The following is a 57,079-nucleotide window of genomic DNA, read 5'->3' as shown; positions in this document are numbered from 1 at the left end:
CTTCCGCACCGACTTCCTCACCGAGACCCGCGGTACCGGTATCGCCAACGCCGTCTTCGACGGTTACGACGCCTGGGCCGGCGAGATCCGCGCCCGCCACACCGGCTCGCTCGTGAGCGACCGCTCCGGCACGGTGACCCCGTTCGCGATGATCCAGCTCGCCGACCGCGGCACGTTCTTCGTCAACCCGGGCGACGACAGCTACGAAGGTCACGTCGTGGGTATCAACCCGCGTCACGAGGACCTCGACATCAACGTCACCCGCGAGAAGAAGCTGACCAACATGCGTCAGTCCTCCGCCGACGTGATGGAGACGCTGGCCAAGCCCATGCAGCTCGATCTCGAGGCCGCCATGGAATTCTGTGCCGCCGACGAGTGTGTCGAGGTCACCCCTGAGGTCGTACGGGTGCGTAAGGTGCACCTGGACTCGAACACCCGCGCCCGTGAGCGTTCGCGGGCCAAGTCCCGGGACGCCGCGGTCAGCTGACCGCCGAGCCGGTCTCTCGCGCAAGCGGGAGACCGGCACTCGTCCGATCGACCGAGAAGCATCTTCATGGGGGTATCCGAGGTGAAACGCGCGAGGCCACAGGGTCGCGACGCCACGAACCGGACCCGGGGCCGTGTGCTCGGGTTGCTCTCGTGCGGCGCCGCTCTGCTCATCGCCCTGACGGCGTGCACGGCGGATCCGCCGCCGCCCGTCCGCGACACCGGTCCGCCGCCGACGCCGACCGAGTACCCGGTCGCGAAGACGGTCTTCATCGCCACCGACTCGGTCGGCAACGGGTTCAACCCGCACATCGCGGCCGACCAGAATCCGGTGACCACCGCGGTCGCCGCGATGACACTGCCGAGCGCCTTCTCGCCCGTGCAGACACCTGCCGGACCTGTCTGGGAACTCCAGCGCCACTTCGTCACCACCGCGGAGGTGACGTCGCGGCAGCCGTTCACGGTGACCTACCGGATCCACACCGACGCCCAGTGGTCCGACGGCCTGCCGGTCACCGGCGACGACTTCAGCTACCTGTGGCAGCAGATGTCGCGTCAGCCCAACGTGGTGGCCCCGGCCGGCTACCGCCTCATCGACTCCGTGCAGTCCCGCGAGGGCGGCAAGCTCGTCGAGGTGCGCTTCGAGCGGCCGTACCCGGCCTGGCGCGAGCTGTTCACCGGCCTGCTGCCCAGTCACGTCCTCAAGGGCGCCCCCGCCGGCTTCCAGACCGGCATGGACACCGGCAAGCCGGTGTCGGCCGGCCCGTACGCGATCGTCGGGATCGACAAGACCCGCGACGAGGTGCGGCTGGCCCGCAACGACCGCTACTGGGTGACACCGCCCCGACTCGACCAGGTCGTGCTCCGCCGCGCGGGCAACAACGCCCAGATGCTCGACTCCGTCCGTTCCGGCGACTCCGAGATCGTCGCGCTCGGGGCCTCGCCGGCGACCGCCGCCGAACTCTCGGCACTACCCGGCCTGGAGACCGAACGCAGCCTCACCTCGAGGTCACTGGGGATCAGCGTCAACGCCCGCACCGACGCGATGAGCTCGGTCGAGCTGCGGCGCGCGATCCTCGGCCTCGTCGACGCGCGGCTGACCACTTTCGCCGGTGCGGGGGACTGGATCGTGGAGCCGTACGCGAACACCGTCTTCGCGCCGTCCGACCCCGGGTACACGCCCGTCTCGCGGGCGCGACCCGATCGTGCCGCGGTCGACGCGCTCCTCGCCGACGCCGGATACCGCCGGGCGGACCCGGAGACGGCTGGAGAGGCCTCGCCCGTCCCCGAGCCATCCACCGGTGCGCCTGCGTCGGAATCGCCTTCTGCGTCGGGCTCGTCCACGCCGTCGACCCCGGCGGCGACGCCGACCCCCGGTGCGGTCGAGGTCGCCAAGCTGCCCGAGGGCGTCCTGCCGTTCCAGAAGGAGGGCCAGGACCTCCTCGTGCGTGTCGGCGCCGTCGCCGGTGACCCCCGCGCCACGTCGGCCGCGGCGAGCGTCGTCGACCAGCTCCGCAGCGCCGGAATCCGTGCCCAGGTGGTGACGATGCCGAACAGCGAGCTGTACGGCTCGGCGCTGACCCAGAAGCGCGTCGACCTCGTCGTCGGCTGGACCGGACTCGGTGTGCCGCCCGCGGCGTCACTGGCATCGCAGGTCGACTGCAACCAACCCAAACCGAGCACGGAGCCGTCGCCCGCCACACCGCCGACCCCGACCAGCATCGCGCCGAGCGGTGGGGACGTCGGCGACAGCTACGCCAGCAACATCTCCGGTCTCTGCGATCCCACGCTGATCGAACTCGCACGCAACGCGATGTCCGAGGACGACCCGATCTCGACGCTGGAGCAGGCGGAGCCGCTGCTGGCCGCGCAGGCCATCTACCTGCCGCTGTACCAGGATTCGATGATCGTCGGCGTCACGCCCGAGGTACGCGATGTGCCGCTCACCGGCCCGATCCAGGAGTCGATCTTCGGGACCGCGGTCAACTGGGAACTCTCGTGACCGACGCTTCTCCCACCGCCGACCGGCGGCTGCTGCTCGTCCACGCCCACCCCGACGACGAGACGATCATGACCGGCGGGACCATCGCCCGCTACCTCGCCGAAGGCGTCGACGTTCGCGTCCTGACCTTCACCCTCGGCGAAGAGGGCGAGGTCATCGGAGACGAGTTCGCACAGCTCGTCTCCGACGGCGGCGCCGACCAGCTCGGCGGGTACCGCATCGCCGAACTGACCCGTGCCCTCGCCGCACTCAGCCCGGCCGACGGGCCGGCCCTGACGCCCCGCTTCCTCGGCGGGGCCGGCCGCTGGCGTGACTCCGGCATGGCCGGGGCGCCGTCGGCGGACCACCCGCGCGCGCTCGTCCGGGCGCCGTTCGACGAGCCGGTCGGCGTGCTGTTCGACCTGCTCCTCGGCTTCGCCCCGCAGGTCGTCGTCAGCTACGACGCGTCGGGCACCTACGGCCATCCCGACCACAAACTCGTCCACGAGGTCACCGCGGCCGCGGTCGCGCGTGCCCGGGAGGCCGGTGCGGGCCCGGCGAAGCTGTACGAGTCGGTCACCGAGCGCAGCGCCCTGGAGAACGGTCTCGCGGCGGCTCGCGCCGTGCCGGACGGTTGGCGGATGCCGCGGCCCGGCGAACTGCCGAGCTACCCCGACGACCGGATCACCACCGAGGTCGACGTGCGGGCGTACTACTCGCACAAGGTCGCCGGACTCGCCGCGCACGCCACGCAGGTGACCGTCGCGCCGTCGGGGACCGAGTACGCGCTGTCGAACAACATCCTGCAGCCGATCCACGACCACGAGCACTTCATCCTCACCGACCACGATCCGCGTGAGGCCCCCGGCAGCGACCGGGAGACGGACCTCTTCGCCGGGATCGGATAGCGAAGATGCCAGCGCTCGATCCGCATGTCCGCGACCGGCTCCTGCTGGCGCTGCTGACCCTCGACGGCTTCGTGGTGGGCCTGCTCAGCGTTGCCTTCGCGTACCTGCGGTTCGGCGGGGTCGCGTTGCCTGTCGCGGCTCTGATCGGCGGACTTCTCAACGCCGTGCTGCTGTGGCTGGCGGCCGGATACACCTCGTCACCGCTGCGCTATGCACCGCTTGCCGCATGGGGGCTCGTCGTCGTCATCGCCGGCGGGATCCCGGGGCCGGGTGGCGACGTCATCCTGAGCACGTCGGGAAACTACCTGGTGCAGACCCTTTTTCTGCTGGTGCTGGGTGTCGGCCCGGCGGCGTTTCTCGGCTGGACCCATCGGCTTCCCGAAGCCGACGACTGACTTTCCCCGCCGCCGTTCCCTCGGGGCGAAGGGTGTAACCGAACGAGCGTTAGAGTGTGGTCATGGTTCTGCGCGCGTGGGCCGAAGACATCACGGCCCCGATCGAGCGCGTCACGGCGGCCCTGAGTCGTCTCCGTGACGACCCGACAGCCCTCGGCCCCGATGCCCTCGACGACGAGGGCTGGGTCGCGCTGCTGGGCGCCTCCGGCACCCGGCTGGAAGAACTGTGCGAACTCGCCGACACCGTCCGGGCGAGGGTCACCGATCCCGACGCCGTGACCTTCGTCGTGAACCGCAATCTGGACACCGGGGTCGCCGCCCGACTCATCTCGGATGAACGCCGCCCCGGCGAGCCCGCGCTCGCCGAGCTGGTCGGGGAGGCCGTGGAACTCGGAGCCACCGAGATCTGCATGCAGGGCCCGTTGCCCGCCGACCGGCCGGCCACCGACTACGTCCGCCTCGTCGCGGAGATCACCGATGCGGCAGCCGGTCTGCACCTGCACGCGTACCGCGCTGCGGAGATCGCCGACGGTGCGGTCCGGACCGGGGTGCCGATCGTCGAACACCTCCGCCGCCTCCGCGCCGCCGGGCTCGGGTCGATCCCCGGGACCGCCGCCCAGATCCTCGACGACTCCGTCCGCGGGTTCCTGTCACCCACCGGCTCCGCACCCGCCCGCGAGTGGATCGAGGTCATCGAGGCCGCGCACGGCGTCGGACTCTTCTCGACGGCCACCATCGTCTACGGGCACGTCGAGACCCCGGAGCATCAGGTCGCGCACCTGCGGACACTGCTCGGGATCCAGCGCCGCACGGGTGGATTCAGCGAGCTGATCCTGATGCCGATGGTCGCCTCCAACACGCCGCCGCATCTGACCGCCGCCGCGACGTCGACCGCCTCGCAGCGGGAGACCCGCGCACTGCACGCGGTCGCCCGGCTGATGTCCGTCGGTCTCATCGACCACGTGCAGGTCGCCTGGACGAAGCTCGACCCCGACACCGTGGACCTGCTGTTGCGCGGCGGCGCCGACGACATCGGCGGCCTGCTGCTCGACGGTCGGCTCATGCCGGATGCCGGTCCGGAGGTGGGCCGGGTCCTCGACGCCGACACCCTCGTCGCCATCGCCGAACGCGCCGGTCGTACACCGCGTCAGCGCACCACGCGTTATGCCGAGCCGGAAGCCCATCGGTTGCTCCCGATCCCGCAGGTACGTTCGTGACGGTGACGACGACGCAGGGGGGTGAGCGGGTGGACATCGACATGTCGCAGGAGATCGATGTCGCCATCATCGGTGCCGGCTTCGCCGGTCTCGGGATGGCCACGCAACTCGCCCGTCGCGGCCGCGAATCCTTCGTCGTCCTCGAACGTGCCGACGCGGTGGGCGGCACCTGGCGCGACAATGTCTACCCCGGCATCGCCTGTGACATCCCCGCACACCTGTACTCGTTCTCGTTCCGTCCGCCGGCCGACTGGGCCTCGCGGTATCCGAGTGGGCACGAGATCCGCGACTACCTCGAGCTGACCGTCGCCGAAGAGGGCCTGGCCGAGCACATCCTGCTGAACTGCGAACTGCGGCAGGCGGCCTGGGACGAGGCCGCGGCCCGCTGGATGATCACCGCAGGCAACGGTGACGGACCGGGCCGGGCGTTCCGCGCGCGTAGTCTCGTCCTCGCCGTCGGCCGGTTGTCGGAGGCGAAGATCCCCGACATCGAGGGTCTCGGCCAATTTCCCGGTCAGGTCGTCCACACGGCGGCCTGGCACGACGACGTCGCCGTCGACGGTGCCCGGGTCGGTGTCGTGGGAACCGGTGCGTCGGCGGTGCAGCTCATCCCGCACCTGGCCGACGCCGCCGAGGAACTCGTCGTGTTCTGCCGGACCGCTCCCTACGTGGTGCCGCGCGAAGACCGCCGGTACTCGGCCGACGAACGCGCCGCCCTACTCGATCCCGAGGTCGCCGGCGAGGTCCGCCACCGGCTCCTCACCGAGGCCGACGGGGCGTTCCGGCAGCGACTCGGCCTCCACCCCGAAATCGACGAGATCCGGGCCCGCGCCCGCAACCATCTCCACGAGCAGGTCGACGATCCGGAGCTGCGTGACCACCTGACACCGGGTTACGAGATCGGTTGCAAGAGAATCCTTCTCAGCGACGACTTCTATCCTGCGTTGCAGCGGCCGAACGTGGTGTTCGAGCCGAGTGCGCTGGAGTCCATCACCGAGTCCAAGGCCACCGCGCGCAGCGGACGCACCTTCGACCTCGACCTCCTCGTCATGGCAACGGGTTTCGAGTCCGCGCGTCCGCCGGCCGCGAGCCGGGTCGTCGGCCGCGCGGGACTGCACCTCGCCGAGCACTGGTCATCGGGCATGACCTCGTATGCCTCGACCGTCGTCAGCGGATTCCCGAACATGTTCGTGCTCGACGGGCCGAACGCGGCGCTGGGCCACAACTCGGCGATCTACATGATCGAGACGCAGCTCGACTACGTGCTCGGTGCGCTGGAGTTCATGGGCGGCACCGACGTCCGGGCACTCGAGGTCTCGGCCGAGGCCGAGGCCGCCTACACCCGCGAGATCGACGAGCGCAGCGCGTCGACCGTGTGGCTGACCGGTTGCGACAGTTGGTATGTCGACCCGGAGAGCGGCCGCCTGACGCTGCTGTGGCCGGGGACCGCGGCGTCGTTCCGAGAACGCAACGGCACGTTCGATCCCGCGCCCTATCTGACCATCCTCGATTCATCGGAGGGGGAACGATGACCGACCTCGGCATCCCCGTGGTGCGGACCGAACCGGTGGAAAGTGTTGCCGGGGAACGTCCTTCACGTGAGGCGATCGATGCCGCCCTTGCCGCCGCCGAGGCCCGGGAGTCGATCGACATCGACCGGGCCGTCACGCTGCTGTCCTGTGCCGGAGAGGATCTCGTGCGCCTGCAGTCGCTCGCCGGCGCGATCCGCGACGAGGGGCTCGCCGCGGTCGGCCGGCCGCGGCAGGTCACCTACTCGCGCAAGGTGTTCATCCCGCTGACCCGTCTGTGCCGGGACCGGTGTCACTACTGCACCTTCGTGACCGTGCCCGGCAAACTCGCCCGCGCCGGCGAGGGGTTGTACCTCGAACTCGACGAGGTCGTCGACCTCGCCCGCCGCGGAGCCGACCTCGGTTGCAAGGAAGCCCTGTTCACGCTCGGTGACCGTCCCGAGGATCGGTGGCCGGAGGCCCGCGAATGGCTGGCCGAGCGCGGATACTCGTCGACCCTCGACTACGTCCGTGCGGCCGCGGTGGCCGTGCTGACCGGGACCGGCCTGCTGCCGCATCTGAACCCCGGGGTGATGAGCCTCGAGGAGCTCCTGCACCTGCGGCCGGTGGCCCCGTCGATGGGCATGATGCTCGAGACCACGTCGCGTCGTCTTTTCACCGAAAAGGGGCAACCACACTACGGCAGCCCGGACAAGGACCCGCTGGTCCGCATGCAGGTGCTCCGCGACGCCGGTGCCGCGCGAGTCCCGTTCACGACCGGCATCCTCGTCGGGATCGGCGAATCACTCCACGAGCGAGCCGAATCCCTGCTCGCAATCGCGGAGGTGCAGGCCGCGGGCGGCCACATCCAGGAAGTGATCGTGCAGAACTTCCGGGCCAAGCCCGACACCGCGATGCGATCCAACCCCGATGCGGAGATGAGTGAGTTCCTGGCGGCGGTGGCCGTCGCACGTATAGTGCTCGGGCCGCACATGCGGGTGCAGGCACCGCCGAACCTGGTGTCGCCGGCCGAATGCGCCGCGCTCATCGCCTCCGGAATCGACGACTGGGGCGGGGTGTCGCCGCTGACTCCCGACCACGTGAACCCCGAACGTCCCTGGCCCAACCTGGATGCGCTCGCTGCGCGGACCGCGGAGTCGGATTTCGTTCTCACCGAACGCATCACCGCGCAACCGACGTATGTGCTCGACGCCGCGGACTGGATCGACCCGGCCCTCACGCGGCATGTCGCCGCGTTGGCAGACCCGGCGACGGGCCTCGCCGTGGACACGCGGCCGGTGCCGCGGCCCTGGCCGGCCGTCGCCTAGCGGAGCACCGGCGCGAGCGCCTCGTACCCGCCGATCACGTCGGTTGCGCGATGCAGCCCGAGGTCCTGCAAGGCGGCTGCGGCGAGGCTCGACGTATAACCCTGCTGGCACAGGATGATCCACCGCACGTCGTGGTCGACGGCCTCGGGGATTCGGGCATCGCTGGCGGGATCGCACCGCCATTCGAGGACGTTCCGCTCGATGACGAGCGCCAGATCCGTCTCGCCCTCCTGGGCTCGCTGGGCGGCCGGCCGGATGTCGACGAGGACCGCTCCGTCCTCGAGTTCGGCGGGGACCGATGCGGCGTCGATGCGCTGCAGTCGTGAGCGTGCCTCGGCGAGGACGTCGTCGATGGTGCGTGGAGTCGGCTTGCCGCTCATTCGGGTTCGTCGGTCAGGATCGTGCGGGTACGACGCAGATGGCCGGCGTCGGCCACCTCGTAGTAGGACATCGCGGTGAGCGGCGGGGAGTAGGCGTGGACGCTGAGCGTCGGCCCGGCGACCTGGGTCGTCGGGTTCTTCACGACGTCGTGGACCCACCCGAGAGGGAAGGCCGCCTGGTCGCCGGCGTCAAGGACGCGCACAGCCAGATCGTCCCCCGTCCAGTGGTACTCCCGCAAGGACCCCGAGAGGACGGTCAGTGCGCCGAGCGAACCGGCGTGGTCGTGGAGTTCGGTGGCTTCGCCGGGCGTCCAGCTGATGAGCCAGACGTCGAGATCGTCGTCGGCGTAGAGGCGCGTCGACCAGCGGTGCGTGGTGTCCCATTCGGTGGGGAGCAGGGCGTCGTGCCGGCCGTCGAGGACATCGGCGACACCCTGGTCGGTGATGCGCAGCAGGTCGGCGGGACGCAGATGCGTCGGCAGGTGGGTCCGCGGGCGCGGTGCGTCGGCCGCCACCCGAGTCCGGGCGAGGGGAGGGACGTTCGGCGAGCGAAGAGAGGCAGACGTGGTGCGGGCAAGGGTCGAGGTCATGAAGAGATCCTTGAGGGAAACGGATGTGTGGGTCGGGAGCCGAGGATCAGCGACAGCGCATACACATGTCCCGCGACGCCGGCTCGAGCCCCGACACAGCGCAGAGGCTGGTGCGAGGGCGGCCCACAGCGACCGGATTCACGACGAACATGCCGCCGAGGATGCCCGACGGATCGGCGCTCGTCGAGAGTTGTCGGCACACTGAGCGAAAGTCCGAGTGTCGACGCGAAACGGGGGCGGGCAGCCTGCGACGTCGACTCGGGTTCGATGTGACCGTTCGACCCGTCCGTGATGTGATTCTCGTTACAGCAGGGCCTTATGTGCGCCCTGGAGCCGGGGGTGATTTCGTCGTGGGCACCGCCGGGGCGGATACTCTGGGTTGCGGTTCGACCAGCCCTCGGACCGCAACCGGCGCCGACGCCGGAGAGTCGTTCGACGCCGAACTGATCCTCCGCCTCGCGCCGACAACGATCTTCCTAGCGAAGGAGTGAGTGGTGACCTACATCATCGCGGAGCCTTGCGTCGATGTCCTGGACAAGGCTTGCGTGGAGGAATGCCCCGTCGACTGCATCTACGAGGGTGGACGCATGCTCTACATCCAGCCGGATGAGTGCGTCGACTGCGGTGCGTGCGAGCCGGTGTGCCCGGTCGAGGCGATCTTCTACGAGGACGATGTCCCGGATGAGTGGGAACCCTACGTCAGCGCCAACGCCGACTTCTTCGACGACCTCGGCTCGCCCGGTGGCGCGAGCAAGGTCGGCAAGACCGACGCCGACCCGGCGTTCATCAAGGGCCTGCCGCCCATGAACGAAGAAGACTGACAGCCCGACGACTCACCGTCTTCGAAGTAGACCGCCCGGACGGATAGGACTGACCTCGCAGTGAGCACTCCCACCTCTCGCGCAGCAGCGCCGCTGCGTGTGTCGGCGACGCGCGTGAGCGGTCGGCTGCCCGATTTCCCGTGGGACACCCTCGCGGGTGCCAAGGCCACGGCGCAGTCCCATCCCGACGGCATCGTCGACTTGTCGGTCGGCACGCCGGTGGATCCGGTGCCGGAGCTGATCCGAAACGCCCTCGCCGACGCCTCCGGGTTCCCGGGGTATCCGACGACCATCGGCACCACCGAGCTGCGCGAGGCCGCTGCCGAGTCGCTTGTCCGCCGCCACGGCGTCACCAACCTCGACCAGTCGGGCATCCTCCCGGTCATCGGCACCAAGGAGGCGATCGCCGGCCTGGCGTCGACCTTCGGTCTCGGCCCGGGCGACGACGTGGTGATCCCGGAGGTCGCCTACCCGACCTACGAGGTCAGTGCGTTGCTGGCCGGTGCCCGCGCCATCCGGGCCGACTCGACCGTCGCCCTCGGCCCGATGAACCCGGCGCTGATGTTCATCAACTCGCCGTCGAACCCGACCGGCAAGATCCTCGGCGTCGACCACCTGCGCAAGGTCGTCGGCTGGGCGCGCGAACGCGGCACCGTCGTGGTGTCCGACGAGTGCTACCTGGGGCTGAGCTGGGAGGGTGAGTCGCTCTCGATCCTCGACCCGCGGGTCTGTGACGGCGACCACACCGGTCTGCTCGCGGTGCACTCGCTGTCGAAGATCTCCAACCTCGCGTCCTACCGGGCAGGTTTCTTCGCGGGCGACACCGAGCTCATCGCCGAACTGCTCGCGGTTCGCAAGCACGCCGGCTTCATGCTGCCCTTCCCGATTCAGGGTGCGATGACCGCAGCACTCCGCGACGACACGCACGTCTACGAACAGCGTGAGCGCTACGCGGCTCGGCGTCGTACTCTGCTCGCCGCAGTGCAGTCGGCCGGTTTCCGCGTCGACCACTCCGAGGCCGGCCTGTACCTCTGGGCCACCCGCGACGAGCCGTGCCGCGATACCGTGGCCTGGCTCGCCGACCGCGGAATCCTCTGCGCCCCCGGCGATTTCTACGGACCGGCAGGGGAGAAGCACGTCCGCATGGCAATCACCGCCACGGACGAGCGCATCGCGGCCGCGGCCGCGCGACTCACCGCATGAACCCATCCCTTTCACGTGGAAACGCCACCCCGCGGGGTGGCGTTTCCAGGTAAAGAAGGCGGGTTTGCGGGGGCGTCAGTTGTGCTTGTGCAACGCCTCGTTGAGCGCGATGCCGTCGCCCTTCCACGGCACGACCTCGACCGCGCCGGTCAGGCTGTTCCGACGGAACAGCAGGTTCGACTGGCCCGCCAGGTCGCGCGCCTTGATCTGCGTGCCGTCCGGGCCGGTCACCTTGGTGCCGGCGGTGACGTAGAGACCGGCCTCGATGACGCAGTCGTCGCCGAGCGGGATGCCGCAGCCGGCGTTCGCGCCGAGCAGGCAGCGCTTGCCCAGCGAGATGATCTCCTTGCCGCCGCCGGAGAGCGTGCCCATCGTCGACGCGCCGCCGCCGATGTCGGAGCCGTCGCCCACGACGACACCCGCCGAGATGCGACCCTCGACCATCGACGACCCGAGAGTGCCTGCGTTGAAGTTCACGAAGCCCTCGTGCATCACCGTGGTGCCGGCGGCCAGGTGGGCGCCGAGACGGATGCGGTCGGCGTCACCGATGCGGACGCCGCCGGGGACGACGTAGTCGACCATGCGCGGGAACTTGTCGATCGAGTACACGGTGACCGGACCGCGGGCGCGCAGCTTGGCGCGCACCGACTCGAAGTTCTCGATCGCGCACGGACCGTGATTGGTCCAGACGACGTTGGTGAGCATCCCGAAGATGCCCTCGAGGTTCGCGCCGTGCGGCTCGATGAGCCGGTGGGAGAGCAGGTGGAGTCGGAGGTAGACGTCGTAGGCGTCGACCGGGGCGACCGACAGGTCGGCGATGCCGGTGCGGACCGCGACGGTCTTGACGCCGCGGGCCTCGTCGACACCGACCAGTTCGCGCAGTTCCGCCGGTGTCGACTCCTCGTCGAGGACGACGGTCTCGGCGGTCTCGACGCCGTCGAGTTCGGGTGCGGGGAACCAGACGTCGAGCACGACTCCCGGAGTCGACCCCCCGTCGATCACCGTTGCGATGCCAGTTGCGTGTGCGCCAGTAGTTGTCACGGCACCCGAGTCTAGGCGATCGGCCCGGGTGAACGACGCCGCGCCTCCCGCCGCCCGCCGCCGTCGGCGCATCGGGGCCGACGGGTGCCCGCCCGTCATCCGAATGGCTCAAAGTCCTGGTGGGGGCAGGTTCGGGGCTCGTATCGTCGCTGCCATGACCGGCCACGACCGACCTTCCCCACCCGCCCCGCGGCGCAGGCGTCGCTGGCCCTGGGTGCTCGGCGGCGTGGGCGTGCTGATCGTCGTCGCTGTCGCGGTCGCCGCGGTGATCTTCCAGCCGTGGCTGATCTTCGTCGACACCGAGGTCGACGACGAGATCCCGGTCGCCGTGACGCCGTCGACCTCGCAGGTCGGTCAACCGCCGCCCGCCGCGCCCGTCGTGCTGTCCGAAGGCCGGCTGTTCAGCCACGAGCATTCGACCTCGGGAACCGTCACGATCATCGAGAAGCCGGACGGTACACGGGTTCTCGCCATCGAGGACCTCGACACCACCACCGGACCCGACGTCCACGTCTGGTTGTCGCAGGCCGAGGTCGTCGAAGGCTTCAGCGGTTGGCGGACCGCCGCCGATCCGCCCCACGTCGACCTCGGGACGATCAAAGGCAACAAGGGCAACCAGGTCTACGAGATCCCTGCCGACGTCGACCTCGACGCCTATCCCGCGGTGTTCCTGTGGTGTGTGAAGTTCAGCGTCTCCTTCGGCGCCGCCGAGCTGGCCGCACCGAACGCCGGCTGATCCATGTCGGTGGAGCCGAACCTTGCCGGTGGAGCCGAACCTTGCCGGTTGAGCTTGTCGAAACCCCAGATACGGTAGGCGCGTGAGCACCGCACTCGACCTCGCCGCCGATCCCGTCGAACTGACCGCCGCCCTCGTCGACATCGAGAGCGAGTCGCGCAACGAGTCGGCCATCGCCGACGCGGTGGAAGCGGCACTGCGGGAACAGACGACGGGCTTCGAGGTCCTCCGGCACGGCAACCGGGTACTCGCCCGCACCAACCGGGGGAAGGCGCAGCGCGTCATCCTCGCCGGGCACCTCGACACCGTGCCCGTCGCCGGCAATCTGCCGTCGCGACGCGAGAGGCATCCCGAGGAGGGCGACGTGCTGCACGGCTGCGGCACCGTCGACATGAAGTCGGGCGACGCCGTATTCCTGCACCTCGCCGCGACGCTCGAGGATCCCGCCCACGACCTGACGCTGATCTTCTACGACTGCGAGGAGATCGCCGCCGAGTTCAACGGCCTCAACGACATCGAGCGGGAACTGCCGGAGTGGCTCGCCGGTGACGTCGCCATCCTCGGCGAACCCACCGCCGGTCTCATCGAGGCGGGTTGTCAAGGGACGCTGCGCGTTCGGCTCTCGACGTCGGGAACGCGATCGCACTCGGCCCGCTCGTGGATGGGGGACAACGCGATCCACAAGCTCGGGGGAGTGCTGACCACGCTGGCCGCCTACGAGCCGCGCCGCGTCGACATCGACGGCTGCGAGTACCGCGAGGGACTCTCGGCGGTCGGGCTCGGCGGCGGCGTCGCAGGCAACGTCATCCCCGACGCCGCGCACGTCGACGTGAACTTCCGCTTCGCCCCGGACCGTTCCGTCGAGCAGGCCCTCGACCACGTCGGCGAGGTCTTCGCCGCCGACCTCGCCGACGGCACGGTCACCCTCGAGGTCACCGACGCCGCGGCCGGTGCGCTCCCCGGCCTGGCCCACCCGGCGGCCGCCGCGCTCGTCGAGGCCGCGCAGGGACGCTTCCGCGCCAAGTACGGCTGGACCGACGTCTCACGGTTCTCCGCCCTCGGCATCCCCGCGGTGAACCTCGGGCCCGGCGACCCGAACCTCGCGCATCGTCGGGACGAGCGCGTCCCGGTCGAGCAGATCCGCACGGTCACCGAGCTGCTGCGCGCGTACCTGTCCTGAGCCCGGCCGACGCCGGCCGGGAGCCGCATCGCACGCTGCTAGCGTGAGCCGCATGTCGACCGATCCGGAACCTCTCGCCACCGACTCCGCCGCTGACGACGTCTGCTACGTCGGCCCCATCCGCATGCGGCCGGAGCAGCGCGGCAAGACCACGGACCGGCGGCTTCTCGAATGGGTCGACCCGCGCGATGCGGATCGTCGCGCCGAACGCACGATGCGCGACTCGTGGCGGGTCCTGCGCATCCAGTCGGAGTTCGTCGCGGGCTTCGACGCGATGAGCGAGGTCGCCGAGGCGGTGACCGTGTTCGGCTCGGCCCGGCTGAAGCCGGATTCGCCGGAGTACGCACTCGGCGTGCGCGTGGGTCGTGCGCTCGGCGAGGCCGGCTACGCGGTGATCACCGGCGGCGGGCCCGGCGCGATGCAGGCGGCCAACCAGGGTGCGCACGAGGCGGGTGCCCAGTCGATCGGGCTGAACATCGAGCTGCCCTTCGAACAGGGCCTCAACCCCTGGGTCGACCTCGGCATGAACTTCCGCTACTTCTTCGTCCGCAAGACGATGTTCGTGAAGTACGCGCAGGCCTTCGTCTGCCTGCCGGGCGGCATGGGCACGCTCGACGAGCTGTTCGAGGCGCTCACCCTGGTACAGACCAAGAAGGTGGTGCGATTCCCGATCGTGTTGGTGGGCAGCGACTTCTGGGGCGGCCTGCTCGACTGGATGCGCGACGTGCTGGCCGCGCGCGGGATGATCTCGCCCGAGGACCTCGACCTGCTGACCGTCGTCGACGACCCGGACGACGTCGTCGCGACGATCGAGGCCGCCGCCCCGACGCAACCCGGCGTGAACCAGTCGGGAGTCGATGGCACGATTGCCCGGTGAGTGCCGTCTGTGTCTACTGTGCGTCCGGTCCCGTCGAGCAACGCTTCCTCGATCTCGCCTCCGAGGTGGGGGCGGCGCTCGCGCGTGCCGGTCACGTCGTCGTCTCCGGCGGCGGCAACGTCTCGATGATGGGTGCGCTGGTCACGTCGGCGCGCGCGGCGGGCGGCAACACCATCGGCATCATCCCGAAGGCGCTGATCGAGCGCGAGGTGGCAGACCTCGGGTCCGACGAACTCGTCATCACCGAGACCATGCGTGAGCGCAAACGCATCATGGACGAGCGTGCCGACGGTTTCATCACGCTCCCCGGGGGTATCGGAACTCTCGAGGAGCTGTTCGAGACCTGGACGGGTGGGTACCTGGGCATGCACGAGAAGCCGGTGGTCCTGCTCGATCCTTTCGATTTCTACGCGCCGCTCCTCGGCTGGCTGCGAGAGTTGTCGACAACCGGTTTCGTCTCCCAGCGGTCGTTGGATCGACTGCTGGTCACGGCCTCTGTCGACGAGGCGATCGAGTTGGCGACACAGCGGTAGAAACTTCCTACCGGCCGGTAAGGTGGCGCGGTGAGTGCGCGGGGCACTCACGACGCCCAGCGGAGAGCGGAGGCCACATGCCAGAGACCCAGCCCAAGGACGTCCAGACGGACTCGACGACAGACGGTTCGAATCAGGACACGGTGAAGACGGTCGGGGTGGGGGATCTCCTGCGCGGCGTGGCCAGGATGGCGCCACACGCGACCGGGATGATCAAGCACGCGCCGGGCCTGATCCGGCGGCCGCCGGAAGCGAAGAAGACGATCGGCTCGGTCTTCCAGAAGCATGCGAGTGCCCATCCGGACCGCCCGTTCGTCCGGTTCGAGGGCCGCACGACCACCTACGGCGAGGCCAATCGCCGGGTGAACCGTTACGCCGCAGTTCTTTCCGAGGCCGGTGTGGGCAAGGGTGACGTGGTCGCCCTGCTCTCCAAGAACAACACCACCGATCTGCTGCTGATGCTCGCGACGGTGAAGCTCGGCGCGATCGCCGGAATGCTGAACTACAACCAGCGCGGCGAGGTCCTCGAGCATTCGGTCAAGCTGCTCGGGGCCAAGGTCCTCGTCCACGACCCGGACTGTGCCGAGGCCTTCGAGTCGATCCCGGAGTCGGCGCTGCCCGACCATGTCTTCGACTTCGCCGAGTTCGACGCGGCCGCCGAGGGCAAGGCGGACACCGACCCAGAGGTCACCGCACAGCTGCCGGCCTCGACCAAGGCCTTCTACATCTTCACCTCGGGCACCACCGGGATGCCCAAGGCCAGCGTGATGAGCCACAACCGATGGCTGGCCAGCTTCTCCGGTATCGGCGGTCTCGCGGTCCGCCTGCGCCACAGCGACACCATGTACGTGCCGCTGCCGCTCTACCACAACAACGCACTGTCGGTGTCCCTGTCGTCGGTGCTCGCGTCGGGGGCATGCTTCGCGATCGGCAAGTCGTTCTCGGCGTCGAAGTTCTGGGACGACGTGATCCTCAACCGCGCCACCGCCTTCTGCTACATCGGTGAGTTGTGCCGCTACCTGCTGGCGCAGCCGGAGAAGCCCACCGATCTGCAGCACTCGGTGCACACCGTGGTCGGAAACGGGATGCGCCCCGACATCTGGGACGAATTCCGTGAGCGGTTCGGCGTGGACCGCGTTGTCGAGTTCTACGGCGCAAGCGAGCTCAACCTCGCCTTCGTCAACGCCTTCACCGTCGACAAGACGGCCGGGTTCTGCCCTCTGCCGTACAAGATCGTGGAGTACGACGAGGAGGGCAATCCCAAGCGCGACTCCGAGGGCCGACTGACCGAGGTCGGCAAGGGCGGTACGGGCCTGCTGCTCGCGCAGATCTCCAACCGGGTGCCGGTCGACGGCTACACCGACGAGGAGGAGACCGAGAAGAAGATCGTGCGCGACGCCTTCAAGGAGGGGGACTCGTACTTCAACTCGGGCGACCTCGTCCGCGATCAGGGCTTCGCGCACATCGCCTTCGTCGACCGCCTCGGCGACACCTTCCGGTGGAAGGGTGAGAACGTGGCCACCACCGAGGTGGAGGGTGCCGTCGACTCATACGACGCGGTGGCCCAGTCGGTGGTCTACGGCGTCGAGGTACCCGGCACCGATGGCCGCGCCGGGATGGTGGCGATCAAACTGCGCGACGGCGCCGACCTCGACCCGAAGCGGCTCGCCGAACACCTCTACAAGGCGCTGCCGTCCTATGCGGTGCCGCTGTTCGTGCGCATCGTCGACGACTTCGAGCAGACTTCGACGTTCAAGAACCGTAAAGTCGAACTCCGTAAGGAAGGTTATGCCGACGCCGAGGCCGATCAGGTCTACGTGCTGGTCGGCAAGGAGAAGGGCTACGTGGAGTACTACGAGGATTACCCCGACGACGTGGCAGCCGCCAAGGTCCCCAAGGGATGACCGTTTCGCCGACCCTGTGCGGTCGTCCGGTGGCCGTCGACCGTGCGCTGGTCATGGCGATCGTCAACCGCACCCCTGACTCCTTCTACGACCGTGGCGCCAGCTTCGACGACACCGCTGCACAGCGGCGCGTCGACCAGGTGGTCGCCGAAGGTGCCGACATCATCGATGTCGGCGGGGTGAAGGCAGGGCCCGGCGAAGAGGTCGACGCGATGACCGAGGCGGCTCGCGTGGTGCCGATGATCTCGTGGATCCGGGAGCGCCACCCGGATGTGCTGATCAGCGTCGACACCTGGCGCAGCGAGGTCGCCGACCAGGCGTGCGCGGCGGGGGCCGACCTCATCAACGACACGTGGGCCGGAGTCGACCCCGAGGTCGTCGCGGTCGCGGCCGAACGGGGTGCGGGGATCGTGTGTTCGCACACCGGCGGTGCCGTCGTCCGGACCCGCCCGCACCGCGTCTCCTACGGCGATTCCGTCGACGCGGTGGTGGCCGACGTGCTCGACGAGGTGACCGGGGCGGCGGAGCGGGCCCTGGCAGCGGGCGTACATCGAGACGCGATCGTTATCGACCCGACGCATGATTTTGGCAAGAACACTCACCACGGGCTCGCACTGTTACGCCGTGTAAAAGATCTTGTTAATACGGGTTGGCCAGTCCTGATGGCGCTGAGCAACAAGGACTTTGTGGGGGAGACTCTGGGTACAGACCTGGAGCAACGGTTGGAGGGAACCCTCGCCGCGACCGCTCTGGCCGCCGCCGAAGGCGCCCGGATCTTTCGCGTACACGAGGTCGCCGCCACCCGTCGTGTGGTCGACATGGTCGCTGCCATCGCGGGAACGAGACCGCCCGCCCGAACAGTCAGGGGACTTGCATGACCAAGCAGAAGCGACGTAACCCCATCGGTCGCGATAAGGCCGCCGTCTGGCCGACGCCGGCCGAGGAGCTCGGTACCAAGCGGCAGTGGTCGGCGACCCACACCTGGGAGCAGCCGGACTGGACCATCGACGAACTCGTCGCCGCCAAGGACGGACGCACCGTATCGGTGGTGCTGCCCGCCCTGAACGAGGAGGAGACCGTCGCCGACGTGATCGCCTCGATCATGCCGCTGTACGGCACGCTCGTCGACGAACTGATCGTCCTGGACTCGGGCTCCACCGATGCCACCGCCGAGCGTGCGCTCGCGGCCGGTGCGCAGGTCATCAGCCGTGAGGAGGCGGTGCCCGAGCTCGAACCCGTCAAGGGCAAGGGTGAGGTGCTGTGGCGTTCGATCGCCGCGACCACCGGCGACATCATCGCCTTCGTCGACTCCGACCTCATCGACCCGGACCCCATGTTCGTGCCGAAGATGCTCGGCCCGCTCCTGGTGAATCCGGAGATCCACTTGGTGAAGGGCTACTACCGCCGTCCGCTGCGTACCGGCGGCACCCAGGACGCCAACGGCGGCGGCCGCGTCACCGAACTCGTCGCCCGCCCACTGCTGGCCTCCCAGAAGCCCGACCTCACCGCGGTCCTGCAGCCGCTCGGCGGTGAATACGCCGGCACCCGCGAGATGCTGTCGTCGGTGCCGTTCGCGCCCGGCTACGGCGTGGAGATCGGTCTCCTCATCGACACCTACGATCGGTACGGCCTCGGCGGCATCGGACAGGTCAACCTCGGCGTCCGCACCCACCGCAACCGTCCACTCATCGAGCTCGGCGTCATGAGCCGGCAGATCGTCGGCACGCTGATGCGCCGATGCGGCATCGAGGACTCCGGCGTCGGACTCACCCAGTTCACCGCCGAGCCCGACGGCTCGTTCACGCCGCACACCACCGAGGTCTACCTCGAGGACCGTCCGCCGATGAACACCCTCCGCTCCATCGACTCCAAGGTGATGGCCTCCTAGGCGACTTCGTCCGGGAACCGACCACTCCTCGACTCCGGCGACACGTGACACGCCCTCGGCGCGACGCAGTGTCGCCGGTGTCGTGTGCGGACCGGTCGTCCGACGAGACGGCCAGGTGCCGCGAGGGCCGCCCGACGCCGGTCTGTCAGGATGGGACGTATGCAGACCCTGCTGCTGTACCTGCTGATCATGGCGCTCGTCGCCGGGGCAGTGTTCGCCATCGTCTGGTTCGTCTTCGGGCGCGGGGAGGAACTCCCCCCGGTCGAACCCGGCACCACCCTCACCCGTCTGCCGACGGTCGGGATCAGTGGCGACGACGTCCGGGCGCTGCGCTTCATGCAGACGTTCCGGGGCTACAAGCAATCCGAGGTCGACTGGGCGCTCGCGCGTCTCGCGCGCGAGGTCGACGACCTCCGAACGGTCATCGCGCGTCTCCGCGAGCGCGAGTCGGGGACAGGTGTGACCCCCGGCACGACGGGCGTTCCCGACGTTGCCGCAGAGGGTGTCGACAACCCCGAGAACGGCCGGGATCAGGCGGTTTACGACGATCAGGACCCCAATCCCGCCTCGCGCGAAGCAGGTCCGTCGACAGCCATCGACAGGTAGTCGGGGCACCTCGGAACAGAGCTTGTGTCGCGCACTCGCATTCGATCGAGACGACGACACGTATCATGTTCGAAGCAGGACACTGTGAAGGGAGCTTGAGAATGGCGGCAATGAAGCCACGTACTGGGGACGGCCCCCTCGAAGCGGCCAAGGAAGGGCGTGGAATCGTTGTCCGGATTCCGATCGAGGGCGGAGGTCGCCTCGTCGTCGAGCTGACCGCCGACGAAGCCGCCGCACTGGGTGAGGAACTCCGCGGGGTCACCGGCTGAACGGAGATCTCGCCGACGTCGTCGAGCTGCTTCGATGCCCGGTGTGTGCCGGGGCTTTCGAGACCGCGCCGCCCGGGACCGGGCACGACGAGACTTCCCCGGCAGGAGCCGGGTCCGGGCCGTCACCGCGTGGAGGATCACTCCGCTGCGGTGGCGGTCATTCCTTCGACGTCGCCAAGCAGGGTTACGTCTCGCTGCTCGACGGACGTTCGGGTTCACTGCGTGCCGACACCGCGTCCATGGTCGCGGCCCGCGCACGTGTCCACGACGCCGGATTCTTCACGCCGGTGCTCGACGCGGTGGCCGACCGGGCATGCGAATTCGGTGCCGGCGCGGACAAACCCGTCGTCCTGGACGCGGGAGCCGGTGGCGGCCACTACCTTCGCGCCGCGGTCTCCGCGCTGGCCGAATCATCTGCGGTCGAGGCACGGGGAATAGGCATCGACCTCTCCAAGTTCTGTGCGCGGGCGATCTCCCGCGGCACCCCACGTCACGCGGCGATCGTCGCCGACATCTGGCGCGGCCTACCGATCGCCGATGACGCTGTCACCGTTGCGCTCTCGGTGTTCGCACCACGCAATGCCGCCGAATTCGCGAGGGTACTGCAGCCCGGCGGAGGCCTCGTCGTCGTCAGCCCGGCCGCAGATCATCTCGCCGAGATCATCGAACCGATGCAGATGCTGCGGGTCGACTCCGGCAAGTACGAACGCCTCCAGGCCACCTTCGCCGACGGTTTCGAGGTCGTCGACTCGTCGACGATCCGGCACGTCATCGAACTCGACGCGCAGACCGTGGGCGACCTGGTGGCGATGGGGCCGTCGGCCTTTCATGCCGACGACGCCGACATCCGCTCGCGTGCAGACGCATTCGTGGGAGGTGGCACCGTGGGCGTGACACTGTCGGTGGTCGTGACGACCTGCCGCCCGATCGCGCAGGGCTGACCTGCCGCAACGGCGCGCTGTCAGCGGAGTACGGACCGGTACACCCCTAGGGTCTGTTCGGCGATCGTCGACCAGGAGAACTCGGCTTCGGCACGCTCGCGGCCGGCCGCACCCATCGCCGTGGCCGCGACGGGATCTCCGACGACGGCGTTGACCGTCTGGGCGAGATCGTGTTCGAAGGTCTGCGGATCGACGGGGTCGTAGGGCACCAACCGGCCGGTGACGTGATCGCGCACCACCTCCGGGATACCGCCGACTTCCGACGCCACGACGGCGGTCCCGCAGGCCATGGCCTCCAGGTTCACGATGCCGAGCGGTTCGTACACCGACGGGCACACGAAGACCGATGCTGCAGTGAGGATCTCGCGGATGCGGGGGAGCGGCAGCATCTCCCGTATCCAGTGCACGCCGGGTCGTGACGCGGACAGCTCGCCGACCGCCGACTCGATCTCGGCGCCGATCTCCGGGGTGTCGGGGGCGCCGGCGCAGAGCACGAGCTGGATGTCCGGATCGAACCGGTGGGCGGCAGCGACGAGATGGGCGACGCCCTTCTGCCTGGTGATACGGCCGACGAAGGCGACGATCGGACGCTCCGGATCGACGCCGAGCGCAGTCAGCGTCGATTCGGGGCCGAACGGGTCGTCGACGGGATACCACTGGTCGGTGTCGATGCCGTTGCGCACCACGTGGACACGTTCGGGATCGAGATGCGGATAGGTGGTGCAGATCTCGCTGCGCATCCCCGAGCTCACGGCGATCACCGCGTCGGCGTACTCGACCGCGTTGCGCTCGACCCAGCTCGACACCCGATAACCACCGCCGAGCTGTTCGGCCTTCCACGGCCGCGACGGTTCGAGCGAATGCGCGGTGAGGATGTGAGGGACGCCGTACAGCTGCGCGGCGACGTGCCCGGCGAGGCCGGTGTACCAGGTGTGGGAGTGCACGACGTCGGCGCCTTCGGCACCGACGGCCATCCGCAGGTCGGCGGACAGCGTCGTGATCGCCGCATTCGCGCCGGCCAGGCCCGGGTCCGGCGAATAGACCGCCGCGGTCTCCCGCTCGGCACCCATGCAGTGCACATCTACGGTGGCGAGATCGCGTAGGTGGCGGACCAATTCGGTGACGTGTACACCGGCGCCGCCGTACACCTCGGGTGGATACTCCCGTGTCATCATCGCCACCCTCATATCGACGACGCTAGTGGCATCCGCAGCAGTTCGCCATCGCAGAGTGAACACAACCGCGAATCCGATGGTGCGGTCATCTGGCCGAGGCTCCCGATCGCGGTTAAGTTGGGGGAGTGAGATCACAGCCGCACGTCCTCGGCATCGTCCTCGCGGGCGGCGAAGGTAAACGCCTTTACCCGCTGACGATGGATCGGGCAAAGCCTGCGGTGCCCTTCGGCGGTGCCTACCGGCTGATCGACTTCGTGCTGTCGAACCTGGTCAATGCCGGATACGAGCGCATATGCGTGCTGACACAATACAAATCGCATTCGCTGGACCGGCACATCTCGCAAACCTGGTGGACATCGGGATTTCATGGCGAATACATCACCCCGGTGCCCGCGCAGCAGCGCCTCGGTCCGCGCTGGTACACGGGTAGCGCAGATGCAATCTTCCAGTCCATGAACTTGATCAGCGATGAACAGCCGGAATACATCGTGGTGTTCGGTGCCGATCACGTGTATCGCATGGACCCGTCGCAGATGGTCGAGGCGCACATCGCATCGGGAGCCGACGTCACCGTCGCCGGCATCCGCGTACCGCGTGCGGAGGCCGTGGCCTTCGGGTGCATCGACTCCGACGCGTCCGGCAAGATCACGCGCTTCCTCGAGAAGCCCGCGGACCCGCCCGGGACCCCCGACGATCCGGACTCGACCTTCGCCTCCATGGGCAACTACGTGTTCACCACCGAGGCTCTCGTCGACGCCCTGCGCGCCGACGCCGCCGACTCAGACTCCGACCACGACATGGGCGGCGACATCATCCCCGCGTTCGTCGCGCGCGACACCGCCTACGTCTACGACTTCAAGGACAACGAGGTGCCCGGGGCCACCGAGCGCGACAAGGGCTACTGGCGTGACGTCGGAACCCTCGACGCGTTCTACGAGGCGCACATGGACCTCGTGTCCGTGCACCCGATCTTCAACCTGTACAACGGCCGCTGGCCGATCCGCGGCGAGACACACAACCTGCCGCCGGCCAAGTTCGTCCAGAGTGGCGTCGCCGAGGACTCGGTGGTCGGTTCGGGCTGCATCATCTCGGGTGGGACGGTACGCAATTCGGTGCTGTCGTCCAACGTCATCGTCGAGGACGGCGCGATCATCGAGGGCAGCGTCCTCATGCCGGGCGTACGGGTCGGCAAGGGTGCGGTCGTGCGCAGGGCCATCCTCGACAAGAACGTCGTCGTCGGCGACGGTGAGCAGCTCGGCGTCGACCCCGACGCCGATCGCGAACGCTTTTCCGTCAGCGCCGGAGGTGTGGTGACGGTCGGCAAGGGGATTCGGGTCTAGCGTCCGACCCTGCCAACCGAGTAGCGGCGCCCGAGCGGAGCGGAGACGCCGCGTGTCGAGGTCAGCTCGCCAAGGCCGCGCGGATCAGTTCCGGGATGTCGGCGTCGGCATCCGGGGGCAGGTCATCGATGGGCCACCACTGCAGGTCCACGGACTCCTCGCTGCGTGCGAACTGCGGCAGGCCACCGTCGGCGGTCGGGCCGGCGACCACCCGGTAGCGCACGTCGAGATGCCGGGTCGGCACGCCGAGCGAGCAGGTGATCGGGTGGGTGTGCAGGTGGACGATGCCACCGCCGGCGCCGATCTGGTCGAGATCGAGCCCGGGGATGCCGGATTCCTCGCGGGCCTCTCGCAAGGCGGCGTCGGCCAGGGTCTCGTCGGACGGTTCGCAGTGTCCGCCGAGCTGAATCCACTTGCCGACGCGCGGATGCAGGGTCAGCAGGACATGGCTGCGATCGGCGTCGAAGACGATGGCCGACCCGGTGACATGTCCTGCCGCACAGGCCCGCAGGCACGCGTCCGGGGCAGCGGCCAGGAACGCGAGGTAGGCATGCCGGAGGCTGTCCTGTCCCGAGTCGGGCGCCTGCCAGGCGGTCAATGCCTCGGCAGCAGAGGCGTGCAGGGATTCCGCGCTCACAGTTCGATCACCCACTCGTCGGTCGGCGCCGCGTCGCGCAGCGGGGCAGCTTCGAGCGGGTGTCCGATGGCGACCGCGCCCAACGGCTCCCACGACGCGTCCACTTCGAGGACACGACGTACCGTAGGTGCGGCGAAGATCGTCGAGCCGACCCAGCAGCTGCCGATCTCGCGGACCGACAGCGCGATCAGCAGGCTCGCCACGGCACCGCCGGCGGCCACCGTGAACATGGTGTGCTCGGCCGCGTTCCGACGCTCGTCGGGGTACTCGTGCACGCCGTCTGGTACCAGGAACGGGATCACCAGTTCCGGTGCGTCATAGAGGATCTGGCCGCGGCGGAGTCGCTTCTCGATCGATTCGGGTGTCTTGGAATCGGATTCGAGGTCGGCGCGCCATTCGGCGGTCATCGCGTCGAGCAGCGCACGACGCCGCTGCTCCGAGCGGACCCACACGAACCGCACCGGATGGGTGTGGTGCGGCGCGGGCGCGGTGAGGGCCTCACCCAGGGCGGTGCGGATCAGTTCCGGGTCGACCGGCCGGGTATCGAAGGCGCGTACGGACCGTCGGGTGCGGATCGCCTCCCGACGACCCAGGGCGATGGCCTCCTCGGTGCCGAGCCGGAACAGGTCCTCGTCGGCGGGCCGGATCAGATCGGCGGCGGTCGAACCGTCGTCGACGGGCGCGAACCCACGCACGACGGCCACCGGCACGGCGGCGAGCTTGCCCTTGACCAGATCTGCGGCCGCGGACAGTTCGTCGGCGACCGCGATGTCGGTCACCACCAACGGGTTCCCGTAGTCGTCGGTGCCACCGTCGTAGGGGTGGGTGACGGCGATGCCCGCCGACCCGATCGCGACATCGGTCTGTCCGGTGCGCCAGGCGCGGCCCATCGTGTCGGTGATGATCACCGCGACCTCGAGTCCGGCACGCTCGGCGATGGCGGCCCGCAGTCGTCTCGCGCTGCCGTCGGGATCCTCGGGGAGCAGGGCCAACTGGTCGGAGCGCACATTGGAACCGTCGATCCCGGCCGCGGCCTGGACCAGACCCAGACGGTTCTCGGTGATCAGCGTGCGGTTCTTGCGGGCGAGCACCCGCACCGACTCGGCCTCGACGAGCCTGCGTCGCAGCGCATCACGTTCGTCGGGATCGGCCGGTGCATCCACCATACGGCCCTCGGCCTTGGAGATGATCTTGCTGGTCACGACCAGTACATCACCGGATTCCAACCACGGTGCGGCGGCGAGGATCTCGGCGGCGACGTCGGATTCGGCGGTGAACTCGGGGAGCCCGGTGACGGGTCGGATCTCCAGGCCGTCCGGGGCGCGGTGATCGGCGAGGTCGCTCACTCGGTGCCCACGTTCTGTTCCGGCATGGCCACGTCGACGAGTGCGCAGGCAGCTCGGATCATCTGTGCGGTCGCCTGCGGGTCGGTCATCAGCAGCGGTGCGGAGCCGATGGCGATGCCGTCGACCTGTGCCCGGTCGCCCTCGGCGATCAGCCAGCCGTCGAGGATGCCGTTGCCGCTGCGGGCGCCGTAGTGGGCGGCGACCGCCTCGGCCGACGACTCGACACCGATCACCGACAGGCATTCGTCGGCCATGCCGCGCAGCGGCCGGTTGTCGATGATCGGCGAGACACCGACCACCGGGGCCTTGGTGGTGCGCAACGCGCTGCGCATCCCGGGAACGCTCACGATCGCACCGATGCTCACCACCGGATTCGACGGTGCGAGCAGGATGACGTCGGCGTCGGCGATCGCGTCGAGGACCCCGGGTGCCGGGGTGGTGTCGTCCGAACCGACCTGCGCGAAGCCGAAGGTCGGGATCCGGGCGCGGTGGCGCACCCACCATTCCTGGAAGTGGATCGCGACGCGCTCGCCCTCGTCGCCGTCCGGCTTGGCGATCACCACATGCGTCTCGTGCCGGTCGTCGGTCACCGGCAGCAGGCGCACGCCCGGATTCCATCGGCGGGACAGTGCAGCGGTCACATCGGACAACCTGTACCCGGCGTCGAGCATCTGCGTACGGATCAGATGGGTGGCGAGATCGCGGTCGCCGAGGCCGAACCAGTCCGGGTCGGCGCCGTAGGCGGCGAGTTCCTCTTTCGCGTGCCAGGTTTCACCGCGCCGGCCCCAGCCGCGTTCCGGGTCGATGCCGCCGCCGAGGGTGTACATGCACGTGTCGAGGTCGGGGCAGATGCGCACTCCATGCATCCACGCGTCGTCGCCGACGTTCACGATCGCGGTGAGCTGATGTTCGCCGAGACCGAGCGTGGGGTCGTCGGGATGCGGCGGGAACGGGGTGGCACCGAGCAGTTCGCGCAGTCCGAGGAGGAAACGCGCGCCCCCCACGCCGCCGACGAGTACGGTCACCTTCACAGCAGGTACTCCTTCACACCGCCACTCTAGTGGTCGGCCGTGAGGCCCCGTACGCCGCTGTCGCACCCGTCCTGCGGGTGGGGAGGAGGGCTCGCCGAGTGTGATCTTCACTTCGCCTTCGAGCCGTCGTCGTGTCGAGTCACAGATTTGACGGCAGGCGATGGTAAAGGGAATTCTTCGATTCAACTTGACCGGGACCGCCCTCGGCGTGTCTAATCACATCAGTGTCATTCCGAGTTTGAGATCGAGAACATTCGAGGTCGAGAACCACTGGCCTCCAAGGGATTCGATCATATGTTCGAACGCGGACAGAGGGTCGGTGCCGGCAGAGAAGGGCCGTCGCTCGGGCGCTGTGTACAACGGATGTAGAGAGTCACTGCACCCCGAGTACAAGTGGTGTGGCAGCAGTGGTGGGTACGGCAGCACGTCGTGTTCGCAAAGGACAGTCAACGACCAACATCCCGAGCTAGGAGGCGCCGACGATGGCTTTTGACAATCCGATCGGCAATCCGCTTGAACCGCATATTCGCCCGCAATTCATCGCAGAGTCGCACGTGATGACATCCACCCCGGACATCGGCGCCACAGAGTTTCGCACCCTTGGGCCCGTTGACGATTCGATGATCGGTGGCACCGCGCGTGCGGCCGCAATCGAATCCGTCGCCGACGCAACCGTTCTCGTCGAATCCGACGCAGACGATGCCGCCGGCCGTCGTCATCTGGCCTTGGTGCCCAACGACTTCGACGACCTGTTCGATTCCGTCGAAGAGCAGTGGCAGGACCGCGCATTGTGTGCGCAGACCGACCCGGAGGCGTTCTTCCCCGAAAAGGGTGGATCGACACGTGAGGCCAAGCGCATCTGCCAGGGCTGCGAAGTCAAGGCGGAGTGCCTGGAGTACGCGCTGCACAACGACGAACGCTTCGGGATCTGGGGCGGGCTGTCGGAACGTGAGCGCCGTCGTCTCAAGCGCGGCATCATCTGAGGAGGTCGCCGGAACGGCGACGTCCGAACAATCGAATTCCCCAGCGAGAGCTGGACGCTCGACGCTGCGTCGTCGGACGCGATCATCGACCGCGGATCACTCAGGTCCGCGGTCGATCGTGTCTTCGTCGACGCCCAGGTGAGTGGCGACCTGCTGGACGAGGACCTCGTGCACGAGCTCGAGCAGGTCCGTGCCCTTCTTGGCCCGCGACTCCAGCGGCCGGCGGAACAGGATGATCTGCGCCCGTGTCGGCACCCCGTGGACGTCCATGCCCGCGGGGATCAATCGTGCGAGCGGCACCGCGCCGTCGGCGGTCACCTCGTCTGGCCACTCGACGGTCTCGGGATCGCGGGGAAGCAGTCGCGGGATCTCGTCGACGGCGATGTCGAGTCCGGCCAACTGATCGTGCCACTGCGCGTCGATCTCGGCGAAGGCCTCGAGCGCGACGGCGTCGAACTCGTCGGAGCGGGTGTTGTAGGCGGGGACGTTCTGCGGCAGCAGCGGGGAGCGCAGGCCGCGTCCTCGCCGATCTCGGTACCGTCCGACCCGGCGTCGGCCACGACGGATTCCCGGCTGGCCGAATGAGCCGCGCGGCGTCGGCTTCGGGTGGATGCGCATGGCGCGAGTCTATGAGGTCGCGGTGGCCGATGTCGCCCCCGCCCGCCCCCGTTCTGAGCGTGTCGAGTCTGTGGTTGCGGACAGTGCGGGCTAATCTCGTCACGTGAAGCTTCCCCGTCTGTGCTGCCGACCCGGCTGCGCCCGATCCGCGGTGGCTACCCTGACCTTCGTCTACGCCGAATCGACCGCGGTGATCGGTCCGTTGGCGACCTCGGAGGAGCCGCATTCCTGGGATCTGTGCGATGACCACGCTCGCCGGATCACCGTGCCGCGGGGATGGGAGATGCTGCGCAGTGAGCGGGGATTCTCGGTACCGGCCGAGGACCATGAGCTGACCGCCCTCGCCGAGGCCGTTCGCGAGGCCGGCGCCGTCGCCGGTGGAGGACGCCCGGGCTTCGTCGATCGCGGGTCCCTCGGCCGTGGCTCGGACCGGACGCCGGCCGATTCCCTCGATGCGTTCGACTCACGGTCGCTGGACGAGGCGCGCGCGGCCGATGCCGCGTACGAGGCCGCACTCGCCGACCGTCGCAGCGGTCGCCATCGCGCCGGACCCGTCGATTCGCCGTCTCAGCCGTCGGCCACCCCGGGTGTGCCCCGCCACCAGACGCGGCCCCGGCCGGGTCGCCGCGGTCATCTGCGGGTTCTCCCGGACCCGGTCGACTGACCGGAGACCACCACGCGGGGGGCGTGGAACCCGTTGTCGTCGTCGGGGGCCGCGAATCGTCGGAGTTCGGGGCCGGCCTCCCTTCCCACCTCGCTGCGGGTACCGAACGAGTGACTGTGTCGCGTACCCGGGCGTGTGTCCGCGCGGCTGGCTACGCTGGTCCCATGCGCACCGGTACACCCGACCTCGATGATGCCGAGGAGTTGTTCTCCGCGGACGTCGACGGACTGTTGCGGGCCGTCGCGCTCGCCGGGGCGCAGGTTCGGGCAACTGCCGAGGCCGTCCGCGAGGGCGTGCTGGCGCCGCTCGCGGATCTACGGCCACGCAGCGTCGTGATCGTCCACGGTTCCAGCGAGGTCTCGCACCGTGCGGCCGAGCTGGGGGTCGCCACCCTCGCGGCACGCGTCGACGTCCCGGTCGTGACGGGCCCCGTCCTGCCGGGCTGGGTCGGTCCGCTGGACGTGGTGATCGTGGCCGGTGAGGACGCGGGCGACATGGCACTGGCCGATGCCGCCGCGCGTGCGCTGCGTCGTCGGGCCGAGGTGGTCGTAGCCGCACCCATCGCCGGGCCCCTTCAGGATGCGCTGGGCGGCAACGGGATCGATCTCTCCCCGCGGTTCGACGTCGAGCCGCGCTTCCGGTTCGTCGGATTCGTCGCCGCGCTGCTCGCGGTATTCGGTGGTCTCACCCAGGTCCGTGTGACCGGCCCGGTGCCCGCACTCGACGACCTGGCCGACGCGCTCGACGCCGAGGCCTCGGGCTCGCATCCCTCGCGGGAGACCTTCCACAACCGGGCCAAGTCACTGGCCGTGCGCGTGCAGGGGCGTCCTTCCGTCTGGACATCGGATTCACCGGCGGGTTCGGTGCTGGCCGTGCATGCCGTGTCGAGCATTCTCGCCTTCGCCGGGATCGTCGGCGCCGTCGCCGAACTCGGGGACGTGGCGCGGATGTCCCGGCTCCGGGAATCGCGACCGGGCGCTGCTCCGGCCGCCGACTCGATCTTCTACGACCCGGAGTTCGACGGTCCGGCGCAGGAGCCCGCTCCGCGCATCATGATCATGTCGACCGCCCGGCGTGAGTGGTACACCCGGCAGCGGGTGATGGGACTCGGCGACGTCGACCTGGTGGTCGGTGCCGACGAGGCAGAGGCGGTGCCGCAGACCGGCGGGCAACCGTCGGACGGCCGGCGGCCGGTGCCGGGCGAGGACCCGGTGGCCGACGGCCCGGGCGACCTCCTCGATTTCCTGGTCGTCGCCTTGCGGGTCGAGATGTCGGCGGTGTATCTCCGCCTGATTGGGAACACGGTGCAATGAGGATTCTCGACGGAGTGGTGCGCCCCTACGCATGGGGCTCACGAACAGCCATCGCGTCGATTCAGGGGAGGCCTGTCCCGTCGGCGCATCCGGAAGCCGAGTTGTGGTTCGGCTCGCATCCGGCGGGCTCGGCGCGGTGCGTCGACCCCTCCGGCCCGGAGCAGCACCTCGTCGAGGTGATCGACGCCGATCCGGTGGCGACGCTCGGTGCGGCGAGCGCGGCCGAGTTCGGGAACCGACTGCCGTTCCTGCTCAAGATCCTCGCCGCCGAGGAAGCGCTGTCGCTGCAGGCGCATCCGTCCGCGGACCAGGCGCGCGAGGGTTTCGAGCGGGAGAACGCCCGCGGCCTCGCCCTCGACGCCCGTGACCGCAACTATCGCGACCCGTGGCACAAGCCGGAGCTGATCGTCGCCACCACGCCCTTCGACGCGCTGGCCGGCTTCCGCGATCCACACAAGACCGTCGCCCTGCTACGCGAACTGCAGGTCAGCGAACTCGACCACTACCTGGGAATGCTTGCCGGACAACCCGATTCCGAGGGTCTGCGGGCGGTGTTCACCACCTGGCTGACGCTGCCGGAGTCGTCGATCCGGCAGCTCGTGCCCGCGGTCCTGCACGGCGCGATCGAGGTGCTGAGCGCGGGACGCACGGAGTTCTCCGCCGAACTGCGCACGGTGTGCGAGCTCGGCGAGGACTACCCGAACGATCCCGGTGTGCTCGCCTCGCTGCTGCTCAACCACGTGCATCTCGAGCCGGGGCAGGGTCTGTATCTGCCCGCGGGCAACCTGCACGCCTACCTGCGTGGCACCGGGGTGGAGATCATGGCCAACTCCGACAACGTGTTGCGCGGCGGCCTCACACCCAAGCACATCGACGTGCCGGAGTTGTTGCGCGTCCTCGACTTCACACCGGTCGACGCCGCCCAGATGGCGCCGCCGGTGCGCATGATCGGCGCCGAACGCGTCTACCTCACGCCGGCGCCGGAGTTCCGGCTGTCGCGGATCGAGTTGGACGGCACCGGGTTGCATCACTCGTCGTCGATCTGTTTCGACATGCCCGGACCGCAGATCCTCGCCGTGCTCAGCGGCGCGGTCGAGGTGCGTCCCGGGGACGGCGCACCGCTGACCGTGAAATCAGGCCACGCCCTGTGGATCACCGACGACGACCCGGACGTGATCGTGCGGGCGGCCTCGGCGCGGGCGGTCTTCTACCGTGCGCTCGTGCCGGTTGCGGTGTCGGCAACCGAAGGTGTGTCGGCGTCTGCGACGGCCGCGGCGACCGCCACCGAGTGACAACCGCGGCGATACCTGCCCGAGCCGCTCACGAGATCCGTTCGCGCTCACCGTCAACGGGTGAGCGGCGACCGACAAAGTGAGCAAAATTGCGACGCCGCGGAGTGAGGTCCCGCTATCGCCGGACCGGCACGGCGGGTTCGGGATAGCCGCCGATCAATTTCCATTCGTCCGGCGTCGCGACCATCGTCACGAGCATCGGCTGCCCGCCGGTGTCGAGTGAGAGGTCCTGTGGCGCACGCGGATTCTGGGTCAGGGCAACAGTGTGGCCGCCGGTCGGGTCGTCGACGCCGGGAGCGGACACGATCATCCGCGTCGTATCCGGTTGCGGCGACGGGGGAGTGACGCCGTCGACGATGACGAGCGCGGGCCCCGGACGGGCCGGTGTGCGGTCGCCGGCCAGTGACAGGGCACTCGGGTCGGCGACGGCGGTGACCAGGGGGGCCCATCGGTGCGGGCGGTCGGTGTGGACGCGAACCGAGGCACCGACCGCCACGGCGCGCAGCGCGATCTGTGCGACGACGTGGATACCGGCGGCGACCGACACGGTGGCGATGCCGGGACCGACCAGTCGGGTGGCGACGGCGCGGCCCGTGTGGTCGGCACCGATGAGCTGACCGCATCCACCGGCCGGGAGGCGAACCGAGCCGATCAAGGCCTGGGCGGCCTCGCCGGTGAGCGTCGGCAGGTTCCGTTCGAGACGGGTGGGCGTCGCGATGGGGAGGCTGACGGCGAGGGCCTCGAACTGGCGCCCGTCGAGCGGCTGCAGACCAGCCGGCCACGACGGCACCGACCGTCGCGCATCGGGGAACTCGTTGAACCGCACGAACGCGGAGACCTCGACCCCGGGCCGTCCGTTGCGGTGGCGGCGGTCGGCGGCGACATGCCGGAGCCGGACGGTGAGGGTGGTGGAGACGGCCGGATTGACCCAGACGTCGCGGACCACGGCGGGCAGTGCTTCCGGTTCCACTGCGGCGCTGCGGATGCGGAGCCCGGAGACCCCGACCGATTCCCACTCCTCGGCCAGCGAGTCGATGCCGGCGCCCTCGGTCAGTTGGGTCGTGACCGAGGTGATCTGCCCGGCGGACAGGATGGTGGTGGTCAGTCCGTGTTCGGCGAGGCGTTTGGCCACACGGCGGGTGGTGACCGTCGCGGTGCGCAGGGCTCCGGTCGCGCCGCCGCCGCGTCGTGCCACGGCGTCGGGACACTCGAGCGGATCGAGTCGCAGCACGACGAACACCGAACGCTGAGCGGTCGCCGAAAGGGGTCCGAGGGTGCGGTCGTAGGTGGCCGGTGCAACACCCGAACCCCACACGCGCACACCGTGACTGATGACCTCGATCGAGCTGAGTGCGATGTCGTACCGGTCGATGCACTCAGCGAGGACGTCGAGCGGAACCAGTTGTCCGTTCTGGTCGCCGAGGGTGCTGTTGCCCGGTGTCAGGTAGGTGACCGCGGGGCCGCCCGGGTCCACCCGAACCACGGTGACCAGGGTGTCGCCGACCCAGCGGGCGCCGATGGTCGTGGGTGCCGACGACCGGCGGGCCGACGGACGGGTGGAGGGGCCGGCCAGCGGGACGTCGAACGGGGCCGGGTCGAGGTCGGCGTCGCTCCGGCGCATCCGCGACCAGGAGAACGACATCCGCACGGCGAGCCGGCCGAACAGTGACTGCCGACCGCCGACGCTCACCAGCCCGGACGCGATCACCATCGCCACGATCAGGGCCGACAGCCCCCACACGCTGCCGGACAACGCCCATACGACGAGACCGAGGGCCAGGATCACCTCGATCACCACGAGTGTGCGCAACCCCGTCGCACGCGTGTTCCGATCCACGATCCCCCCTCGATCCCGGTGCCGCGCCCGATGCGGCGTCGCCCGTCGGTGTGTCCACAGGCGGCGAAGCCCCACACGTGAGGGGCTCATGTGTCGGTTAGGCTACTACCGCGCGGCCGGGGGTACGCCGCAGGAGATCACAACCGATCCACACCGAAGCCCGTTCGCGGGCGCGTGAGATCGGCGCGGACAGGGGGAGTCGTGGCACGTCAGCTGACGACCAAGGCTCAGGTCAACGGCTACCGTTTCCTGATCAAGCGGCTCGAGCACGCGCTCGTGCGCCGCGACGTGCGGATGCTGCACGACCCGATGCGGTCTCAGCTGCAGGCACTGGTGGTCGGAACCGTCCTCGGCCTGCTCGTCCTCGGTGGCTGCGGTGTGTACGGCCTCGTCCGGCCGCAGGGGTCGGTCGGGGACGCCACCATCATCGTCAGCAAGAACAGCGGCAGCACCTACGTTCTCGTCGAGGACACCCTGCACCCGGTGCTCAATCTCGCCTCGGCCCGACTGATCACCGGGAGTTCCGAGAAGCCGACCTCGGTGGCCGACACCAAACTCGAGCCCTACGCGCGCGGCCCGCTGCTGGGTATCCCGGGCGCGCCTGCGTCCCTGCCGGGTTCGGCGCACAAGAGCACCTCGATGTGGACGGTGTGCGATTCGTCGGCGGTCTCGTCGGACTCGTCGAGCGAGTCGATCCGACAGACGGTCATCGCCGACAAGCCCGTGCTGGGGTCGTCGACCGTCGAGACCGCCCGTCCGGAAGACGCGTTGCTGGTCCGTACCGGCGACAAGACCTTCTTGATCTATCAGCTGTTCCGCGACGGGAGGTGGAGCCCGGTCCGGGCGGAGGTCGACACCGACAGTGCGCCGGTCATGCGTGCCCTCGGCCTCGACGACGTCACACCGCGCGGGATGACCCCCGGACTCCTCAACAGCTTCCCGCTCGTCGAACCGCTGGAGGTGCCCACCGTCCCCGGTGCGGGGCAGCCGGGCGCAGTCGGCTCGACGACCGTCGGTTCGGTCGTGAAGTCGGTCGACGTCGACGACGAGACCACCTACCACGTCGTGCTCCGTGACGGTGTCCAGGAGATCAGTGCCCCGGCCGCGGAGATCCTGCGTCTTGCCGACCGCGACGGCGCCGCACCCGTCAGGACGGTGGCGCCCGGCGAGCTCGCCACCCTGAAGGTGGTGGAGGAGTTGCCGATCGGCGACTTCCCACAGGTCAACCCGACGATACTCGGCCTCGCCACCGATCCGACCCTGTGCCGCAGCTGGTCCCGCGGCACCGACGAACCGCGGGCCGAGACCGCCCTGCTGGCCGGTCGCGCGCTTCCGCTGAAATCCGGTGCCCGGCCGGTACGTCTGACGTCGGCCGACGGTGCCGGGCCCGGTCTCGACGAGGTCTATCTGCCGCCGGGGTCGGGGGAGTACTTACAGGTGACCGGCAACGAGGCCGACAGCGCCCGCACCGAATCGCTGTTCTACGTAAACGATTCGGGTGTACGCTTCGGCATCCCGGACCTCGAGACGGGCGGCACCCTCGGGCTCGGCGACTCGCCCTCGCGTGCACCGTGGTCGGTGGTGTCCCTGCTCGCACCTGGTCCGACGCTTTCCGCCGAGGCCGCGCTGGTCGCGCACGACGGACTCAGAACTGCCGGGATCGACCGGGACGGTGAGTAATCCGGGTCGGCCCCGTCTCAGGACGTGAGCGGGCCGCCGACGATGTTGCCGACGATCCCGCGGATGATGTTGGTGCCGTCCTCGCCGCGCAGTTCGTCGTACCAGGCGGCCGTCTTCTCCGGGTCCTTGCCGTGGGTCACGTCACAGCGCTTGCGGGCGCGCAGCACGAGGTCGCCGGCACGCTCGGTGCGCGCGGACTGATAGGCGGCCAACGCGGCGAGCGGGTCGTCGGGATGATCGCGGAACGCGAACTGCAGGGCGACCGCGTCCTCCATCGCCAGACAGCCGCCCTGCCCGACGTCGGGGGTGGTGTTGTGCGCGGCGTCGCCGAGCACGGCGACGCGTCCCTTGACCCAGGTGTCGAACGGGTCGAGGTCCAGGATCTCGACCCGATTGGTCGTCGTGGGATCGAGCGTGCCGATGAGGGTCTGGACTCCGGGTGCCCAGTCGGCGAACTCCTCGGCCAGCACCTCGCGTGCAGTGCCACGTTCGAACGGGACGCCCGCGGGCATGGGGACGTCGAAGAAGAAGTAGAAACGGTTGCCCGCCACCGGCATCACCGACACACGACGCGAATCGCCCACGTAGGTGGTCCATTCGGTGGCCGGACCGATGTTCTCGTCGACCTCGACGAGTCCGTTGAAGTTCACGTATCCGGCGTAGCGGCGCTGGACCGGGCCGCCGAGCACGTACTCGCGGGTCAGTGACTTCGCCCCGTCGGCACCGATCACGATGTCGGCGGAATCGGTGGTGCCGTCGGCGAATTCGACGGTCGCACGTTCTGCGCCGTCGTGTACGGCCACCATCTTCTTGCCGAAGTGGATGTCGTCGTACCCGTAGGCGTTCATCAGCATCAGCTGAAGCTCGGCCCGGGCCATCGGGTAGGGGCGCTGGCCCACCTCGTCGATGAGCGGCTGCATGCTGAAGCGGCACATGGTGTCACCGGTGAAACCGTCGACATAACTCATCGAGTCGAGTATGCCGCCGAGTTCGGCGGCCTCTCTCTCCAGGCCGAGGTGGTTGAGGCATTTGACGCCGTTGGACCACACCGAGATCGCCGCACCCACCGGCTTGTTCTCGGAGACCTGCTCGTAGACCTCGACGTGGACACCGAGTTGCCTGAGGGCGATGGCCGCCGACATGCCGCCCATACCCGCGCCGACGATCACTGCCTTCACACTCACCACCGCTCTCTCGAGATCACCTGCCGGCGACTGGTGCTGCCGGCCCGACACCAGGCTAGGGCGCGACCGACGGCGGCGCGCCCCGAAGGCACGGTCGTGACGATGCTGCCCGACCGGGCGGGAGTCAGCGTGAACCGCGGGAGGTCGCGAGCACGGTGACCATGTCCTGCCACTGCGTGGTGATGGTCTCGAGATCGAGGCCGACCTCGACCATCAGGTACCGGACCGATCCGGCGGCCAGCGGAGCCTGCACGGCCAGCGACATGAAGTCGAGATCGTCGGCGAATCCCAACTGCCGCAGCAGGATCTGAACGTGTTGAGTCGACGCGCGGCCCACCGGGTGGGTCATGAAGTCGTCGGTGGCCGCTCCCGCCTCGAGCAGGATGTCGAGGTGGTCGCAGGTCAGTTTGAGCCGGGCGCGGCCGTAGGCCAGCAACCGGTCGAGCGGCGGCGCACCGGGGCCCAGCGGCTCGGGTCCGGAGAGGTAGGCCTGCTGCATCTCCGATTCGGAGTGGTCGAGGAGTGCGAGCATCAGCCCGGTGCGGTTGCCGAAGCGCCGGAACACCGTGCCCTTGCCCACGCCGGCCTCACGAGCGACCGCCTCCATGGTCACCGCGGCAGCACCGTGGTGATCGATCAGGTTCTTGGCGGCAGCCAGCAACAGACGCCGGTTGCGTGCGGCGTCGGCACGTTCGGTCCCCGAGGTGTTGAAGGAAATCTGGAGCGGGGAGTGGTCTGGCCCGTTCGGCACGTGATGAGGGTAACTCTTCACCCCGATCGGGAATCAATCGGACCCGGGTCCGGTTGCTGGCTTCGTATCCACCGCCCTCAGCGGGCCGGTGCCCTCGTCGAAAGGAATGACATGTCGGATCGAGTCGTCGAACTGGTAGCGCTCGTCGGAAGCCTTCGTGCTGCATCCATCAACCGGCAGCTGGCCCAGGTCGCTGCCGACAACGCTCCCGCCGGAGTTCACATCACCGTCGTCGACCATCTCGGTTCGCTGCCGTTCTACAGCGAAGACGTCGATGTCGAGGGCGCCCTCGACGCCGGTGTGATCGCCCTGCGTGAGGCCGTCGCCAAGGCGGACGGCGTGCTCATCGCCACCCCCGAGTACAACGGCACCATCCCCGCCGCGTTGAAGAACGCCATCGACTGGCTCTCGCGCCCGTACGGCAACGGGGCCCTCAACGGCAAGCCCGTCGCCGTCCTGTCCGCCGCGCTCGGCCAGTACGGCGGCCAGTGGACCCGCGAGGACACCCGTAAGTCGGTCGGCATCGCCGGCGGCCGCGCGATCGAGGACGCCGACCTCGGTCTGCAGATCCCCGCGCTCCCCGAGGGCGGCCTGACCGATCCCGCGATCGTGGAGAAGGTCGTCGCCTCGGTCGCCCGCATCGTCGACGAGGTCGCCGTCAGCGCCTGATCTGTTTTCCGTTTTCCTCGACGCCGCGCCGGGTATATGCCCGGCGCGGCGTCGTCTGTCCGGGTGCACAGGAAGAGGGGTGGCGACCCGGGCCTTGTGGACTGGCGGTGCACATGTTGTGGAGGACCGTTGGACAACCTGTGAGCGACACGCCGGACGCGACCGTGACACGCCGGAATTTATGATCCTGCACCCGTCCGACCTGCATGTCTTCCACCAATGTTATTCACAACCCCTTGTGGTGACCAGAAATGTCAGCCACTAGGTGTAGTGTTTGCCCTACCAGTCAGGCGGACAAGAGGAAGCGGATGTACTCCTCCGGAAACGCCAGGAAGCCGGTGACCCAGATCACCATCTTCACACTGGGAAACTGCACGTCACTGGCGATTCCAACGACCCGAGGAGAACCACTCGATGTCTTCCATCACCGTCTACACGAAGCCGGCATGTGTCCAGTGCAACGCCACCTACAAGGCCCTGGACAAGCAGGGTCTGTCCTACGAGATCGTCGACATCAGCCAGGACCCGGAAGCCCGCGACTACGTGATGGCGCTGGGTTACCTGCAGGCCCCGGTCGTCGTCGCCGGCGACGAGCACTGGTCGGGCTTCCGCCCCGACCGCATCAAGGCGCTCGCCACCGCTGCTGCCTGATCTCCCGCCGTCTGCCGTCACCATCGACCCCGCCGCGGGTGTGATCCGAAGGGGAAGCCGGATCCGCCGCGTCGGGATGTGACAGCAGAGATGAGTGTGGCCATCGGCCCGGATGCGGGAAATGGTCACGACGGTTCCGGCGTTGGAACCAGCAGGCGTCCCGACATCGGGCGCAACGAACAAACGCCATCACAATCGGTCACCGTCACCAGGGTTGGAGGGAGACATGTCGGCCACCTCGCCGTTGATCGTCTACTTCTCCTCGGTCTCCGAGAACACCCACCGGTTCGTCGAGAAGCTGGACATGCGTTCCGTGCGCATCCCGCTGACCGGCGCAGCCGGTGAATTCGGTGTCGACGAGCCCTACGTGCTGATCTGCCCGACCTACGGGGGAGGCAAGGCGACGGGTCAACCCGGCGGCTTCGTCCCCAAGCAGGTCATCCGCTTTCTCAACGACGAACACAACCGATCCCTGATCAGGGGGGTGATCGCGGCGGGAAACACGAACTTCGGTGAGGAGTTCTGCTACGCCGGCGACATCATCTCGCGTAAATGTCGCGTGCCCTACCTGTACCGATTCGAACTGATGGGCACCACCGACGACGTCGACCGCGTCCGCGCGGGACTGGCCGACTTCGCCCAGAGCCCGGCGTTCGCAACCGGTGTGTCGCTGCACGCCACACCAGCCTGACGCCCCGCCGAGCGCGTCACCACCGGACTGTCACACCCCGCCCATACGCTGCCCATGAGGCACTTGGTAAGCCCCCACTATCCGCAGGAGTCATCTGTCGTGTCGCCCACCGCCGCCGCCGTCTCGGACACCTCTTCAGCAAGCAAGTCGGGCGTGCATGCCGGCCCGTCGGGTCATGAACCCGGCGAGCTCGACTTCCATGCGCTCAACGCGATGCTCAACCTGTACGACGCCGACGGCAAGATCCAGTTCGACAAGGATCGCGAGGCCGCGCGCCAGTACTTCCTGCAGCACGTCAACCAGAACACCGTGTTCTTCCACGACCTCGACGAAAAGCTCGACTACCTCGTCGAGGAGAACTACTACGAGCCCGAGGTCCTCGACAAGTACGACCGCGAATTCGTGAAGGGCCTGTTCAAGCACGCCTACGACAAGAAGTTCCGCTTCCCGACGTTCCTCGGCGCGTTCAAGTACTACACGAGCTACACGCTCAAGACCTTCGACGGCAAGCGCTACCTCGAGCGCTTCGAGGACCGCGTCTGCATGGTGGCGTTGACGCTGGCCGACGGCGACACCGCCCTGGCCCGCAACCTGGTCGACGAGATCATCTCCGGCCGCTTCCAGCCCGCAACCCCGACCTTCCTCAACTCGGGCAAGAAGCAGCGCGGCGAGCCCGTCTCGTGCTTCCTGCTCCGCATCGAGGACAACATGGAGTCGATCGGCCGCTCGATCAACTCGGCGCTGCAGCTGTCGAAGCGCGGCGGCGGAGTTGCGTTGCTGCTCTCCAACATTCGCGAGCACGGCGCGCCGATCAAGAAGATCGAGAACCAGAGCTCGGGCGTCATCCCGATCATGAAGCTGCTCGAGGACTCCTTCTCGTACGCCAACCAGCTCGGTGCGCGTCAGGGCGCGGGCGCGGTGTACCTGCACGCCCACCACCCCGACATCTACCGCTTCCTCGACACCAAGCGCGAGAACGCGGACGAGAAGATCCGCATCAAGACGCTGTCGCTCGGCGTGGTCATCCCGGACATCACGTTCCAGCTGGCCAAGAACAACGACGACATGTACCTGTTCAGCCCGTACGACGTCGAACGCGTCTACGGCGTGCCGTTCGCCGACATCAACGTCACCGACCGCTACCACGAGATGGTCGAGGATCGTCGTATCCGCAAGACCAAGATCAAGGCGCGCGAGTTCTTCCAGACCCTCGCCGAGCTGCAGTTCGAGTCGGGCTACCCGTACATCATGTTCGAGGACACGGTGAACCGGTCGAACCCGATCGACGGCAAGATCACCCACTCCAACCTGTGCTCGGAGATCCTGCAGGTCTCGACGGCGTCGACCTTCAACGACGACTTGTCCTACTCCCAGGTGGGCAAGGACATCTCGTGCAACCTCGGGTCGTTGAACATCGCCAAGACGATGGACTCACCCGACATCGGCCAGACCATCGAGACCGCCATCCGCGGACTCACCGCGGTGAGCGACCAGACCTCGATCACCTCGGTGCCGTCGATCGAGCACGGCAACAACAACTCTCACGCCATCGGCCTCGGCCAGATGAACCTCCACGGCTACCTGGCCCGCGAGCGGATCTTCTACGGCAGCGACGAGGGCATCGACTTCACGAACATCTACTTCTACACGGTGCTCTTCCACGCACTCCGCGCGTCGAACCGCATCGCCCGCGAGCGCGGTCGGGCGTTCACCGGTTTCGAGAAGTCGAAATACGCGTCGGGTGAATTCTTCGACAAGTACACCGCCAAGGTGTGGGAGCCGGAGACCCAGAAGGTCCGGGACATCTTCGGGCAGGCCGGGATTCACATCCCGACCCAGGACGACTGGCGTGAGCTGAAGGAAGCCGTGCAGCGCGACGGCATCTACAACCAGAACCTGCAGGCCGTCCCGCCGACCGGTTCGATCAGCTACATCAACCACTCGACCAGCTCGATCCACCCGGTCGCGGCGAAGATCGAGATCCGCAAGGAAGGCAAGATCGGTCGCGTCTACTACCCGGCGCCGTACATGACGAACGACAACCTGGAGTACTACCAGGATGCGTACGAGATCGGGTACGAGAAGATCATCGACACCTACGCCGCGGCGACCCAGCACGTCGACCAGGGCCTGAGCCTGACGCTGTTCTTCAAGGACACCGCCACCACGCGCGACGTCAACAAGGCGCAGATCTACGCATGGCGCAAGGGCATCAAGACGCTGTACTACATCCGTCTGCGCCAGATCGCGCTCGAGGGGACCGAGGTGGAGGGTTGCGTTTCGTGCATGTTGTGATCCTTTGCCACACAATGCCTTTCAGTAGCTTTGGCCCCCACTCGACCAGTTAGACGAGGAACCGTCACATGACCTCCACCGAAAGCCACAGCCCCGCCGACGGCGCACCCATCAAGCTGGTCAGCCGGGTCTCGGCGATCAACTGGAACCGCGTCCCCGACGAGAAGGACGCCGAGGTGTGGGATCGCCTCACCGGCAACTTCTGGCTGCCGGAGAAGGTGCCGGTGTCCAACGACATCCCGTCGTGGGGCACGCTGACCGAATACGAGAAGCAGCTCACCATGCGGGTCTTCACCGGCCTGACGCTCCTCGACACCATTCAGGGCACCGTCGGCGCGGTGTCGCTGATCCCGGATGCCACCACTCCGCACGAGGAGGCGGTGCTCACCAACATCGCGTTCATGGAGTCAGTGCACGCCAAGTCCTACAGCTCGATCTTCTCGACCCTGTGCTCCACCAAGGAGATCGACGAGGCCTTCCGCTGGTCGGAGGAGAACGAGCAGCTGCAACGCAAGGCCCGCATCGTCATGGACTACTACCGTGGCGAGGATCCGCTCAAGCGCAAGGTCGCCTCGACGCTGCTCGAGTCGTTCCTGTTCTACTCGGGCTTCTACCTGCCGATGTACTGGTCGAGCCGCGCCAAGCTCACCAACACCGCCGACCTGATCCGCCTCATCATCCGCGACGAGGCCGTCCACGGTTACTACATCGGCTACAAGTACCAGCGCGGCCTCGAGACGCAGACGCCGGAGCGTCGCCAGGAACTCAAGGACTACACCTTCGAGTTGCTGTTCGAGCTGTACGACAACGAGAGCGACTACACCGAGACGCTCTACGACGAGGTCGGGCTCACCGAGGACGTCAAGAAGTTCCTGCGGTACAACGCCAACAAGGCGCTGATGAACCTCGGCTACGAGGCGATGTTCCCGAAGGACGAGACCGACGTGAACCCGGCGATCCTGTCGGCACTGTCGCCCAACGCCGACGAGAACCACGACTTCTTCTCGGGGTCGGGCAGCTCGTACGTCATCGGCAAGGCCGTCAACACCGAAGACGAGGACTGGGACTTCTAGTCCCGCACCGTTTTATAGCCCGAAGCCGCGCCCAGCGCGGGTTCGGGCTATAAGTCTGTGGCGGTCAGGCGGTCGTAGAGATCGCCGAGTTCGTCGATGGTCTCGGCGATGTCGGCCGGCGCCACACCTGTCGCCCGCAGCGCGGCGCGGAGATCCGAACCGTCGAGCGCGGTGAGCGGGTTCATCCGTGGGACCGACGGGAGCGGCGGCAACGGCGACGAGGTGCCGTAGAAGTCGTCGGGCCGCAGCGAGCCCGACGACGAGTCGTCGTCGGCGGCGGGGGATTGTGCGGGCCGCGAGTCGATTTCGGCGAGCAGGTCACGGAGATCGGTACCCATCACCGTCAGCAGTGTCAGCGGAGACCGGTCGATCTCGGCGGCGATCTCATAGCTCGTCACCAGCGCGTGGACGCACCGCGGAGCCTCGTCGGGGCAGGTGCAGTCGGTGGCGATGTCCGCCGATTCGGTGGGCACCAGGAGTTCGCCGAGGATAGGTGGCTGCTCGCCGCGCGTGAGTCGCATCAGTTCCTCGACGCCGCCTCGGTCGCGGAGTAGCCCGGCCAGCGTCGGTGTGTCGACCGTGCGGGTGGTGATGATGACGTCGAACGGTTCCAGTTGCGTGCCCTCCACCGACGCCGTCACCTGGCCCGCACCGATCCGCAGACCGCGCACATGCCGGTCACGGAAGTACCTGCGTGCCTTGGTGATGTGTCGGCTGTCGGCGGCCGCCTCACCGTCGGCGCCGCGGCCCTCGACCACGTCGACGAACGCCCGCGACCACGGCGTGAGACCGTATCCGCGGACGGCGATGGTGCCCCGTTCGCCTTTGCGTTGGGTGCCCTTCTTGCGCACGGTCATTCGCTCACCGCCTCGTCGCGGAGCCGGAAGAGTTCGAAGAGTTCGTCGTCGGCGAGGTCGGACACCCAGTTCTCGCCGGCGGCGACGGTGAGCCGGGACAGTTCGCGCTTCTTGGCGATCATGTCGTCGATCCGTTCCTCGATGGTGCCCACGCAGACGAACCGGTGCACCGACACCTTCTGGTTCTGGCCGATGCGGTACGCGCGGTCGGTGGCCTGATCCTCGACGGCGGGGTTCCACCACCGGTCGACGTGGATGACGTGGTTGGCCGCGGTCAGGTTGAGGCCGGTGCCGCCGGCCTTGAGGGTTGCCAGCATGACCGGGGGACCGTCGTCGGATTGGAAGCCGGCGACCATGCGGTCGCGTTCCGTGCGGCCGAGTCCGCCGTGCAGCAGCGGGATCGCGGTGCCGAACTGTTCGGCGAGCCATCCCGACAGCATCTCGCCGAACGTCGCGAACTGGGTGAAGACGAGTGCGCGGTCGCCCTCGTCGGCGACGGTGGAGACGATGTCGGCGAGCAATTCGACCTTGCCGGAACGATGTTCGCCGTCGCGGATGAGGTCGGTGCCGTCGGCGAGGTAGTGCGCCGGGTGGTTGCACACCTGCTTGAGCCGCGTGAGTGCGGCCAGCACGTTGCGACGACGCAGGGTGCGCTGCTGTTTGTCGCGCAGCGCTGCCATGAGTTCGTCGATGACCGCGCGGTAGAGCGCGGCCTGTTCGACGGTGAGGTTGGCGCGCACCGCGAAGTCCGCCTTCTCCGGCAGATCGGCGGCGATGGCCGGGTCGGTCTTCTCGCGGCGCAGGATGAACGGCCGTGTGATCGCGGACAGTCGCCTTAGGGCTCCGGGATCGCGGTCGCGTTCGATGGGTTCGGCATAGCGCGCGCGGAACACCGACGCCGACCCCAACAGTCCGGGGTTCACCAGGTCGATCACCGCGCGCAGGTCCTCGAGGCGATTCTCCACCGGGGTGCCGGTCAGCGCGAGACGGCGATCGGCGGGAATGTTCCGGATCGCCTTGGAGGCAATGGTGTTGACGTTCTTGAGGTGCTGGGCCTCGTCGACGACGACGCGGTGCCAGGGATGTCGGGAGAGCAGTTCGAGGTCGCGGCCGGCGATCGCGAAGGTTGTGACGACGATGTCGACGGAATCGCGGATCGTGGTGAAGACCGCGCCGGCGGCTCGCGACGGGCCGTGATGGATGGCCACACGCAGTCCGGGTGCGAACCGCGCTATCTCGCGAGACCAGTTGCCGACCAGCGACATCGGGCAGACGACGAGCGTCGGTCCGGGCCGGTCGGCGTCGTCGGCGATGACGCTGCGCTCGTGGCACTCGAGTGCGATCACCTGGAGGGTCTTGCCCAAGCCCATGTCGTCGGCGAGTACGCCTCCGACGCCGAGGTTCGACAGGTGTGCCAGCCAGTCCAGCCCTCGTTGTTGGTACGGCCGCAGCACGGCTTCCAGATCGGTTGGGGGTGTGACCGGTTCGGGTCGGATGGCGCCGCCTTCGGCGACGTCGTCGAGCCACGAGAGTCCTTCGACCCGGGCGACGGGGACCGGGAGCTTGTCCGACTCGCCGGTCACGAGACCGAACAGTTCGCCGAAGTCCGCGGGCGGCTGGGTTGCGGCGAGAGCACGTTGCGTCGCTACGAAGGCGGCGGCGCGCGTCAGTGCCGAACCCTCGGCGCGGACCCACACGCCACGCACCCGGACCAGATCGCCCTTCTGGCCGGACAATTCGTCGAGATCGGCGTCGGTGAGGGTGATGGCGTCGGATGAATCACCCAGTGCCAGTCTCCATTCGAACTCACGGATCTCGCGGAGACCGACCATGGCTGCGGGCGCCCCGCCGCCGGGTGGTGGCAGGGCACGCAGCGTGAGACTCGGCCGGACCTCGGCGATGGTGCGGGGGAGCAGCACCGGAATCCCGGCCGCGCCCAGTGCCGCGGCGCCGGTAGCGAACAGTTCGGCGGCGACGTCGGTGGGGAGCAGGAAGTCGAGGGAGCCGCGGTCCGGGTCGGCCCGGTCGAGTTCGGGGAACTCGCGTACCGCGGTGGCCAGCGCTGTGGTCAGCTCGTCGAGTTCATGAGCGTCGAGGCGGTGGGGTGCCACCGGCTCGATCTGACCGTCGATGCTGCGCCGGCAGACCTCGAGTCGCCAGCGCGAGGCGTCGGCGACCTCGTCGCGCGTGGGCAGGTCGAAGGTGTCGTCGTCCCACGCGTCGTCCCAATGGCTCTCGGTCAGGTCGTCGTACTCGGGTTCGTGGAGACGGAAGATCAGTGACTGGTCGTCTCGTGGCACGCCGGCATTCCACCGGGACCAGCTCCCCACAGCGGCCGCCAGACGCTCGGGGGAGCAGGGCGGGCCGACGTCGGTGCCGGGCAGCAGCGCGCGGACGACGGGCGACGCCGGACGCGGTTCGCCGAGCCGGGGGATCGAACGAGCGATCGTCGTGCGGCATTCGTAATCGACGAGCTCGGCGAGAAAGTCGTCGAGCGAGGCGTGGGAGCCGTTGTGCAGCAACGCATCCGGCGCACTGCCGAGGCCGACGGCATGCCAGCTGCGCCACGTCGGCGTCGGAATGACGACCCAGCGGAGCAGCCATTCGCCCGCGACCTGCTCGGCCGACGGCGCCACCGAGCCGGCGGCGACGAATGAACGTACGCCGTCGAGCAGGTAGCGATACCACCGGACATCGCCGGTGACCGTCGCCGACCGAGACGCGTCGAGCAGGGACACCGCCGACGTCAGGCCGAGCGTCGCCGCCCGGACGAACCGTCGGCGATTGCCCTCGCCGACGATCGGGATCTCGCTGCGGAACCGGCGGCCCGACAGGGCGTCGCGCAGCGGCTCGGGCAGGTCTGCCGGTTCGCCGTCGATCCACACGGCCATCCCCACACCGGGCCGCCACAGGACGTGGAGCGGCGCGACGGAACGGGGCCGGTGGGTTGAGGGCGAGGGGGCGGAGTCCGGCGGAGTCGGCCCACTGAGCTGCGGTTCTGATGGCATCGAGGATCGCCCGCCAGTCTAACGACGGCCCCCGACACTGCCGGTTTCCACATCGTCCGACGAGGGTAAGGGAGAAGATCGATTCCGCAGGCTCAACGCGGCACGAGAGTGCGAGGAGGCACCGATGGGACAGTCGAAGGACCAGCAGGCCGAACACGACGAGGGCACTGCCGAGGTTCGCAAGGACCCGCCCGGCCCCAAGGACCACGGACGTGAGGGCGGCATGGCGACCCGGGAGAACGCTCCCGACGCGGTGAAGCGCTCGGACCACACCGCGGACTGACGAGAAGCGACCGACGAGACGAAACCGACCGGGTACGCCGCACCGCGCGTACCCGGTCGGTTCTGTCTGGAGTCAGATGAGTCAGGAGACCTCGCGGAGGAGGCCGGTCGCGACGTCGAACACGAACCCGCGCAGCGAGCTGGTCTTGGTGATGAACGGACTGTTCTTGATGCGGTTGAGCGACTGCCGCACGTCGTCGTCGACGTCGCTGAACGCCTCGGCGGCCCACTCCGGCTTCTGCCCGATCTCGGTCTGGATGTCGCGCTTGAAATCGTCGTCGGTGAAGGTGAGCATGCCGCAGTCGGTGTGGTGGATCAGGACGATCTCGGTGGTGCCGAGCAGCCGCTGGCTGATGGCGAGGGAGCGGATCTCGTCGGCGGTGACGACGCCGCCGGCGTTGCGGATCACGTGGGCCTCGCCCTCGTTGATGCCGAGGACGCGGTAGACGTCGAGGCGGGCGTCCATGCACGCGACGATGGCGATGTGCTTGCTCGGCGGCAGCGGCAGGGGACCGTTGAAGGTCTTGGCGTACTCCGCGTTGTTGGCCAGGTACTGATCGGTGACAGTCATGCGCAAACAGTGATGCGTCAGAGAGTCCAGGGCGAGGGTTTGACCTGGCCTGATCCAAACGGTGGACGCGGGGGCCGCTCAGGAGTTGCCGTCGAGCGAACCCTTGACGTCGTTGAGGACCAGCCAGGCGGCAGCGAGGCCGGAGGAGTCGTACCAGACGGCGTCGTCGACGGCGAGCACGCGCTTCCACATCGAGGCACCCAGACCCAGCCACTCGTCGCTGAGCAGGACCTCTTCGCCGTGCTCCTGGCCCTTCTCACCTTCAAAGCTCACATAGATGAGGTCGCCTTCGGCCTCACGGAAGTTCTCGGAGGTGACGGGGAAGGAATCGGGGACCCGTTGCGGACCGGGCCGCTGGACGCCGATCTCACCGAGGACCTGGCCGGCGAAGGTGTCCATGCCGGCGATGGTCTCCGAGTCCTCGCCGAACCGGACCAGCGACACCTGCGTATGTGAGGCGTCCATGCGCCTGCCGGTCTTGGCGGCTTCGGTCGTGAACTCGGCCAGACGCTGCCGCCCGGCTTCGCTGCGGCCGACGGCGTCGGCGACGGCCTGGAACTGCTCCTGCCAGTCGCCGGCGGGGATCGTGGCCGAACGCACCGAGCCGAAGGGCTTCGACGACGCGGCGGTCTCGGGAGTGAGGAGGACGAGGTCGGCGTCGGCCTGCGACACAGCTGCGGCGTCGGGCGCGGTCCCGATCGCCGGCACCGACGACAGTCGGGGTCCGAGATAGGCGGGCACCGAACCAGGGGCAGCGGTCACGGCCGTCACCTTGTCGCCGATGCCGAGTGCACACAGGGCGTCCAGGAGCGCCGGATCGGTCACGACGATGCGGGTGGGATCGGTGGCGGCGTCGTCGGCCGGGGTGGGCGCGAGGCAGGTCTTCGAGAAGTCACGGTCGGCGGAGACGATGTTGACCTCCGCGACGCGGGTGACAGTGGTCGAGATGGTGGAGCCGTCGGGAGTGGTCAGCGGCTCGTCGCCGGAACACGCTGCCGACGCCGCGACGACGACCACGCCGAGGACCGCTGCCCAGACCGGCCGGCGTCCCCGCATACGACGAACACGTACATCCGTGACCCCGTTACCCCTGCTCTGCACCCGCCCAACCTAGCACCGGCGCCGGGGCGTCGAGCGTAGGCTTCCACGGGGCCGCCAGACCGTCGGCCGCAGACACCGAGCGGGGTCGCCAGACCACCCGGCGCGTCGAAGGAGGAAAGGGGTTTGAGCACGGCCGATGTGGTGCGTCGGGCGTCGAATACGACAGATCGTAGGACCCGTTCGGCCCGGGCGTCGGGAAGGGTTTAGGATCAGTACTCAGCGCTCGGTTTGTGTTCATGTGCCGACCGACGTTCGAAGGGGTTCGACGTCGAGCTCGCGCAAGAGGAGGATCTGTGACCGCGGTAGACCAACCCACCACGCAAGTGGCTCCAGTGCGACCATTCCCGGAGCGCTATCAGCCCAAGGGTTCGTTCATCTACAAGCTGTTGACGACGACCGATCACAAGCTGATCGGCATGATGTACATCACTGCATGTTTCGCGTTCTTCCTCATCGGCGGCCTGATGGCCCTGCTGATGCGTGGTGAGCTCGCGGCTCCGGGCATGCAGTTCCTGTCGACAGAGCAGTTCAACCAGCTCTTCACGATGCACGGCACCGTGATGCTGCTGATGTACGCGACCCCGATCGTCATCGGCTTCGCCAACTTCGTGTTGCCGCTGCAGATCGGTTCGCCCGACGTCGCCTTCCCGCGACTGAACGCACTCGGCTTCTGGCTGTTCGTCTTCGGTTCGACCATCGCCATCGCCGGCTTCATCACCCCGGGCGGTGCCGCCGACTTCGGTTGGACGGCGTACACGCCGCTGACCGACGCCGTACACAGCCCCGGCCTCGGTGCCGACCTGTGGATCATGGGTCTGGGTGTGTCCGGTCTGGGCACCATCCTCGGCGCGGTCAACATGGTCACCACCGTGGTCTGCCTCCGTGCACCCGGTATGACGATGTTCCGCATGCCGATCTTCACCTGGAACATCCTGGTGACCAGCGTGCTCATCCTGCTGATCTTCCCGCTGCTGACCGCTGCCCTGATGGGCCTCGAGGTCGACCGCCAGTTCGGCGCCCACATCTACGACCCGGCCAACGGCGGTGTCATCCTGTGGCAGCACCTGTTCTGGTTCTTCGGACACCCCGAGGTGTACGTCATCGCGCTGCCGTTCTTCGGCATCGTCTCGGAGGTCTTCCCGGTCTTCTCGCGTAAGCCGATCTTCGGATACTCGGGCCTGATCTACGCGACCCTGGCCATCGCCGCCCTGTCGGCCGCGGTGTGGGCGCACCACATGTACGTCACCGGCGCCGTGCTGCTGCCGTTCTTCTCCTTCATGACGTTCCTGATCGCGGTTCCGACCGGCGTGAAGTTCTTCAACTGGATCGGAACGATGTGGCGAGGTCACATCACGTTCGAGACGCCGATGCTGTTCTCCGTCGGCTTCATCGTGACCTTCCTCTTCGGTGGTCTGACCGGCGTCCTGCTCGCGAGCCCGCCGCTGGACTTCCACCTGTCCGACAGCTACTTCGTGGTCGCGCACTTCCACTACGTGCTCTTCGGCACCATCGTGTTCGCCACCTACGCCGGCATCTACTTCTGGTTCCCGAAGATGACCGGACGCATGCTCGACGAGCGCCTCGGCAAGATCCACTTCTGGCTGACGTTCATCGGCTTCCACATGACGTTCCTGGTGCAGCACTGGCTGGGCAACGAGGGCATGCCGCGTCGCTACGCCGACTACCTGCCGTCGGACGGCTTCACCACGCTGAACACCATCTCGACCATTGGTGCGTTCATCCTCGGCCTGTCGACCCTGCCGTTCTTGTGGAACGTCTTCCGCAGCTACCGCTACGGCGAGGTCGTGACCGTCGACGATCCGTGGGGCTTCGGCAACTCCCTGGAGTGGGCGACCTCGTCGCCGCCGCCGCGCCACAACTTCACCGAGCTGCCCCGCATCCGTTCGGAGCGTCCGGCCTTCGAGCTGCACTACCCGCACATGATCGAGCGGATGCGTGCCGAGGCTCATGTCGGCCCGGGTCACGACGCGGGCAAGGATCGCCAGATGGAAGAGGCTCGTCGCGAGCCGTTCACCGTGGGATCGCACGAGGGATCGCCTGATCCCGATCCGCGCTGACCGGTGGGCAACGACTCAACAGGCACTACCGGTACGACCGTTCTCTTCACTGTCACCGGTCCCGACCGGCCAGGTGTCACCTCTGTTCTCATGGGTGCCCTGGCCGGTCAGGCCGTTGCACTGCTCGACGTCGAGCAGGTGGTCATCCGCGGTCAGCTGACGCTCGGCGTGCTCGTCTCCGCGAACGGAGATCCCGAGACGCTGCAGGAGATCGTCGAGCAGGCGATGGCCTCCATCGGCTTCGACGTGCGGGTGGAGATCGGTGTCGATTCGGGTAGCCGTTCGACCTCGTCTCATGCCGTCGTGATCCTGGGCAGTCCGGTCACGGCCACCGCCTTCAGCGCGGTCGCCGCGAAACTCGCCGGTCAAGGCGGAAACATCGACTCGATCCGCGGTATCGCCGACTATCCGCTCACCGGCCTCGAACTGATGGTCAGCGTGGCCGGCCGCGGCGGGGTCGCCGCCGACGCCGCCCTGCGGAAGGGGCTCGCCGAAGTCGCCGCCAAGCATTCGGTCGACATCGCAGTCGAACGCGGTGGTCTGGCCCGGCGCGCCAAGCGCCTCATCGTCTTCGACGTCGACTCCACCCTGATCCAGGGTGAGGTCATCGAGATGCTCGCCGCGAAAGCCGGCCGTGAAGCCGAGGTCGCGGCGGTCACCGAAGCCGCCATGCGCGGTGAGCTCGACTTCGAACAGTCACTGCACCAGCGCGTGGCGGCCCTCGCCGGGCTCGACGCCGGGGTCATCGACGACGTCGCGAAGTCGCTGCAGCTCACGCCGGGCGCCCGCACCACGATCCGCACGCTGCATCGGCTCGGGTTCCACTGCGGCCTGGTGTCGGGTGGTTTCCGTCAGGTCATCGACGGTCTGGCCCACGAACTCGAACTCGACTTCGTGCGCGCCAACACTCTCGAGATCGTCGACGGCAAACTGACCGGACGCGTGATCGGCGAGGTCGTCGACCGGACCGGCAAGGCCCGTGCGCTGCGTTCCTTCGCCGACCAGGTCGGGGTGCCGATGGAGCAGACGATCGCCGTCGGCGACGGTGCCAACGACATCGACATGCTCAGCGTCGCCGGACTCGGCATCGCGTTCAATGCGAAGCCCGCGTTGCGGGAGGTCGCCGACGCCACGCTCAACCACCCGTTCCTCGACGCCGTGCTGTTCATCCTCGGGGTGTCGCGCGACGAGATCGAGGCCGCGGACGCCGCCGACGGCGTGTACCGGCGGGTTCCGCTCGGCTGACGTGTCGGACACGACAGACAACGCCGACGTGACGGGCTTGCCCGTCACCCGTGACGCCGTGACGCGGCCGCCGGTCACCCCCGATGCGGTCGTGGCGAACCATCGACGCCTCGTCGGATACGTCGGGGGCGGTGAGGATCCTGAGGATCCGGCCGACGTCCTGGCGATGGCGATGGTGCTGCGCGTCGAGAAGTCCGATCCGCCGGATCGCACCGACCTGTTGACCGCGGCGGCACGGGCCGTCGCGCTGCTGTGTCTCGACGACCGCGCAGCCGGTGACGGTCCGTGGGCGGCGGCGATGGACGACTGGTGCCAGGCCCGCATTCGTAAGATCGCTCGTCGAGCCCGTGGCGCGCAATGGGCTGCGGCGCAAGAGGTGTGGGGCGTGACCGCGACCGAGGGTGGCGCCGAGGCGCGCGCGTTCGTGCCCGGCCGCGTCGGCGATCTCGACCGGCGGGTCAAGAAGCTGCAGATCGGCGGCACCGAGGTCGACGGCGAACTCCCCACCGAGAGGCCGGATCACGGCGTGGTGCTGTGGACGAATCCCGGGCTCGACATGACCGTCGGCAAGCTCGCCGCGCAGGTCGGTCACGCATCGATGCTCGCCGCCAAACTTCTCGACGCCGACGAGGCGATCCGGTGGCGGCTCGACGACTGTCCGCTGGCGGTGCGTGAGGCCACGCCCGAACGATGGCGTGACCTGCTCGAGGCCGATGCGTCCGGCACCGCGGTCGCGGTCCGTGATGCCGGGTTCACCGAGATCGCGCCCGGTTCGGTCACCGTCATCGCCGAAGTCGTCGGGAACTGATCACGAGACAGGGGAGCAGATGAGCGCCACCGAACTACCGGACTGGGCGAAAAGCCTTGACCTGCAACCGCACCCGGAGGGTGGCTGGTTTCGCGAGACCTGGCGCAGCGGGATCGGGCTGCCGAACGCGGTGCTCCCGGCCGGCTACACCGGTGACCGGGCCGCCGGCACCGCGATCTACTTCGTCCTGACGCCCGGCCAACAGTCCGCGTGGCACACCGTGCGCGGCTCAGAGCTCTGGCTGCACCATCGCGGGGCGCCGGTGCAGCTCGATCTGGGCGGCGACGGCGATGCCCCCGGCGATCCGACCCCGATCATCGTCGGGCCCGACATCGAGGCCGGGAATCAGCCGCAGGCGCTGGTGCCGCCCGGCATGTGGCAGCGTGCGCGCCCCGTCGGCGACGAGGCGGCACTGGTCAGCTGTGTCGTCGTGCCCGGCTTCGACTTCGCGGACTTCCGGCTCGAGGACTGAGACTCGGCTCCGGGATCAACCGCCTACGGCCACCGGCGAATTCGCCGGGGCGAGATGCCCGAGAGTGCTCATCCAGACGTCGCGACTCGGTGCCAGCGACGCAACGATCAGCTCGTCGGCATCGGCATGTCCGGCGAACCAGCTCAGGTACTGTCGCACCTCATCGGGCGTCCCGATACCGGCGTAGGTGAGCATCTCGTCGATCTGGCGGCCTTGGGGCATCGACAGCACCGCGTCGGCTTCTTCGTCGGTGAATGTGCGGCCGCGTCCGTAGAGCAGGGAGACGCGCTGACGGCGGGCGATCTGCAACTGCTGCTGTGCGACGTCGGGATCGTCGTCGGCGATCACGCCGACACCGGCGATCACGTACGGCTCGGCGAGCACCTCCGACGGCCGGAACTCGCGGCGGTACAACTCGACTGCCTGCGTCAGGGCCTGCGGTGCGAAGTGCGACGCGAAGGCGTAGGGGAGTCCGAGGGCGGCGGCGAGCTGCGCGCCGAAGAGCGACGAACCCAGGATGTAGAGCGGTATGTGGGTCCCGGCGCCCGGCGTGGCGCGGACGCCTTCGATGCGGGACTCGTCGCCGAGGAACGCCTGCAGTTCGAGAACGTCGTGCGGGAACCGTTCGGCTGACGCGTGGGTGCGACGCAGGGCCTGGAAGGTCTGCTGGTCGCTGCCCGGGGCGCGGCCGAGTCCGAGGTCGATGCGGCCGGGATGGAGTTCGGCGAGGGTGCCGAACTGCTCGGCGATGGTGAGCGGGGCGTGGTTGGGCAGCATGACGCCGCCGGCACCGAGGCGGATGGTCGAGGTGTGGGCGGCGATGTGCGCGATGAGCACAGCAGGCGCCGACGACGCGATCGCCGACATGTTGTGGTGTTCGGCGTACCAGATCCGCTTGTATCCCCACTTCTCCGCGTTCTGCGCGAGATCGACACTGGCGGCGAGACTTTCCGCGACGGTCTCGTCGCGGCCGACGGTGGCGAGATCCAGGATGGACAGAGGAAGGTGTTGAGCGGTCACGTAGTCCATCAACCCGGCGAACCGGTCGGTGTATTCCCGTGACGTGTATCGGACACGGCTGAGCCGAACCGGTCGAACGGACGGGCGTGAGGCAGGATAGGGGTCGTGACCGAATCCGATCCCGACCTCTTGATCGACTTCCGCGACGTCGCGATCGTCCGTGGCGGCAAAACGCTTGTCGGCCCGCTGTCCTGGCAGGTCGAACTGGACGAACGCTGGGTCATCATCGGGCCCAACGGTGCCGGTAAGACGACACTTCTGCGACTGGCGGGTGCCGAACTGCACCCGACGTCGGGCACCGCATTCGTGCTGAACGAGAAGCTCGGCCGGATCGAGATCCGCGAACTCGCAACGCGGATCGGCGTCGCCAGTCCCGCTCTCGTCGACCGCGTGCCCGACCACGAGGTCGTCAGCGACGTCGTCATCTCCGCCGGCTACGCCGTCCTGGGGCGCTGGCGCGAGGCCTACGACGACATGGACCGCGACCAGGCCGTCGAATCGCTGGAGTCGATGGGCGCGGAGCATCTCGCCGACCGCACCTTCGGCACCCTGTCGGAGGGGGAGCGCAAGCGCGTGATCATCTCCCGCGCCCTCATGACCGACCCCGAACTCCTGCTGCTCGACGAGCCGGCCGCCGGTCTCGACCTCGGCGGCCGCGAAGAACTCGTCGACCGCCTCGCGACCCTCGCCGCCGACCCCGACGCTCCCGCCATCGTGCTGATCACCCATCATGTGGAGGAGATCCCGGAGGGGTTCACGCACGCGCTGATCCTGTCCGAGGGTGGCGTCGTGGCGCAGGGCCTCCTCGAGGAGGTGCTGACCAGTGAGAACCTGACGGCCGCCTTCCGGCAGCAGATCATCCTCGACAAGGTCGACGGCCGGTACTTCGCTCGACGCCGTCGCCGCGCGGGCGGTCACCGTCGAGCAGGAGGCAACTGATGACATCCACCGATCAGGGACCCGAGGTCGTGTCCGCACCGATCCGCGACGCCGCGACGGTCGTCCTGGTCCGTGACTCCGCCGACGGCATCGAGGTGTTCCTGCAGCGTCGGGTGAAGCAGATGGCTTTCGCCGGCGGCATGACCGTCTTCCCGGGTGGCGGCGTCGACAAGCGCGACGCCGGCGCCCACGTGGCCTGGACCGGGCCGCAAGCGGCGTGGTGGGCCGAGCAGTTCAACACCGATGACGAGCTCGCCCAGGCGCTCGTGTGCGCGGCCGTCCGCGAGACCTTCGAGGAATGCGGCGTTCTGCTCGCGACCACCGCCGACGGTTCTTTCGCCGACCCGGGCGCCCTCGCCGACGACCGGCAACAGCTCGTCGAGAAGTCTCTGTCCTTCGCCGAGTTCCTCACCGCGCGCGGCCTCACCCTGCGTGCCGATCTGCTGAGTCCGCTCGCGCACTGGATCACCCCGGTCAACGAGAAGCGTCGCTACGACACCCGGTTCTTCCTCGCTGCCATGCCCGAGGGCCAGCAGGCCGACGCCGAGACCACCGAGGCCGAGGTGGCGCGCTGGGTCAACGCCCGCGTCGCGATCGACGCCTGGGCCGAGGGCAAGCACTTCCTGATGCCGCCGACCTGGGCGCAGCTGCACTACGTCAGCGGCTTCCCGAGTGTCGATGAGCTGCTGGCCGCCGAGCGGTCCGTCGAGTGCATCCTGCCGAACACCACCCCGGGCGCCGGGCTCGCCGGACTCGGGTTCCCCGGCTCCGACGAGTACTTCCGCACGCTCGGCGATCAGACGCCGCCCGAGATCACGCTGTAGATCCTCACGGCTCGTCGAGATCGACGGCGTCGTCCTCGTCCTCGGCGATGTCCTCGCGATCCGCCCAGTCGAGCAGCGTGTTGAGCCGGTGGGCGACGTCGTCGATCTCGGCGTGCAGGTCGCCGAGTTCGGCGAATCGCGCGGGCACGGTGGCGATGGTGAAGTCGTCGGGTTCGATGTCGTCGATCTCGTTCCAGCGGATCGGCGTGGACACCGTCGCGCGTTGGTTGCCGCGCACCGAGTAGGCCGACGCCATGGTGTGGTCGCGGGTGTTCTGGTTGTAGTCGACGAACACGGCTGCCGGGTCGCGATCCTTGCGCCACCACGTTGTCGTGACGTCTTTGGGTGCCCGGCGCTCGACCTCGCGGGCGAACGCGAGCGCGGCGCGCCGGACCTGAGGGAACCCCCACTCGGGGGCGATGCGCACGTAGATGTGCAGACCGCGACCACCCGAGGTCTTCGGGAAGCCGCGCATGCCCAGCTCGTCGAGAACCTCCTCGACGACGTGGGCCACCCGCTGGATGCGTGAGAAGGTGCAGTCCGGCATGGGGTCGAGGTCGATGCGCCACTCGTCGGGGGATTCGGGGTCGGCGCGGCGTGAGTTCCAGGGGTGGAACTCGACCGTCGACATCTGTACCGCCCAGATCACCGATGCCAGCTCGGTCACGCACAGCTCGTCGGCGGTGCGTCCGTAGCGGGGGAAGTAGATCTCGGTGGTCTCGAGCCAGTCCGGTGCGCCCGCCGGGACCCGCTTCTGGTGCACCTTGTTGCCGCTGACGCCCTTGGGGAAACGGTGCAGCATGCAGGGACGTTCGCGCAGCGCCCGCACGATGCCGTCACCCACCGACAGGTAGTACTCGGCGAGGTCGCGCTTGGTCTCGCCGCGTTCGGTGAAGTACACGCGATCAGGGCTGGACAGGCGGACGGTGCGGTAACCCACCGTCAGCTCGATCGGCTCACCTGCGGAACCCGCGCCTTTGGCCATGTCGCCAACTGTAGGGCGCGCGGATGTGACGCGTGGGTTGTCGCAGGCTGATGACACCGGGCTGCGACACCGCGCCGACTTACCAGACGGTAGCCTTCGAGGATGCCTGAGTTCGTGACCCTCGAAACGTCCGACGACCATCCCGGCGTGGGCACCATCCTGCTGGCCCGCCCGCCGATGAACGCGTTGAGCCGCCAGGTGCAGGCCGAACTGGCCGCGGCCGCCGAGGAGGCGACCCTCCGCGACGACATCAAGGCCGTCGTCGTCTACGGCGGACCCAAGGTCCTCGCCGCCGGCGCCGACATCAAGGAGATGAACGACCTCAGCTACGCCGAGATGAGCAAGGTCGCCGGTCGTCTGCAGCGCGACCTCGGCGCCATCTCCGAGATCCCGAAGCCCACGGTCGCGGCCATCACCGGCTACGCGCTGGGCGGCGGCCTCGAAGTCGCGCTGGGAGCCGACCGCCGGATCGCCGGTGACAACGCGAAACTCGGCGTGCCCGAGGTTCTCCTCGGACTCATCCCCGGTGGTGGCGGTACGCAGCGTCTGGCGCGGCTCATCGGACCGGCCAAGGCCAAGGACCTCATCTTCACCGGCCGGTTCGTCGGCGCCGAGGAGGCACTCGCGATCGGCCTGGTCGACGAGGTCGTCGCCCCCGACGAGGTCTACAACGCCGCACTGGCCTGGGCGGGTCGGTTCACCAATGCCGCGTCAGTGGCGATCGCCGCCGCCAAGAAGGCCGTCGACCAGGGGCTCGGCGTCGACCTCCACACCGGACTCAAGATCGAGGAGCAGCTCTTCGCGGCGCTGTTCGCCACCGAGGACCGTGCCATCGGTATGAAGTCGTTCGTGGAGAACGGTCCCGGC

Annotated in this window: 55 protein-coding genes (2 of these 55 cut by a window edge); 38 read left to right on the top strand and 17 right to left on the bottom strand. The window is 68.4% G+C overall.

Features of this window, described 5'->3' with window-relative positions; translation table 11 throughout:
* The 7 genes from typA to cofG form a co-directional block, all read left to right on the top strand.
* Positions 1–487, top strand: the final stretch of a protein-coding gene (typA, locus tag GOALK_RS13970; protein WP_006359473.1) for a translational GTPase TypA. The gene continues 1,424 nt to the left of window position 1, outside the view; the window shows 487 of its 1,911 coding nt (coding positions 1,425–1,911); the start codon falls outside the window, past its left edge; it ends in the stop codon at positions 485–487.
* A 66-nt stretch (positions 488–553) separates the two neighbouring features.
* Positions 554–2,488: an ABC transporter family substrate-binding protein gene (locus GOALK_RS13965; protein WP_006359472.1), complete on the top strand. Its 1,935-nt coding sequence runs from the start codon at positions 554–556 to the stop codon at positions 2,486–2,488.
* Complete coding sequence (mshB, locus tag GOALK_RS13960) at positions 2,485–3,375, top strand: N-acetyl-1-D-myo-inositol-2-amino-2-deoxy-alpha-D-glucopyranoside deacetylase (protein WP_006359471.1); 891 nt, start codon at positions 2,485–2,487, stop codon at positions 3,373–3,375. The genes GOALK_RS13965 and mshB overlap by 4 nt, the downstream gene beginning before the upstream one ends.
* A gap of 5 nt (positions 3,376–3,380) precedes the next feature.
* On the top strand, positions 3,381–3,770 hold the full coding sequence (locus tag GOALK_RS13955) for a hypothetical protein (RefSeq protein WP_006359470.1): 390 nt from the start codon (positions 3,381–3,383) through the stop codon (positions 3,768–3,770).
* Positions 3,771–3,832: 62 nt separating this feature from the next.
* Positions 3,833–4,987, top strand: coding sequence for an FO synthase (locus GOALK_RS13950; protein WP_035751177.1), 1,155 nt, complete (start codon positions 3,833–3,835; stop codon positions 4,985–4,987).
* A 41-nt stretch (positions 4,988–5,028) separates the two neighbouring features.
* On the top strand, positions 5,029–6,519 hold the full coding sequence (locus GOALK_RS13945) for a flavin-containing monooxygenase (protein WP_050918725.1): 1,491 nt from the start codon (positions 5,029–5,031) through the stop codon (positions 6,517–6,519).
* Complete coding sequence (cofG, locus tag GOALK_RS13940; protein ID WP_006359467.1) at positions 6,516–7,823, top strand: 7,8-didemethyl-8-hydroxy-5-deazariboflavin synthase CofG; 1,308 nt, start codon at positions 6,516–6,518, stop codon at positions 7,821–7,823. The genes GOALK_RS13945 and cofG overlap by 4 nt, the downstream gene beginning before the upstream one ends.
* Here cofG and GOALK_RS13935 read toward each other — a convergent pair.
* Together GOALK_RS13935 and GOALK_RS13930 are read right to left on the bottom strand one after the other, a co-directional pair.
* Positions 7,820–8,203 carry a rhodanese-like domain-containing protein gene (locus tag GOALK_RS13935; protein WP_006359466.1) on the bottom strand — a complete coding sequence of 128 codons (384 nt, stop codon included), beginning with the start codon at positions 8,201–8,203 and terminating at the stop codon, positions 7,820–7,822. The genes cofG and GOALK_RS13935 overlap by 4 nt on opposite strands.
* Positions 8,200–8,793 carry a cysteine dioxygenase gene (locus tag GOALK_RS13930; RefSeq protein ID WP_006359465.1) on the bottom strand — a complete coding sequence of 198 codons (594 nt, stop codon included), beginning with the start codon at positions 8,791–8,793 and terminating at the stop codon, positions 8,200–8,202. Before GOALK_RS13930 ends, GOALK_RS13935 begins: the two co-directional genes overlap by 4 nt.
* A 491-nt stretch (positions 8,794–9,284) precedes the next feature.
* On the opposite strand from GOALK_RS13930, the gene fdxA reads away from it, so the two are divergent.
* Together fdxA and dapC are read left to right on the top strand one after the other, a co-directional pair.
* Positions 9,285–9,614: a ferredoxin gene (fdxA, locus tag GOALK_RS13920; RefSeq protein ID WP_004019217.1), complete on the top strand. Its 330-nt coding sequence runs from the start codon at positions 9,285–9,287 to the stop codon at positions 9,612–9,614.
* 60 nt (positions 9,615–9,674) lie between these two features.
* Entirely contained in the window at positions 9,675–10,817 is a 1,143-nt protein-coding gene (dapC, locus tag GOALK_RS13915) for a succinyldiaminopimelate transaminase (protein ID WP_006359463.1), read from the top strand.
* 75 nt (positions 10,818–10,892) lie between these two features.
* Here dapC and dapD read toward each other — a convergent pair whose 3' ends face one another.
* On the bottom strand, positions 10,893–11,858 hold the full coding sequence (gene dapD / locus GOALK_RS13910; protein ID WP_075863833.1) for a 2,3,4,5-tetrahydropyridine-2,6-dicarboxylate N-succinyltransferase: 966 nt from the start codon (positions 11,856–11,858) through the stop codon (positions 10,893–10,895).
* A 214-nt stretch (positions 11,859–12,072) separates the two neighbouring features.
* Here dapD and GOALK_RS13905 point away from each other — a divergent pair, with 214 nt between their 5' ends.
* The 10 genes from GOALK_RS13905 (at position 12,073) to GOALK_RS13865 (ending at position 20,792) form a co-directional block, all read left to right on the top strand.
* On the top strand, positions 12,073–12,594 hold the full coding sequence (locus GOALK_RS13905) for a DM13 domain-containing protein (protein WP_006359461.1): 522 nt from the start codon (positions 12,073–12,075) through the stop codon (positions 12,592–12,594).
* A gap of 82 nt (positions 12,595–12,676) precedes the next feature.
* Positions 12,677–13,774: a succinyl-diaminopimelate desuccinylase gene (dapE, locus tag GOALK_RS13900; protein WP_006359460.1), complete on the top strand. Its 1,098-nt coding sequence runs from the start codon at positions 12,677–12,679 to the stop codon at positions 13,772–13,774.
* A gap of 52 nt (positions 13,775–13,826) precedes the next feature.
* Positions 13,827–14,651 (top strand): LOG family protein, encoded by an 825-nt coding sequence (locus GOALK_RS13895; RefSeq protein WP_006359459.1) that lies wholly within the window; start codon positions 13,827–13,829, stop codon positions 14,649–14,651.
* Complete coding sequence (locus tag GOALK_RS13890) at positions 14,648–15,184, top strand: LOG family protein (RefSeq protein ID WP_006359458.1); 537 nt, start codon at positions 14,648–14,650, stop codon at positions 15,182–15,184. The genes GOALK_RS13895 and GOALK_RS13890 overlap by 4 nt, the downstream gene beginning before the upstream one ends.
* 77 nt (positions 15,185–15,261) lie before the next feature.
* Positions 15,262–17,088 carry a long-chain-acyl-CoA synthetase gene (locus GOALK_RS13885; protein ID WP_006359457.1) on the top strand — a complete coding sequence of 609 codons (1,827 nt, stop codon included), beginning with the start codon at positions 15,262–15,264 and terminating at the stop codon, positions 17,086–17,088.
* The gene (gene folP, locus GOALK_RS13880) at positions 17,085–17,966 is read left to right on the top strand and encodes a dihydropteroate synthase (RefSeq protein WP_006359456.1); all 882 of its coding nucleotides are present in this window, start codon (positions 17,085–17,087) and stop codon (positions 17,964–17,966) included. The genes GOALK_RS13885 and folP overlap by 4 nt, the downstream gene beginning before the upstream one ends.
* A complete protein-coding gene (locus tag GOALK_RS13875; RefSeq protein WP_006359455.1) occupies positions 17,963–18,976 on the top strand; it encodes a glucosyl-3-phosphoglycerate synthase in 1,014 nt (337 codons plus the stop codon). The genes folP and GOALK_RS13875 overlap by 4 nt, the downstream gene beginning before the upstream one ends.
* A 159-nt stretch (positions 18,977–19,135) precedes the next feature.
* A complete protein-coding gene (locus tag GOALK_RS13870) occupies positions 19,136–19,582 on the top strand; it encodes a DivIVA domain-containing protein (protein ID WP_006359454.1) in 447 nt (148 codons plus the stop codon).
* A 101-nt stretch (positions 19,583–19,683) separates the two neighbouring features.
* A complete protein-coding gene (locus tag GOALK_RS23515) occupies positions 19,684–19,851 on the top strand; it encodes a DUF3117 domain-containing protein (RefSeq protein WP_004019232.1) in 168 nt (55 codons plus the stop codon).
* Between the two features lie 41 nt (positions 19,852–19,892).
* Positions 19,893–20,792 (top strand): putative RNA methyltransferase, encoded by a 900-nt coding sequence (locus GOALK_RS13865; protein WP_198136082.1) that lies wholly within the window; start codon positions 19,893–19,895, stop codon positions 20,790–20,792.
* Between the two features lie 20 nt (positions 20,793–20,812).
* Here the strand turns inward: GOALK_RS13865 and glgA are convergent, their stop codons facing one another.
* Positions 20,813–21,979: a glycogen synthase gene (gene glgA / locus GOALK_RS13860; protein ID WP_196222010.1), complete on the bottom strand. Its 1,167-nt coding sequence runs from the start codon at positions 21,977–21,979 to the stop codon at positions 20,813–20,815.
* Between the two features lie 113 nt (positions 21,980–22,092).
* On the opposite strand from glgA, the gene glgC reads away from it, so the two are divergent.
* A complete protein-coding gene (gene glgC / locus GOALK_RS13855) occupies positions 22,093–23,307 on the top strand; it encodes a glucose-1-phosphate adenylyltransferase (protein WP_006359451.1) in 1,215 nt (404 codons plus the stop codon).
* A 61-nt stretch (positions 23,308–23,368) separates the two neighbouring features.
* Here the strand turns inward: glgC and GOALK_RS13850 are convergent, their stop codons facing one another.
* Genes GOALK_RS13850 through cofD form a run of 3 tightly spaced genes read right to left on the bottom strand, consistent with a single transcriptional unit; the run spans position 23,369 to position 26,321 of the window.
* The gene (locus GOALK_RS13850) at positions 23,369–23,944 is read right to left on the bottom strand and encodes an NUDIX hydrolase (protein ID WP_006359450.1); all 576 of its coding nucleotides are present in this window, start codon (positions 23,942–23,944) and stop codon (positions 23,369–23,371) included.
* Positions 23,941–25,290, bottom strand: a complete 1,350-nt coding sequence (locus GOALK_RS13845; protein ID WP_006359449.1) for a coenzyme F420-0:L-glutamate ligase — start codon at positions 25,288–25,290, stop codon at positions 23,941–23,943. The genes GOALK_RS13850 and GOALK_RS13845 overlap by 4 nt, the downstream gene beginning before the upstream one ends.
* A complete protein-coding gene (gene cofD, locus GOALK_RS13840) occupies positions 25,287–26,321 on the bottom strand; it encodes a 2-phospho-L-lactate transferase (protein ID WP_006359448.1) in 1,035 nt (344 codons plus the stop codon). The genes GOALK_RS13845 and cofD overlap by 4 nt, the downstream gene beginning before the upstream one ends.
* Before the next feature lie 719 nt (positions 26,322–27,040).
* Here cofD and GOALK_RS24050 point away from each other — a divergent pair.
* Entirely contained in the window at positions 27,041–27,304 is a 264-nt protein-coding gene (locus GOALK_RS24050; RefSeq protein ID WP_187346529.1) for a WhiB family transcriptional regulator, read from the top strand.
* A gap of 96 nt (positions 27,305–27,400) precedes the next feature.
* Here GOALK_RS24050 and GOALK_RS13830 read toward each other — a convergent pair whose 3' ends face one another.
* The gene (locus tag GOALK_RS13830) at positions 27,401–27,922 is read right to left on the bottom strand and encodes a metallopeptidase family protein (RefSeq protein WP_006359446.1); all 522 of its coding nucleotides are present in this window, start codon (positions 27,920–27,922) and stop codon (positions 27,401–27,403) included.
* A gap of 103 nt (positions 27,923–28,025) precedes the next feature.
* On the opposite strand from GOALK_RS13830, the gene GOALK_RS13825 reads away from it, so the two are divergent.
* From GOALK_RS13825 to manA, 3 genes are all read left to right on the top strand, one after another.
* A complete protein-coding gene (locus GOALK_RS13825; RefSeq protein ID WP_187346527.1) occupies positions 28,026–28,586 on the top strand; it encodes a DUF3499 domain-containing protein in 561 nt (186 codons plus the stop codon).
* 164 nt (positions 28,587–28,750) lie between these two features.
* Complete coding sequence (locus GOALK_RS13820) at positions 28,751–29,899, top strand: hypothetical protein (protein WP_006359444.1); 1,149 nt, start codon at positions 28,751–28,753, stop codon at positions 29,897–29,899.
* Entirely contained in the window at positions 29,896–31,191 is a 1,296-nt protein-coding gene (manA, locus tag GOALK_RS13815; protein ID WP_040004218.1) for a mannose-6-phosphate isomerase, class I, read from the top strand. Before GOALK_RS13820 ends, manA begins: the two co-directional genes overlap by 4 nt.
* Before the next feature lie 115 nt (positions 31,192–31,306).
* Here manA and eccE read toward each other — a convergent pair whose 3' ends face one another.
* Entirely contained in the window at positions 31,307–33,028 is a 1,722-nt protein-coding gene (eccE, locus tag GOALK_RS13810) for a type VII secretion protein EccE (RefSeq protein WP_006359442.1), read from the bottom strand.
* A gap of 201 nt (positions 33,029–33,229) precedes the next feature.
* Here eccE and eccB point away from each other — a divergent pair, with 201 nt between their 5' ends.
* A complete protein-coding gene (eccB, locus tag GOALK_RS13805) occupies positions 33,230–34,708 on the top strand; it encodes a type VII secretion protein EccB (RefSeq protein WP_006359441.1) in 1,479 nt (492 codons plus the stop codon).
* 17 nt (positions 34,709–34,725) lie between these two features.
* Here eccB and hpxO read toward each other — a convergent pair whose 3' ends face one another.
* Positions 34,726–35,886, bottom strand: a complete 1,161-nt coding sequence (hpxO, locus tag GOALK_RS13800; RefSeq protein WP_035751206.1) for an FAD-dependent urate hydroxylase HpxO — start codon at positions 35,884–35,886, stop codon at positions 34,726–34,728.
* A 130-nt stretch (positions 35,887–36,016) separates the two neighbouring features.
* Positions 36,017–36,643: a TetR/AcrR family transcriptional regulator gene (locus GOALK_RS13795; RefSeq protein ID WP_035751209.1), complete on the bottom strand. Its 627-nt coding sequence runs from the start codon at positions 36,641–36,643 to the stop codon at positions 36,017–36,019.
* 111 nt (positions 36,644–36,754) lie between these two features.
* Here GOALK_RS13795 and GOALK_RS13790 point away from each other — a divergent pair, with 111 nt between their 5' ends.
* The 5 genes from GOALK_RS13790 (at position 36,755) to nrdF (ending at position 42,022) form a co-directional block, all read left to right on the top strand.
* A complete protein-coding gene (locus GOALK_RS13790; RefSeq protein ID WP_006359438.1) occupies positions 36,755–37,312 on the top strand; it encodes an NAD(P)H-dependent oxidoreductase in 558 nt (185 codons plus the stop codon).
* Between the two features lie 414 nt (positions 37,313–37,726).
* The gene (locus GOALK_RS13785; protein WP_005198719.1) at positions 37,727–37,963 is read left to right on the top strand and encodes a redoxin NrdH; all 237 of its coding nucleotides are present in this window, start codon (positions 37,727–37,729) and stop codon (positions 37,961–37,963) included.
* 226 nt (positions 37,964–38,189) lie between these two features.
* Complete coding sequence (gene nrdI, locus GOALK_RS13780; RefSeq protein ID WP_006359437.1) at positions 38,190–38,654, top strand: class Ib ribonucleoside-diphosphate reductase assembly flavoprotein NrdI; 465 nt, start codon at positions 38,190–38,192, stop codon at positions 38,652–38,654.
* A gap of 99 nt (positions 38,655–38,753) precedes the next feature.
* Positions 38,754–40,949 (top strand): class 1b ribonucleoside-diphosphate reductase subunit alpha, encoded by a 2,196-nt coding sequence (nrdE, locus tag GOALK_RS13775; RefSeq protein ID WP_006359436.1) that lies wholly within the window; start codon positions 38,754–38,756, stop codon positions 40,947–40,949.
* A 68-nt stretch (positions 40,950–41,017) separates the two neighbouring features.
* The gene (gene nrdF / locus GOALK_RS13770; RefSeq protein ID WP_006359435.1) at positions 41,018–42,022 is read left to right on the top strand and encodes a class 1b ribonucleoside-diphosphate reductase subunit beta; all 1,005 of its coding nucleotides are present in this window, start codon (positions 41,018–41,020) and stop codon (positions 42,020–42,022) included.
* Positions 42,023–42,069: 47 nt separating this feature from the next.
* Here the strand turns inward: nrdF and GOALK_RS13765 are convergent, their stop codons facing one another.
* Together GOALK_RS13765 and GOALK_RS13760 are read right to left on the bottom strand one after the other, a co-directional pair.
* Positions 42,070–42,879, bottom strand: a complete 810-nt coding sequence (locus GOALK_RS13765; protein WP_006359434.1) for an SWIM zinc finger family protein — start codon at positions 42,877–42,879, stop codon at positions 42,070–42,072.
* Positions 42,876–45,887, bottom strand: coding sequence for a DEAD/DEAH box helicase (locus GOALK_RS13760; RefSeq protein WP_040004217.1), 3,012 nt, complete (start codon positions 45,885–45,887; stop codon positions 42,876–42,878). The genes GOALK_RS13765 and GOALK_RS13760 overlap by 4 nt, the downstream gene beginning before the upstream one ends.
* A gap of 124 nt (positions 45,888–46,011) precedes the next feature.
* Here GOALK_RS13760 and GOALK_RS24045 point away from each other — a divergent pair, with 124 nt between their 5' ends.
* Positions 46,012–46,170 carry a hypothetical protein gene (locus GOALK_RS24045; protein ID WP_006359432.1) on the top strand — a complete coding sequence of 53 codons (159 nt, stop codon included), beginning with the start codon at positions 46,012–46,014 and terminating at the stop codon, positions 46,168–46,170.
* An 81-nt stretch (positions 46,171–46,251) separates the two neighbouring features.
* Here the strand turns inward: GOALK_RS24045 and GOALK_RS13755 are convergent, their stop codons facing one another.
* Both GOALK_RS13755 and GOALK_RS13750 read right to left on the bottom strand, forming a co-directional pair.
* Positions 46,252–46,740, bottom strand: coding sequence for a beta-class carbonic anhydrase (locus tag GOALK_RS13755; protein WP_006359431.1), 489 nt, complete (start codon positions 46,738–46,740; stop codon positions 46,252–46,254).
* A 78-nt stretch (positions 46,741–46,818) separates the two neighbouring features.
* A complete protein-coding gene (locus GOALK_RS13750; protein ID WP_006359430.1) occupies positions 46,819–47,796 on the bottom strand; it encodes an ABC transporter substrate-binding protein in 978 nt (325 codons plus the stop codon).
* A gap of 338 nt (positions 47,797–48,134) precedes the next feature.
* Here GOALK_RS13750 and ctaD point away from each other — a divergent pair, with 338 nt between their 5' ends.
* From ctaD to GOALK_RS13730, 4 genes are read left to right on the top strand one after another with little or no spacing between them, the layout of a single operon-like run.
* Complete coding sequence (gene ctaD / locus GOALK_RS13745; protein ID WP_006359429.1) at positions 48,135–49,919, top strand: aa3-type cytochrome oxidase subunit I; 1,785 nt, start codon at positions 48,135–48,137, stop codon at positions 49,917–49,919.
* Between the two features lie 3 nt (positions 49,920–49,922).
* Positions 49,923–51,164 carry a phosphoserine phosphatase SerB gene (serB, locus tag GOALK_RS13740; protein WP_075863831.1) on the top strand — a complete coding sequence of 414 codons (1,242 nt, stop codon included), beginning with the start codon at positions 49,923–49,925 and terminating at the stop codon, positions 51,162–51,164.
* A gap of 1 nt (position 51,165) precedes the next feature.
* Entirely contained in the window at positions 51,166–51,972 is an 807-nt protein-coding gene (locus GOALK_RS13735; RefSeq protein WP_006359427.1) for an aminoacyl-tRNA hydrolase, read from the top strand.
* Positions 51,973–51,991: 19 nt separating this feature from the next.
* Positions 51,992–52,444 (top strand): cupin domain-containing protein, encoded by a 453-nt coding sequence (locus tag GOALK_RS13730; RefSeq protein WP_006359426.1) that lies wholly within the window; start codon positions 51,992–51,994, stop codon positions 52,442–52,444.
* 15 nt (positions 52,445–52,459) lie between these two features.
* On the opposite strand, the gene GOALK_RS13725 is transcribed toward GOALK_RS13730, so the two are convergent.
* Positions 52,460–53,473, bottom strand: a complete 1,014-nt coding sequence (locus tag GOALK_RS13725) for an LLM class flavin-dependent oxidoreductase (protein WP_006359425.1) — start codon at positions 53,471–53,473, stop codon at positions 52,460–52,462.
* Positions 53,474–53,569: 96 nt separating this feature from the next.
* Here GOALK_RS13725 and GOALK_RS13720 point away from each other — a divergent pair, with 96 nt between their 5' ends.
* Together GOALK_RS13720 and GOALK_RS13715 are read left to right on the top strand one after the other, a co-directional pair.
* A complete protein-coding gene (locus GOALK_RS13720) occupies positions 53,570–54,403 on the top strand; it encodes an ABC transporter ATP-binding protein (RefSeq protein WP_006359424.1) in 834 nt (277 codons plus the stop codon).
* Positions 54,403–55,227, top strand: coding sequence for an NUDIX hydrolase (locus GOALK_RS13715; RefSeq protein ID WP_006359423.1), 825 nt, complete (start codon positions 54,403–54,405; stop codon positions 55,225–55,227). Before GOALK_RS13720 ends, GOALK_RS13715 begins: the two co-directional genes overlap by 1 nt.
* A gap of 4 nt (positions 55,228–55,231) precedes the next feature.
* On the opposite strand, the gene ligD is transcribed toward GOALK_RS13715, so the two are convergent.
* Entirely contained in the window at positions 55,232–56,212 is a 981-nt protein-coding gene (ligD, locus tag GOALK_RS13710; RefSeq protein WP_006359422.1) for a non-homologous end-joining DNA ligase, read from the bottom strand.
* A gap of 102 nt (positions 56,213–56,314) precedes the next feature.
* Between ligD and GOALK_RS13705 the strand changes: the two genes are divergently transcribed.
* A protein-coding gene (locus GOALK_RS13705) for an enoyl-CoA hydratase-related protein (protein ID WP_040004216.1) crosses the window boundary here: on the top strand, positions 56,315–57,079 show its 5' portion. Its footprint extends 24 nt past the window's final position; 765 of the gene's 789 nt are visible here — the first part of the coding sequence; its start codon is at positions 56,315–56,317; its stop codon lies off the right edge, out of view.

The sequence above is a fragment of the Gordonia alkanivorans NBRC 16433 genome, assembly GCF_000225505.1.
Taxonomy (GTDB): Bacteria; Actinomycetota; Actinomycetes; order Mycobacteriales; family Mycobacteriaceae; genus Gordonia; species Gordonia alkanivorans.
The sequence above is the reverse complement of the archived record's forward strand: the minus strand, read 5'-3'. Positions and strand labels throughout refer to the sequence as shown.

What these genes read in the sequence shown, in the direction of transcription:
- GOALK_RS13965 (WP_006359472.1), top strand. Translation starts at nt 554, where the DNA reads ATGGGGGTATCCGAGGTGAAACGCGCGAGGCCACAGGGTCGCGACGCC.
- GOALK_RS13955 (WP_006359470.1), top strand. Translation starts at nt 3,381, where the DNA reads ATGCCAGCGCTCGATCCGCATGTCCGCGACCGGCTCCTGCTGGCGCTG.
- GOALK_RS13950 (WP_035751177.1), top strand. Translation starts at nt 3,833, where the DNA reads ATGGTTCTGCGCGCGTGGGCCGAAGACATCACGGCCCCGATCGAGCGC.
- GOALK_RS13945 (WP_050918725.1), top strand. Translation starts at nt 5,029, where the DNA reads ATGTCGCAGGAGATCGATGTCGCCATCATCGGTGCCGGCTTCGCCGGT.
- cofG (WP_006359467.1), top strand. Translation starts at nt 6,516, where the DNA reads ATGACCGACCTCGGCATCCCCGTGGTGCGGACCGAACCGGTGGAAAGT.
- GOALK_RS13935 (WP_006359466.1), bottom strand. Translation starts at nt 8,203, where the DNA reads ATGAGCGGCAAGCCGACTCCACGCACCATCGACGACGTCCTCGCCGAG.
- GOALK_RS13930 (WP_006359465.1), bottom strand. Translation starts at nt 8,793, where the DNA reads ATGACCTCGACCCTTGCCCGCACCACGTCTGCCTCTCTTCGCTCGCCG.
- GOALK_RS13895 (WP_006359459.1), top strand. Translation starts at nt 13,827, where the DNA reads ATGTCGACCGATCCGGAACCTCTCGCCACCGACTCCGCCGCTGACGAC.
- GOALK_RS13885 (WP_006359457.1), top strand. Translation starts at nt 15,262, where the DNA reads ATGCCAGAGACCCAGCCCAAGGACGTCCAGACGGACTCGACGACAGAC.
- folP (WP_006359456.1), top strand. Translation starts at nt 17,085, where the DNA reads ATGACCGTTTCGCCGACCCTGTGCGGTCGTCCGGTGGCCGTCGACCGT.
- GOALK_RS13875 (WP_006359455.1), top strand. Translation starts at nt 17,963, where the DNA reads ATGACCAAGCAGAAGCGACGTAACCCCATCGGTCGCGATAAGGCCGCC.
- GOALK_RS13870 (WP_006359454.1), top strand. Translation starts at nt 19,136, where the DNA reads ATGCAGACCCTGCTGCTGTACCTGCTGATCATGGCGCTCGTCGCCGGG.
- GOALK_RS23515 (WP_004019232.1), top strand. Translation starts at nt 19,684, where the DNA reads ATGGCGGCAATGAAGCCACGTACTGGGGACGGCCCCCTCGAAGCGGCC.
- glgA (WP_196222010.1), bottom strand. Translation starts at nt 21,979, where the DNA reads ATGAGGGTGGCGATGATGACACGGGAGTATCCACCCGAGGTGTACGGC.
- GOALK_RS13830 (WP_006359446.1), bottom strand. Translation starts at nt 27,922, where the DNA reads ATGCGCATCCACCCGAAGCCGACGCCGCGCGGCTCATTCGGCCAGCCG.
- GOALK_RS13820 (WP_006359444.1), top strand. Translation starts at nt 28,751, where the DNA reads ATGCGCACCGGTACACCCGACCTCGATGATGCCGAGGAGTTGTTCTCC.
- manA (WP_040004218.1), top strand. Translation starts at nt 29,896, where the DNA reads ATGAGGATTCTCGACGGAGTGGTGCGCCCCTACGCATGGGGCTCACGA.
- GOALK_RS13790 (WP_006359438.1), top strand. Translation starts at nt 36,755, where the DNA reads ATGTCGGATCGAGTCGTCGAACTGGTAGCGCTCGTCGGAAGCCTTCGT.
- GOALK_RS13785 (WP_005198719.1), top strand. Translation starts at nt 37,727, where the DNA reads ATGTCTTCCATCACCGTCTACACGAAGCCGGCATGTGTCCAGTGCAAC.
- nrdI (WP_006359437.1), top strand. Translation starts at nt 38,190, where the DNA reads ATGTCGGCCACCTCGCCGTTGATCGTCTACTTCTCCTCGGTCTCCGAG.
- nrdF (WP_006359435.1), top strand. Translation starts at nt 41,018, where the DNA reads ATGACCTCCACCGAAAGCCACAGCCCCGCCGACGGCGCACCCATCAAG.
- GOALK_RS13765 (WP_006359434.1), bottom strand. Translation starts at nt 42,879, where the DNA reads ATGACCGTGCGCAAGAAGGGCACCCAACGCAAAGGCGAACGGGGCACC.
- GOALK_RS13760 (WP_040004217.1), bottom strand. Translation starts at nt 45,887, where the DNA reads ATGCCATCAGAACCGCAGCTCAGTGGGCCGACTCCGCCGGACTCCGCC.
- GOALK_RS24045 (WP_006359432.1), top strand. Translation starts at nt 46,012, where the DNA reads ATGGGACAGTCGAAGGACCAGCAGGCCGAACACGACGAGGGCACTGCC.
- GOALK_RS13755 (WP_006359431.1), bottom strand. Translation starts at nt 46,740, where the DNA reads ATGACTGTCACCGATCAGTACCTGGCCAACAACGCGGAGTACGCCAAG.
- GOALK_RS13750 (WP_006359430.1), bottom strand. Translation starts at nt 47,796, where the DNA reads ATGCGGGGACGCCGGCCGGTCTGGGCAGCGGTCCTCGGCGTGGTCGTC.
- GOALK_RS13730 (WP_006359426.1), top strand. Translation starts at nt 51,992, where the DNA reads ATGAGCGCCACCGAACTACCGGACTGGGCGAAAAGCCTTGACCTGCAA.
- GOALK_RS13725 (WP_006359425.1), bottom strand. Translation starts at nt 53,473, where the DNA reads ATGGACTACGTGACCGCTCAACACCTTCCTCTGTCCATCCTGGATCTC.
- GOALK_RS13715 (WP_006359423.1), top strand. Translation starts at nt 54,403, where the DNA reads ATGACATCCACCGATCAGGGACCCGAGGTCGTGTCCGCACCGATCCGC.
- ligD (WP_006359422.1), bottom strand. Translation starts at nt 56,212, where the DNA reads ATGGCCAAAGGCGCGGGTTCCGCAGGTGAGCCGATCGAGCTGACGGTG.